Annotated in this window: 42 protein-coding genes, 2 pseudogenes and 2 riboswitches; of the genes and pseudogenes, 29 read left to right on the forward strand and 15 right to left on the reverse strand. The window is 35.4% G+C overall.

Features of this window, described 5'->3' with window-relative positions:
* Window positions 1-742 (reverse strand): AraC family ligand binding domain-containing protein (locus tag ACEWK1_RS17690; RefSeq protein ID WP_416636543.1); only part of this gene is annotated, 742 nt, incomplete at its 3' end.
* 257 nt (window positions 743-999) lie between these two features.
* Here ACEWK1_RS17690 and ACEWK1_RS17695 point away from each other — a divergent pair.
* The 8 genes from ACEWK1_RS17695 to ACEWK1_RS17730 all read left to right on the forward strand — a co-directional run bounded on the left by ACEWK1_RS17695 (window position 1,000) and on the right by ACEWK1_RS17730 (window position 10,879).
* Complete coding sequence (locus tag ACEWK1_RS17695) at window positions 1,000-2,154, forward strand: DUF2264 domain-containing protein (RefSeq protein ID WP_232273450.1); 1,155 nt, start codon at window positions 1,000-1,002, stop codon at window positions 2,152-2,154.
* A 293-nt stretch (window positions 2,155-2,447) separates the two neighbouring features.
* Window positions 2,448-4,247, forward strand: a complete 1,800-nt coding sequence (locus ACEWK1_RS17700; protein ID WP_212134962.1) for a sigma-54-dependent Fis family transcriptional regulator — start codon at window positions 2,448-2,450, stop codon at window positions 4,245-4,247.
* 197 nt (window positions 4,248-4,444) lie between these two features.
* The gene (lpdA, locus tag ACEWK1_RS17705) at window positions 4,445-5,800 is read left to right on the forward strand and encodes a dihydrolipoyl dehydrogenase (RefSeq protein WP_212135180.1); all 1,356 of its coding nucleotides are present in this window, start codon (window positions 4,445-4,447) and stop codon (window positions 5,798-5,800) included.
* Window positions 5,801-5,818: 18 nt separating this feature from the next.
* Window positions 5,819-6,775 (forward strand): thiamine pyrophosphate-dependent dehydrogenase E1 component subunit alpha, encoded by a 957-nt coding sequence (locus ACEWK1_RS17710; RefSeq protein WP_212134960.1) that lies wholly within the window; start codon window positions 5,819-5,821, stop codon window positions 6,773-6,775.
* 24 nt (window positions 6,776-6,799) lie between these two features.
* Window positions 6,800-7,837, forward strand: a complete 1,038-nt coding sequence (locus tag ACEWK1_RS17715; RefSeq protein ID WP_121661799.1) for an alpha-ketoacid dehydrogenase subunit beta — start codon at window positions 6,800-6,802, stop codon at window positions 7,835-7,837.
* A 14-nt stretch (window positions 7,838-7,851) separates the two neighbouring features.
* Window positions 7,852-9,093 carry a dihydrolipoamide acetyltransferase family protein gene (locus tag ACEWK1_RS17720; RefSeq protein WP_121661798.1) on the forward strand — a complete coding sequence of 414 codons (1,242 nt, stop codon included), beginning with the start codon at window positions 7,852-7,854 and terminating at the stop codon, window positions 9,091-9,093.
* A gap of 215 nt (window positions 9,094-9,308) precedes the next feature.
* A complete protein-coding gene (locus ACEWK1_RS17725; RefSeq protein WP_212134958.1) occupies window positions 9,309-9,872 on the forward strand; it encodes a hypothetical protein in 564 nt (187 codons plus the stop codon).
* Between the two features lie 146 nt (window positions 9,873-10,018).
* Window positions 10,019-10,879 carry a cation diffusion facilitator family transporter gene (locus tag ACEWK1_RS17730; protein ID WP_121661796.1) on the forward strand — a complete coding sequence of 287 codons (861 nt, stop codon included), beginning with the start codon at window positions 10,019-10,021 and terminating at the stop codon, window positions 10,877-10,879.
* Between the two features lie 29 nt (window positions 10,880-10,908).
* Here ACEWK1_RS17730 and ACEWK1_RS17735 read toward each other — a convergent pair whose 3' ends face one another.
* Window positions 10,909-11,136: a hypothetical protein gene (locus ACEWK1_RS17735; protein ID WP_212134956.1), complete on the reverse strand. Its 228-nt coding sequence runs from the start codon at window positions 11,134-11,136 to the stop codon at window positions 10,909-10,911.
* A gap of 184 nt (window positions 11,137-11,320) precedes the next feature.
* Window positions 11,321-11,400, forward strand: a riboswitch (cyclic di-GMP riboswitch).
* Window positions 11,401-11,535: 135 nt separating this feature from the next.
* Here ACEWK1_RS17735 and ACEWK1_RS17740 point away from each other — a divergent pair.
* Window positions 11,536-13,047 carry a GGDEF domain-containing protein gene (locus ACEWK1_RS17740; RefSeq protein ID WP_212134954.1) on the forward strand — a complete coding sequence of 504 codons (1,512 nt, stop codon included), beginning with the start codon at window positions 11,536-11,538 and terminating at the stop codon, window positions 13,045-13,047.
* A gap of 826 nt (window positions 13,048-13,873) precedes the next feature.
* Here the strand turns inward: ACEWK1_RS17740 and ACEWK1_RS17745 are convergent.
* Window positions 13,874-14,020, reverse strand: coding sequence for a hypothetical protein (locus tag ACEWK1_RS17745; RefSeq protein ID WP_162987329.1), 147 nt, complete (start codon window positions 14,018-14,020; stop codon window positions 13,874-13,876).
* A 429-nt stretch (window positions 14,021-14,449) separates the two neighbouring features.
* On the opposite strand from ACEWK1_RS17745, the gene ACEWK1_RS17750 reads away from it, so the two are divergent.
* On the forward strand, window positions 14,450-19,534 hold the full coding sequence (locus ACEWK1_RS17750) for an OmpL47-type beta-barrel domain-containing protein (protein WP_269671084.1): 5,085 nt from the start codon (window positions 14,450-14,452) through the stop codon (window positions 19,532-19,534).
* Window positions 19,535-20,174: 640 nt separating this feature from the next.
* Here the strand turns inward: ACEWK1_RS17750 and ACEWK1_RS17755 are convergent.
* Window positions 20,175-20,321, reverse strand: coding sequence for a hypothetical protein (locus tag ACEWK1_RS17755; protein ID WP_162987328.1), 147 nt, complete (start codon window positions 20,319-20,321; stop codon window positions 20,175-20,177).
* 383 nt (window positions 20,322-20,704) lie between these two features.
* Here ACEWK1_RS17755 and ACEWK1_RS17760 point away from each other — a divergent pair.
* From ACEWK1_RS17760 to ACEWK1_RS17775, 4 genes and pseudogenes are all read left to right on the forward strand, one after another.
* Window positions 20,705-20,791 (forward strand): annotated as a pseudogene (locus ACEWK1_RS17760) (YjcZ family sporulation protein); the annotation flags it as partial.
* A 248-nt stretch (window positions 20,792-21,039) separates the two neighbouring features.
* Window positions 21,040-21,336, forward strand: coding sequence for a hypothetical protein (locus ACEWK1_RS17765; protein ID WP_212134952.1), 297 nt, complete (start codon window positions 21,040-21,042; stop codon window positions 21,334-21,336).
* An 89-nt stretch (window positions 21,337-21,425) separates the two neighbouring features.
* Window positions 21,426-22,163, forward strand: a complete 738-nt coding sequence (locus ACEWK1_RS17770) for a polysaccharide deacetylase family protein (protein WP_212134950.1) — start codon at window positions 21,426-21,428, stop codon at window positions 22,161-22,163.
* Window positions 22,164-22,203: 40 nt separating this feature from the next.
* The gene (locus ACEWK1_RS17775) at window positions 22,204-22,677 is read left to right on the forward strand and encodes a GNAT family N-acetyltransferase (RefSeq protein WP_212134948.1); all 474 of its coding nucleotides are present in this window, start codon (window positions 22,204-22,206) and stop codon (window positions 22,675-22,677) included.
* A 117-nt stretch (window positions 22,678-22,794) separates the two neighbouring features.
* On the opposite strand, the gene ACEWK1_RS17780 is transcribed toward ACEWK1_RS17775, so the two are convergent.
* Window positions 22,795-23,988, reverse strand: a complete 1,194-nt coding sequence (locus tag ACEWK1_RS17780; RefSeq protein ID WP_212134946.1) for an MFS transporter — start codon at window positions 23,986-23,988, stop codon at window positions 22,795-22,797.
* 79 nt (window positions 23,989-24,067) lie between these two features.
* Here ACEWK1_RS17780 and yeiL point away from each other — a divergent pair, with 79 nt between their 5' ends.
* Complete coding sequence (gene yeiL, locus ACEWK1_RS17785) at window positions 24,068-24,736, forward strand: transcriptional regulator YeiL (RefSeq protein ID WP_212134944.1); 669 nt, start codon at window positions 24,068-24,070, stop codon at window positions 24,734-24,736.
* A gap of 83 nt (window positions 24,737-24,819) precedes the next feature.
* On the opposite strand, the gene ACEWK1_RS17790 is transcribed toward yeiL, so the two are convergent.
* Together ACEWK1_RS17790 and ACEWK1_RS17795 are read right to left on the reverse strand one after the other, a co-directional pair.
* The gene (locus ACEWK1_RS17790; protein ID WP_212134942.1) at window positions 24,820-25,461 is read right to left on the reverse strand and encodes a pyridoxamine 5'-phosphate oxidase family protein; all 642 of its coding nucleotides are present in this window, start codon (window positions 25,459-25,461) and stop codon (window positions 24,820-24,822) included.
* Window positions 25,462-25,510: 49 nt separating this feature from the next.
* Complete coding sequence (locus ACEWK1_RS17795) at window positions 25,511-25,912, reverse strand: hypothetical protein (protein WP_212134940.1); 402 nt, start codon at window positions 25,910-25,912, stop codon at window positions 25,511-25,513.
* 513 nt (window positions 25,913-26,425) lie between these two features.
* On the opposite strand from ACEWK1_RS17795, the gene ACEWK1_RS17800 reads away from it, so the two are divergent.
* The 3 genes from ACEWK1_RS17800 (at window position 26,426) to ACEWK1_RS17810 (ending at window position 29,787) form a co-directional block, all read left to right on the forward strand.
* The gene (locus tag ACEWK1_RS17800; RefSeq protein ID WP_212134938.1) at window positions 26,426-27,733 is read left to right on the forward strand and encodes a HAMP domain-containing methyl-accepting chemotaxis protein; all 1,308 of its coding nucleotides are present in this window, start codon (window positions 26,426-26,428) and stop codon (window positions 27,731-27,733) included.
* A gap of 490 nt (window positions 27,734-28,223) precedes the next feature.
* Window positions 28,224-28,877 carry a hypothetical protein gene (locus ACEWK1_RS17805; protein ID WP_212134936.1) on the forward strand — a complete coding sequence of 218 codons (654 nt, stop codon included), beginning with the start codon at window positions 28,224-28,226 and terminating at the stop codon, window positions 28,875-28,877.
* 79 nt (window positions 28,878-28,956) lie between these two features.
* Window positions 28,957-29,787 carry an alpha/beta fold hydrolase gene (locus ACEWK1_RS17810; protein WP_121661780.1) on the forward strand — a complete coding sequence of 277 codons (831 nt, stop codon included), beginning with the start codon at window positions 28,957-28,959 and terminating at the stop codon, window positions 29,785-29,787.
* Window positions 29,788-29,811: 24 nt separating this feature from the next.
* Here the strand turns inward: ACEWK1_RS17810 and ACEWK1_RS17815 are convergent, their stop codons facing one another.
* Window positions 29,812-30,822 (reverse strand): hypothetical protein, encoded by a 1,011-nt coding sequence (locus tag ACEWK1_RS17815; RefSeq protein ID WP_212134934.1) that lies wholly within the window; start codon window positions 30,820-30,822, stop codon window positions 29,812-29,814.
* Window positions 30,823-31,009: 187 nt separating this feature from the next.
* A riboswitch (cyclic di-GMP riboswitch) is annotated at window positions 31,010-31,093 on the forward strand.
* Between the two features lie 68 nt (window positions 31,094-31,161).
* On the opposite strand from ACEWK1_RS17815, the gene ACEWK1_RS17820 reads away from it, so the two are divergent.
* Window positions 31,162-33,405, forward strand: a complete 2,244-nt coding sequence (locus tag ACEWK1_RS17820; RefSeq protein WP_212134932.1) for an EAL domain-containing protein — start codon at window positions 31,162-31,164, stop codon at window positions 33,403-33,405.
* Window positions 33,406-33,458: 53 nt separating this feature from the next.
* On the opposite strand, the gene ACEWK1_RS17825 is transcribed toward ACEWK1_RS17820, so the two are convergent.
* Together ACEWK1_RS17825 and ACEWK1_RS17830 are read right to left on the reverse strand one after the other, a co-directional pair.
* Window positions 33,459-34,100, reverse strand: a complete 642-nt coding sequence (locus tag ACEWK1_RS17825) for a pentapeptide repeat-containing protein (protein ID WP_121661777.1) — start codon at window positions 34,098-34,100, stop codon at window positions 33,459-33,461.
* A 179-nt stretch (window positions 34,101-34,279) separates the two neighbouring features.
* Window positions 34,280-35,185: a class I SAM-dependent methyltransferase gene (locus ACEWK1_RS17830; protein WP_212134930.1), complete on the reverse strand. Its 906-nt coding sequence runs from the start codon at window positions 35,183-35,185 to the stop codon at window positions 34,280-34,282.
* A gap of 187 nt (window positions 35,186-35,372) precedes the next feature.
* Here ACEWK1_RS17830 and ACEWK1_RS17835 point away from each other — a divergent pair, with 187 nt between their 5' ends.
* Complete coding sequence (locus ACEWK1_RS17835) at window positions 35,373-36,143, forward strand: hypothetical protein (RefSeq protein ID WP_121661775.1); 771 nt, start codon at window positions 35,373-35,375, stop codon at window positions 36,141-36,143.
* 54 nt (window positions 36,144-36,197) lie between these two features.
* On the opposite strand, the gene ACEWK1_RS17840 is transcribed toward ACEWK1_RS17835, so the two are convergent.
* On the reverse strand, window positions 36,198-36,374 hold the full coding sequence (locus ACEWK1_RS17840) for a hypothetical protein (RefSeq protein ID WP_212134928.1): 177 nt from the start codon (window positions 36,372-36,374) through the stop codon (window positions 36,198-36,200).
* A gap of 173 nt (window positions 36,375-36,547) precedes the next feature.
* The gene (locus tag ACEWK1_RS17845) at window positions 36,548-36,664 is read right to left on the reverse strand and encodes a YjcZ family sporulation protein (RefSeq protein WP_121661774.1); all 117 of its coding nucleotides are present in this window, start codon (window positions 36,662-36,664) and stop codon (window positions 36,548-36,550) included.
* A gap of 236 nt (window positions 36,665-36,900) precedes the next feature.
* Here ACEWK1_RS17845 and ACEWK1_RS17850 point away from each other — a divergent pair, with 236 nt between their 5' ends.
* The 8 genes from ACEWK1_RS17850 to modA all read left to right on the forward strand — a co-directional run bounded on the left by ACEWK1_RS17850 (window position 36,901) and on the right by modA (window position 41,621).
* Window positions 36,901-37,113 carry a DUF3951 domain-containing protein gene (locus tag ACEWK1_RS17850; protein WP_121661773.1) on the forward strand — a complete coding sequence of 71 codons (213 nt, stop codon included), beginning with the start codon at window positions 36,901-36,903 and terminating at the stop codon, window positions 37,111-37,113.
* Window positions 37,114-37,168: 55 nt separating this feature from the next.
* Entirely contained in the window at window positions 37,169-37,537 is a 369-nt protein-coding gene (locus ACEWK1_RS17855) for a hypothetical protein (RefSeq protein ID WP_121661772.1), read from the forward strand.
* Between the two features lie 57 nt (window positions 37,538-37,594).
* On the forward strand, window positions 37,595-37,966 hold the full coding sequence (locus ACEWK1_RS17860; protein ID WP_121661771.1) for a hypothetical protein: 372 nt from the start codon (window positions 37,595-37,597) through the stop codon (window positions 37,964-37,966).
* Window positions 37,953-38,477: an RNA polymerase sigma factor gene (locus tag ACEWK1_RS17865; RefSeq protein WP_212134927.1), complete on the forward strand. Its 525-nt coding sequence runs from the start codon at window positions 37,953-37,955 to the stop codon at window positions 38,475-38,477. Before ACEWK1_RS17860 ends, ACEWK1_RS17865 begins: the two co-directional genes overlap by 14 nt.
* A complete protein-coding gene (locus tag ACEWK1_RS17870) occupies window positions 38,474-38,710 on the forward strand; it encodes a hypothetical protein (protein ID WP_212134925.1) in 237 nt (78 codons plus the stop codon). The genes ACEWK1_RS17865 and ACEWK1_RS17870 overlap by 4 nt, the downstream gene beginning before the upstream one ends.
* 102 nt (window positions 38,711-38,812) lie before the next feature.
* Window positions 38,813-40,030 (forward strand): translocation protein TolB, encoded by a 1,218-nt coding sequence (locus ACEWK1_RS17875; RefSeq protein ID WP_212134923.1) that lies wholly within the window; start codon window positions 38,813-38,815, stop codon window positions 40,028-40,030.
* A gap of 109 nt (window positions 40,031-40,139) precedes the next feature.
* The gene (locus ACEWK1_RS17880) at window positions 40,140-40,733 is read left to right on the forward strand and encodes a CBO0543 family protein (RefSeq protein ID WP_232273454.1); all 594 of its coding nucleotides are present in this window, start codon (window positions 40,140-40,142) and stop codon (window positions 40,731-40,733) included.
* 114 nt (window positions 40,734-40,847) lie between these two features.
* Window positions 40,848-41,621, forward strand: a complete 774-nt coding sequence (gene modA, locus ACEWK1_RS17885; protein ID WP_212134921.1) for a molybdate ABC transporter substrate-binding protein — start codon at window positions 40,848-40,850, stop codon at window positions 41,619-41,621.
* A 38-nt stretch (window positions 41,622-41,659) separates the two neighbouring features.
* Here modA and ACEWK1_RS17890 read toward each other — a convergent pair whose 3' ends face one another.
* Window positions 41,660-42,430 (reverse strand): class I SAM-dependent methyltransferase, encoded by a 771-nt coding sequence (locus tag ACEWK1_RS17890; RefSeq protein WP_212134918.1) that lies wholly within the window; start codon window positions 42,428-42,430, stop codon window positions 41,660-41,662.
* Between the two features lie 136 nt (window positions 42,431-42,566).
* Here ACEWK1_RS17890 and ACEWK1_RS17895 point away from each other — a divergent pair, with 136 nt between their 5' ends.
* Entirely contained in the window at window positions 42,567-43,439 is an 873-nt protein-coding gene (locus ACEWK1_RS17895) for a LysR family transcriptional regulator (RefSeq protein ID WP_212134916.1), read from the forward strand.
* 89 nt (window positions 43,440-43,528) lie between these two features.
* On the opposite strand, the gene ACEWK1_RS17900 is transcribed toward ACEWK1_RS17895, so the two are convergent.
* Window positions 43,529-43,972: a MarR family winged helix-turn-helix transcriptional regulator gene (locus ACEWK1_RS17900; RefSeq protein WP_212134914.1), complete on the reverse strand. Its 444-nt coding sequence runs from the start codon at window positions 43,970-43,972 to the stop codon at window positions 43,529-43,531.
* A gap of 21 nt (window positions 43,973-43,993) precedes the next feature.
* Window positions 43,994-44,190, reverse strand: a pseudogene (locus ACEWK1_RS17905) (glutathione peroxidase); the annotation flags it as partial.

The following is a 44,190-nucleotide window of genomic DNA, read 5'->3' on the forward strand; positions in this document are numbered from 1 at the left end:
GTTTATTTGTCATCTGCAGTAATTGACAAGCTTGCTTGATTCTCCGAATAGTCAGATACTCTGTTAAGCTACTACCCGTTTCACGTTTAAAAATTCTGGAAACATATGACTTTGATAAATGAAGCTCATCTGATAGTTGCTCTAAGTCAAAGGGTTCCATATAATGGTCTTCTATCCATTGCATGATTCTTTCCGAATAGTAAAGTGGACGAAACGTTTTAGTTGAGGAAAGCTCAATCTTAGGTTCGGGAATGTTTGATCGAATACAAGAAAGCAATTGCAGCAGAAAGAGCTGACTATCTTCCTCCCAGTTGCTTTTTTGCAAAGACTTATGAAAGATCTCACAAGTCTCATATATGTATTCATAATCATTTTCTAGATCAAATGCATGAAGGGCATTTACACCATTCTGTAATTGCTTAAAAAAAGCATTCAGACCTGGAAATAAAGACAAACTGTCAAGAGTTAGTGGATCAAAGTGCATAATACTACGCTCATATGGAGTTTGAGGGGACACTTCAACATGTACCTTATGTAATTGAAAGGGTTGGAAAAAGAAAAGCATGCCTTTTTTCAGTTCATACGTCTGCTGGTTAACAATAACACGTCCTTTTCCGCGGTATACAAATAATAATTCACAGCCTTGATGCCAGTGATAGAAGCCTTGAAAATTCTTTTCAGAAACTCTACGGTAAATCCAATGAAATGGCTTTAAGTCAATTTGCTCAAATAAATGATTCATAATCTCCCTCCGTATAATCTTCCATCATGAAAAAAACTTTATCGTGAAAAACTTATTGATTATTCATTAAAAGACTCCAGAACAATAGAATGATATTTTTGATTATTATACAACAACTTTTCGGATAGTTGGCAGGTTATAATTGATTCACAACGATCATGCGGTAGTGCGTGCTATAGAAAAACACACTGAAAATGTTTTTAGAAGAGTATTCAATTTGACACAAATTTTTAAAATAATAGAAAGAAGGCGGAAAAATGAGCGTGGTTATTAATGAAGATCGAACATACTGGCTTCAATCTATGTTAAAAATAGCAAGCCCAGTTCTTCAACATTTAAAGGATGGAACATTAAAAAAAGAAATGCCGGTTGAAATGAAGGAAAACACCAAACGTGAGCAATTTTCTCATTTAGAAGCATTGTCTCGTTTGCTGGTAGGTATGGCTCCTTGGCTTGAAAAGAAATGTGAAAATAATGAAGAAGAAAACCTTCGCACTCAATACTGTGAACTAGCCAGAGTGGCCATCGATTCTGGTACAAATCCTGATTCACCAGATTATATGAATTTTTCTAATAATTTTCAGCCAATCGTTGATACCGCCTTTCTTGCTCATGCTTTTCTTAGAGCTCCAAACGAATTATGGGAGAAACTCGAGCCGAGAGTAAAAAACAATGTGATTTTAGCGATGAAAGCTACACGTTCAAGAAAGCCTGTTTATTCTAACTGGTTATTATTTTCAGCCATTATTGAGGCATTTTTATACAAAGCAGGAGAAGAAGACTGGGATCCGATGAGAATAGACTATGCAATCAGACAATTTGATCAATGGTATCTCGGAGATGGGGTCTACAGTGATGGTCCTGAGTTTCATTATGATTATTATAATAGCTTTGTTATTCATCCCATGCTTGTTGATTTAGTTGAAACGATTGGCGATCAATACAATGAATGGGAAGAAAAGAAAGAAACGATTATTAAAAGATCTAAAAGATATGCGGTCATCCAAGAAAGGAAGATTTCACCAGAAGGGACATTTCCACCTGTAGGTAGATCTATTGCTTACCGTTTTGGTGTCTTCCAAACATTAGCACATCACGCACTCCGCAAAGATTTACCAAGTGAACTAGCTCCTGCGCAAGTTAGGAGTGCTCTAACGCAAGTGATAAAACGAATGCTTGAGGCTCCTGGTACATTTACTGATTCAGGATGGCTTACAATCGGATTTTGTGGTCATCAACCTGATATTGGAGAAGGGTATATTTCTACAGGCAGCGTCTATTTGTGTGCAACAGCATTTCTCCCCCTAGGCTTAGAAGAATCAGATCCATTTTGGAGTCATCCGCCGATGGAATGGACATCAAAAAGAGCTTGGTCTGGTAAGGAATTTCCGATTGACCAATGCTTAACATAAATCTGGCTTTCGTCATACATTTATGACCAATGAAAAGAGAATGAGGTAGTAAAAAATCAGGGGAAACTTCAACATGTTTTCCCTTTTTTTTGCCTAATTTAACATCCTTCATTACACTTTCCTCAGCATTTGATTTGAATATAACTCTATATCTGCTTCCAACACAAGAATAAACCCCTTTATGTTTTTTTATTGAGATGGGACAAGGAACCTGACCCTTTGTCTCATTGATAGTAATTGAATCCAACTTCTGACAATTATATAATAAAAGGGTATACAAAGGGGGGATGTATATGAGTTCGGAGATTCGGCAAATGTGGGAGAGGTATATCTTTGAAAATAAACTAGATTCCTCAAAAATGGATAAGATGATCATTGATTCTTGGAAGCTTAGTAAGAAGTTTAAAGTAAACCCGAATGAGGGAATTGGCAACAAAATTCTTACAACAAGCGATTTTCAAAAAAGATTAAAAGAAAACGAGACTCTTATTTCATTGGCAAAAAGAAGTTTAGACCGATTTGGCATGTTATTTAAAAATATGGATTTTATTTTAGTCCTAACAGATGCAGATGGGTATATTTTATGGCAAGCAGGACCTGAGAGCTTACAAGGTATTGCGAGAGAGATGGGTTTTTTGCAAGGATCTCAATGGACCGAATCGGTGGTTGGAACCAATGCTATTGGTATTGCCTTACGAACAAAAGAAGCAAACATCATTCATGGATACGAGCATTTTGCTAAAGCCTCTCAGCAATGGAGTTGTGTGTCATCACCTATTCTTGGAGAAAACAGCCAAGTGAAAGGGGTCGTAGACTTATCCATGCCTTCTCATTACCCAAAGAAAATTGATTTTTTAGTAAGAGTCCAACTAATTGCCGATTATATTTCAGAAGCTCTGCAAAAAAAAGCATATGAAGACCAGAAGTATATGTTGCAATTTTATTCAACAAAAAAACAAGTGGGTATTCTGTGCGACTCCAGCATGACAATTCTACATATATCCCCTGATTTAATTGAAAACCCTGAAAATATGATAGGAAAAAAGCTTACACATCTTCCAAAAAGTAAATGGTTGCTTGAAAAACAGGAACCTATTTGGAGAGAAAAGGAATGTATAGGCTATTTTGTTTCTGTTTTAAAAAATGAGACTAAAAATAAAACGTTTCAATTTCCATATATTGTTGGACGAAGTCAAACGTATAATGAGTTACTAGAGGAAGTAAAAATTGTTGCGCCTACTTCAGCACCTATACATTTGTTTGGTGAAACAGGAACAGGGAAGGAAGTTTTAGCAAAAACAATCCATATGAATAGTCCTTTTTCAAATGGTAGACTCGTTTGTGTCAATTGTGGGGCCCTACCAGAAAATTTAATGGAAAGTGAATTATTTGGCTATGAAAAGGGTGCATTTACAGGCGCACATGCTAATGGCTATCAAGGGAAAATTGAGCAAGCTCATAATGGGACCTTATTTCTTGACGAAATAGAAGATATGCCGGCATCCATGCAATCTGATTTGTTGCGGGTTCTTCAAGAAAAAAAGATAACTAGAATTGGTGGCAGCAAAGAAATTCCACTACATTTTCGGCTCATCACAGCAAGCAATCAAAACTTAAAAAAGCTCGTAATGGAAGGTCAATTTCGGGAGGATTTATTTTATCGAATATATGTTTGTCCACTTCACATTCCTCCTTTAAGAGAACGTAAGGAAGATATATGTGAGTTCATCAAGGCATTTGAAGAAAGTAACTCTTGGTTTCCACACTGGGAAAACACCTTGATAGAAGTAGCTGAACAAAATCAATGGAATGGCAATATACGAGAGCTGAATAATTTTTTGGAAAGATGTTATGTGTACTATAGAGAAAGAATTCCCTCTAAGGAACAGTTGGTCGAATTGATTCACAAAGGTGGTTTGAACACACAAGCTGAAAAAGAGGGCGACACGGCAAACTTTAAAGATCAAATTGAAAAAGAACAGATCAAGAATGCACTGCTTCAACACAATGGGAATATTCCTTTAACTGCTGAACAACTATCCATGTCTAAAAGTACACTTTATCGGAAAATGAAAAAATATCATTTGAACTAATATGAAACAAAATGCGACGATTTGAAACGATTGTCGCATTTTTATTTTTTTTATGCTCTATAGCCCCACTATTATTGAGGTTTTTGTTGGCACGGTAATTGCTTATATAAATATAAGATCATCAATACAACAATTATTGATGTCTTTATTGCAAAACACTCAAAAATGCCACATTTTTTCACGATAGGAGGGAAGTAATCTTGCAGCACTTTGATTTAATTGTGATTGGAGCAGGTCCAGGAGGCTATGTGGCAGCAATTAGAGCTGCACAGAAAGGAAAAAAAGTTGCCATCATTGAAAAATCATCACTAGGTGGAACATGTTTAAATGTTGGGTGTATTCCATCAAAGACATTTTTACAGCACAGCGAATGGATTGAAAACATTAAAAAAGCAAATTTTCACGGGATATCTGCTGAAGTACAGGAGATTCATTACGAAAAGCTTGTGGAACGTAAAAATAAGGTTGTTAGTACGTTGGCACATGGAATTGAACATTTGCTACAAAAAAACAACATCACGTTAATAAAAGGTGAAGCAACCATTTTAAAAAGCATGATTGTAATGGTAAATAATCAAGAGTTCAAGAGCAAAGATGTAATTCTAGCAACGGGAAGTAGACCGTTTGTTCCACCTATTAAGGGACTACACAACGTGGCTTACTATACAACAGATACGTTTTTTGATATGAAGGAACAACCTAAAGAACTGATCATTATCGGTGGTGGAGTTATTGGAATAGAGCTTGCCTTTGCGATGGCTCCACTTGGAACAAAGGTAACAGTTATTGAAGCAGCAGATGATATTCTTTTAACCGAAGATGATGAAGCTCGCACGATCATCAAAAAGAAAATGAATCAACTTGAGATTACTTACTATACAAAAGCACAAATAGTTGAGGTCACACGAAACGAAGTACTTTTAGATCAACTAAAGGTCCCATATACACACCTACTTGTTGCAACAGGTAGAAAAGCAAATATCGATATTGCGAATGCTTTGCACTTAGAATTAGATGAAAGTCAAAGATTCATAAAGGTAAATCGTAACTATTTAACTAGTAAAAATCATGTGTATGCCATTGGTGATGTAATAGGAGGCTACCAGCTTGCACATGCAGCAAGCAAGGAAGGATTAGTAGCTGTCGCAGCCATTCTTAATGAAAGTCATTCTGCATTAAATCAAGAGGAAATTCCCAGAGCTGTTTACACCCATCCTGAAATTGCCTCTTTTGGCCTTAATGAGGAGCAAGCAAAGGATAAAGGATACAATGTGTTAACAAAGAAAATGACGTTTAAAACAAATGGTAGAGCCATTGCAATGGATGAAACTGTAGGATTTGTCAAACTAGTTACTGAGAAAAGCAATCATGAAATACTTGGAGCAGTTGTCGTTGGAGCAAATGCAACTGAGTTACTCAATCAAATACTAGCTGTAAAACATTCAGAGGGTAGGATCGAAGAGTTATGCAGCCTTATATATGGACATCCAAACTTATCAGAAACAATCGGTGAAACAGCCGAAAGTATGTTGTTTAAAGCGATACATGAATAATGAAGAGGAGGAACATGCATGAAAAGGAAAGATGCATTATGGATTTATCAAAAAATGAACGAAATTCGTCAATTTGAAGACAAAGTACATGATATTTTTGCAAAGGGTGAAATACCTGGGTTTGTGCACTTATATGCAGGCGAAGAAGCTGTTGCTACTGGCTTTTGTGCGCATTTAAGTGATAGCGATTACATTACAAGCACCCATAGAGGACATGGGCATTGTATTGCCAAGGAATGTGATTTAGATGGAATGATGGCTGAAATATATGGCAAAGAAACAGGACTTTGCAAAGGAAAAGGCGGTTCCATGCACATTGCGGATATTGACAAAGGCATGCTCGGCGCCAATGGAATGGTTGGCGGAGGCATTCCACTAGCTGTCGGAGCAGGACTTAGAAATAAATATTTAAAAACAGATTCTGTTGTGGTTTGTTTCTTTGGTGATGGTGCAGCAAATGAGGGGACATTCCATGAGGGACTTAATTTAGCGGCTATTTGGAAACTACCTGTTATTTTTGTTTGTGAAAACAATATGTTCGCAGAGGCAACCCCACAAACCTATGCTTCAGGTTCTAAAACAATTGCAGAACGAAGCGCTGCTTATAACATGCCTGGTGTAAGAATTGATGGAAAAGATGTGGTTGAAGTGTATAAAGAAGCAGAAAAAGCCATCAAGCGAGCTAGAAATGGAGAAGGCCCTTCATTAATTGAATGTGTCACATATCGTAACTATGGTCATTTTGAAGGTGATGCACAAACATATAAAGCAAAAGACGGAGCAGAAAAAGAGCTTGCCGAAAAGGATTGTATTTCCCTTTTCCGTCAATATGCGATCGATCATCATCTTATTTCTGAAATCGAAGCAGATGAAATCGAAAAAATTTCGGAAGAAAAGATCATAAAAGCAATTAAATTTGCTGAGGAAAGCCCGGAACCAAGACCAGAAGCTTTATACGGAGATGTATTTGCTTAAAATGATGAAAAGGAGTGATATGAAATGGAAAGAAAAATAACGATGATGCAGGCAATTAACGAGGCATTGGATATCGCAATGGCCCAAGACGAGCGAGTGATCCTACTGGGTGAAGATATCGCAGGTGGTACCACTGTTGAGCACTTAAACGAAACAGGAGCATGGGGTGGTGTTTTTGGTTTAACAAGAGGATTAGTTGAAAAATACGGAATAGAACGCGTCATTGACACACCGATTTCTGAGATGGGTTATATGGGCGCAGCTGTTGGGGCAGCAGCAACAGGGCTACGACCTATTCCTGAATTAATGTTTAATGATTTTCTTGGGTTCTGCTTTGATACGATCCTAGGACAAGGATCAAAAATGCGTTATATGTTCGGGGGGAAAGCAACAATTCCGATGACAGTCCGGACTAATCATGGAGCCGGTGCATCAGCTGCAGCACAGCATTCAGGGTCATATTACGGAATTCTTGGTTCTATACCAGGAATTAAAGTGGTTGTTCCTTCTAATCCATACGATGCAAAAGGATTGCTTCTTTCTTCTATTGAAGATGATAACATTGTTGTATTCTCAGAGGATAAAACCATTTACGGAATGAAGGGGGAAGTTCCGGAGGGTCATTATACTGTCGAAATTGGTAAAGCAAAAGTAAAAAGAGAAGGTACTGATTTAACAATTGTTTCAATCGGAAAAATGTTGTATGTAGCAGAAGAGGTCGCAAATCGTTTAGCAGAACAAGACGTCTCTGTCGAAGTGATTGATCTGTTAACAGTCGCTCCATGGGATCAGGAGACTGTCATAGATTCTGTTAAAAAAACAAACCGGTTAATTGTTATTGATGAATCGAATCCTCACAATAATACAGCTACAGACATTGCAAGCGTTGTTTCAGACAAGGCATTTGATTTTTTAGATGCGCCAGTTAAATGTATTTGTGCACCGAACACACCTGTTCCTTTTGCAAAGAACCTTGAAGAGCTTTATATTCCAAATGCAGATAAAGTCTTAAAAGTAGCAGAAGATATTATCTTTGATTTAAAAAAGAGAATCTTAGTATAAGGTGGTGAACAATCATGCCAACAGATGTTTTAATGCCCAAGTTAGGCTTAACCATGACGAGTGGTAATGTCGATGAATGGTTCAAACAAGAAGGTGAAGCTGTAAAAAAGGGAGAGCCGATTTGCTCCATTAGTTCGGAAAAATTAACGATGGATGTAGAAGCACCAGATGATGGGGTGTTAGTAAAAGTGATCGCACAGCAGGGAGCTGAAGTGCCAGTTAAAGAGGTAATTGGCATTGTGGCTCAACAAGGTGAAACCATCCATACTCAACCTGCCAACTCATCCCCTGATCGTACACTTGAAAAACGAGAAAAAGAACAGAAGAATGTAATATTGACCAAAGAACAAATAGAAACACAATCAGGACGTGTGTTTGCAAGTCCACTTGCTAGGAAATTAGCAAAAGACAAAAATATAAATCTCGCTTTAGTTCAAGGAACAGGTGGAAATAACCGAATTACAAAAAGAGATATTGAAGCGTATGAAATGACTTCTTCTAGGGAGATAGCTCCTACGACTGAAATCATTTCAACTCCAGTCAACACAATTGAGACAAACCTTGGGGCAGGACTTACAGGAATGCGAAAGGTGATTGCCAAACGAATGAGGAGTAGTTTAGCTCAATCCGCACAGTTAACGATACATCGAAAAGCTGATTTGACTGCATTCTCAAAATTTAAAAACAATATACAGAATCATCTGACCGAAACAGAAATCGCAGGTAGTCTTAGTCTTACTGTTTATGTCGCCAAAGCAACGATTCTTGCATTAAAGGAGTACCCTGAAATAAATAGTTGGTATGAACAGGATACAAATGGACTTAGAACCTTTGAAGAAGTTCATCTTGGTATGGCAACAGCTTTATCAGATGGACTTATGGTACCAGTCATAAAGAATGCTCATCAAATGAGCTTAAAAGAATTAAGTGCAAACATTTCAAGAACAACTCAATCTGCACGAGAAGGCAGCCTTTCAAACGAACAAATAACAGGTTCAACATTCACTATAACAAACCTAGGGCAAAGTGGTGTCGAATATTTCACTCCAATTCTAAATACACCTGAATCAGGTATTTTAGGGGTGGGAAGTCTTCAAGAAAAACTCACTCTTGATGATGAAGGTCAAGTAATGAAGAGCAAAGAACTGCCACTAAGCTTAACGTTTGATCATCAAATCATCGATGGAGCACCAGCTGCTGAGTTTTTGGGAAGAATTATTTATTATTTAGAAAATCCTTATTTACTTATCTTATAGAAATGTAAATATCGTTGCAAATTGTTTTACATGAAAAAGAAACTGTCGATTACAGTTTCTTTTTTCATGTAACTTTGTTTCGATATCATCCTTCTTGCATATTTACAATGCAAGGCTGAACCTTTTCTAGAGTCATTCTATTTCACCCAACTTCTTCATACCTTATTGATGGAGATTTAAACACACCAGAAAAAATGAATAGGTGGTGTTATAGGATGGGTAGGGTTAAAAGTGATTTACATTTGGTTAACCCTTGGAAAAATCAACAAACAAGCTTACTAAAAATGGTTTTATACGGTGTAGGATCAGGGGTTGTTGGAGCCATTTGCTGTGCTTTCGGTATGCTGGGAGGATTCGGATTCATTATTAGTGCTTTAGCAACACTTCCCATCATCTTAGCATCACTGGTGTCTATAGGTAGTGGAGCGATATCCTATTTCATTATTTTCCTTTTATTGTGCGTGATACAGCCAAGTGAGGCATATGTTTATCTAATGACACAAGGACTATTAGGCGTTGTAATGGGGATAGGTTTTAAGGTATGTAAAAAACAAATGACTATTGCTTTATCTTCAGGAATTGCACTTTTCTTGGGCATTATTTTTATTCTTACTGTTGCACAATTTCCTGTGTTAGGACCATCTGTAGGACCGAATATTGGGTGGAGTGTTATTTTATCTATTCTTCTTTTTTCCATTGTTTATAGTTGGATATGGGTTATAGGAGTTACACTGGCATTAAATTTATTTCAAAAAAGGGAACTACGTAAAAAAGTTTAAAGTAAATTTCACCTTAACTGTTTGGTGTTTCATTCACCAAGCAGTTTTTTATTTTTTTCTCCCTTTCCTTCAAGTAATAAAATACCCGATAAAAGCTAATGACTATATATACTTACATAAGTTTTAGGTCGTAGTGGGAGGAAAAGATGGAAAATACTAATTTAAAGAAAGCCGAGAAAGGTGTATGGATCAGCATAGCCGCTTATGTTTTTCTATCTACAGTTAAGCTAATTTCCGGTTATATGGGAAATTCAGATGCCTTAAAAGCTGATGGATTAAATAACTTAACGGACGTCATTGCATCTGTAACTGTTTTAGTCGGACTAAGGTTTGCCCAAAAGCCTGCTGATGAGAATCATAAATATGGTCATTCTAGAGCAGAAACAATTGCTTCGTTAATTGCTTCGATCATTATGTTTACAGTTGGTATACAAGTTATTGTCGATGCTTTTAACAATCTAAGATCTCCGGCAGAGACTACACCACAGCTGTTTACAGCGTTTGTTGCTTTATTTTGTGCGATTTTCATGTTTTTTGTTTATCGATATAATCGTAATTTATCCAAAAAACTTGAAAGTAAGGCACTTTATGCTGCTTCACAGGATAACCGTTCTGATGCATTAGTGAGTATAGGTGCCGTAATCGGGATTGTTGGAGCTTATTTAGGTTGGGGCTTTTTAGATCCTATTGTTGCTGGTATTGTGGGGCTAATCATTATTCATACTGCATACGGAATATTTAAAGAAGCTGTTCATGATTTAACAGATGGCTATGATGCGGAGAAATTAAAAGAAATAGAAGAAACGATTAAAAATACACCAGGAGTTACCTTCGTAAAAGATATAAAGGCTCGCGTATCCGGTAATCAAACCACAGTAGATGCGATCGTTTTTGTGAAATCCACTCTTTCAGTTGTGGAGGGACATGGCATTACAGATAAAATCGAGGAAAGACTTCGAGATATGTATAATATTGAAAGAGTTCATATCCATATAGAGCCACACTAAGAAAGGGAAGAGCGGATTCTTCCCTTTTTTTACTTTTTCTCATAAACACTAATTAATGATTCAAGAAACTCAAGTTGCAGCTCATATTGCTTAAAAATGCTTTGAAACGTTAACGAAGTGATCTCGTCAATCTCAATATATTGCTTTTTTGATCGCATTCCTTGTTTTTGTTGCTCGAGTTCCTTTTCGATGATTTGCTTTTGTGAGTGAAGTGCTTCAAGCACAGCATGTTTATCTAGGCTTGCAATAAAGCTCAACCCTGTATAAAGCTGTGTTGGTAGCTGAACAGAAGGGGCTGATAATAAGTCGTAACCATTGTGAAGTAAACTAACAATTCGACATCGTTCGCTATACTCTTAGTTAATTATGGTAAAGAGGACTCATATATGTAAAAAATAGTTATTTCATTTCTAGTAAAAATAGACTATACTACTTTAAAAGAATATTTTTTGGCAAACTATGTGAAAGCATAGGACGCAAAGCCACGGGTCTACGCACAGCACGACAGCCGGGTTACATATCTTTACATAAAACTGCTGTGCTAAGCAGTTTTTTTGTTTTTTGTCAGTTTCTTATATTATATCGGTTTTCTAAATGTATAGATTTAGAAAGCAAGAGGTTATAACATCATTAGTGTTATTTAGTAGGTGAGGGTTTTGCAAATTTTATTTTTCAGTTTAATGTATCTGATTCCTGCGATTATCTTTATTTTTTTTGCAGGTATGGTTTATGGTCATAATCGAAAAAGTTGGAAGCATATTACATGTAGTTTATTTTTTCTTTCGTCGTCTCTATGGTTTTTTGGCGTATTTACTTCTTTCCTTATTTACCCTAAATATTTTGATCATATCGTTGTGTACTGGATAAATGGTTCGATCGCTATTAGTGCTTTGTTATCACTGCATCTTTTTTTAATCAATGCTAATATGTATAAGACCAAAAACGGGAAGTTATTTAAGCTATTATTTATACCAGGTATCATTGGGATCGCAACGATTCCATTTGATTCATGGATGCTAAAAGGCTTTGATGAGAACGCATTAGACCCTATGTTTATTCCAGGTCCTGGGTTAATACTGTTATGGATTGTTGATTTTGCTTATCTTGCTGTAAACCTTTTCTTAGCAGTAAAGGAAATGAAAAAGGGAAATCAAGCAGCAAAATTATGGTTCAAAGGGATGCTCTCATTTTTTGTATGGACAATAACGATGCTAGTAGGCTCTATTCTTTTACAGAATACGGAATTTGACTTTATCACTTTCTTTGTTCCGCACGGCTCATTATTTTGGGCATACGCGATCTTCCTAAGTATGGCAAAATATGATTATTTATCATCGTATGAGAAACGATATAACATCTTGTTTCAGCGATCTCCACTAGGGATCCTCCTTATGGATGAAGAGGGAATTGTTCATGAGGCTAGTCCACAGGTAGCCAATTATCTAGGTGTTAGCAATGAGGAACTTATTCAACATTCGATCCTAACTTTTTTAAATGGGGTTGATAAGGAAAGGTTTATAAAAGCACATCAAACTTTTTTCCAAAATCGTATTAGGCTTACAAACGAAGAACTTTCATTTATTAATAAAACAGGGGAAGAAATAATATTATCGTTTGATTCTGACTTTATTTTACTTGAAGGAAAAACACTTCAATTTGTTATGGTAAAAGATGTTACAGAAGCCAAAAATAAGGGGAAACGTGAGTATTATCTCGCATACCATGACATTTTAACAGGTTTATCAAACAGGGCCGCTTTTGAAATAAAAATTCAAGAGCTCATAAATAGAAAAGAAATGTTTGACCTCGTTTTGCTAGATCTTAATAAATTAAAGCAAATAAATGATACATTAGGACATCAGGCAGGAGATCATGCGATACGATACCTTGCAACAATTTTACAAGAAGCAGCTGGAACTGAGCATCATACCGCAAGACTAGGCGGTGATGAATTTGTTTTGTTACTAACAATTGATAAAACAGAATCCATTATCAAACAAATTCGCAAACAATTAGCTATTCCCATGAAACTATCAAATTCAGAACAAATGACCCTTTCGGCTAGTATTGGTATTAGTCGTTATCCTCTTGATGGAGAAATCATGGATGAACTATATAGTGTAGCAGATAAAAGGATGTATGAAGAAAAGAATGATGTGAAGTTGTGAAGATGAATATTTATTTAGGGCCAGAATCTTAGTTATCTACTTAACTGGGGTCTGGTCTTTTTGTAATGAATGACAAAAGGGGGATGAAAGAGGCTGTACTGTCGTTGTTCAAGTTAATGATCACCAATAATTTATTCGAAACAGCTATTAATGGTGTTCATAATTATGGTGAATACCAAAATTTTCATCTGAGATGTCACTAAATGGTCTTCATTACCTCGATGAAGACCAAAACTTTCATCGGAGGCACTACTAATGGTCTTCATTACCTCGATGAAGACCAAAACTTTCATCGGAGGCACCGCTAATGGTCTTCATTACCTTGATGAAGACCAAAACTTTCATCGGAGACACCGCTAATGGTCATCATACCCTCAATGAAGACCATTACTCCGGTCAAAATCACCTCCAATGGTCTTCATAACCTCAATGATGAACAACACTCCGATCAAAATCACCCCCAATAGTCTTCATAACCACAATGAAGACCAACACTCCAATCAAAATCACCACCAATAGTCTTCATTACCTCAATGATGACCAACACTCCGGTCAAAATCACCTCCAATAGTCATCATAACCTCAATGAAGACCAACACTCCAATCTAAACCACCACTAATGGTCTTCATTACCTAAATGAAGACCAACACTCCAATCTAAACCACCACTAACGGTCTTCATTACCTCGATGAAGACCAAAACTCCGACCAAAACCACCACCTATGTTCTTCATATCCACGACGAAGACAAAATTATTAATATTTAACAACGAAAAAAAGCTATTGTGCCAGAGCACAATAGCTTCATTATCTACTATATTCACACTTACATATAATCGTAAACAGAATCTTCAAAGTAGAGCCAGTGAAAATATTCGATTTGTGAATCATCCATTTCAGCAATTTCTTTTTCGTTGAATTTATGTTTTTTTAGTAAATCATTCACTTTGAAATCTCTAGCTTGTTGGCTCATTTTACATCCTCCTAATTTAAAGAAGTTACGCTGTGTAAACCTTTCCTGAACTTCTTGGTTTTATTATATATCTCAAAATGAGATTAAACCAATATTAATTTGAGATGATTTACCAGAAAATGATATAAAAAAGGGATGTAAACAAAATACCTATACGTTTAACTTTTTAATCAGCCTTTTGTCATGATATTTTCAAAGTTACCAAGAAAAAGGATTTACAATACAGCGAAATATAGGAAGGTATAAAGAACTACAAAAAAATCATATCTGTTTTTTAAACGAGAATGTCTGAAATTTATATATCTTAAAATTCTGACAACATCTATCATGTAAAATTGTAAGGGTTTTCAAAATGGAATAAAGGGAGGGATACGTTCATCACGACAAGGCATAAGGCGACTATTTTCAATAACGAAAGGTAGTGAACTTATGAAAGGTAAGAGAAGAGGTAGGAAGCAGGCTGCAATCTTATTAAGTGCCATGCTAGTATTATCTAATTTTCCTATTAGTTTTCAAGCAGCAAAGGCAGAGGAAAATGTAGTAACGAAAAAATTTGATTTTGGAACTTCATCAAGTGCGGTAAAAGATGGATATAGCAAGGTTTCAGAGGAGTCCTCTTATAGCGAAGAAATTGGATATGGTTTTCAAGATCCATCCAAGGTCGTTTCAGGAGATAATGGCACTTCTGATGCTTTACAGTCCGATTTCATTTCAACACAAGAAACAAGTCTTAATGTAGATTTACCAAATGGAGATTATACTGTTTCCGTTATTGCCGGAGATTCGAAGGAAGCTACTAATATAGGTGTGAAAGCTGAAACCATACAAAAGGTTCAGGATACAGCTGTCGCAGCAGGGGAATTTATAGATCGCAGCTTTTCAATTGCTTTAGTAGATGGACAATTAAATGTTGAGTTTACTGGAAATAATCCAAAAATCAATGGTCTTGTTATTACTGAGCTTGCTAAACGTAAAGCAGGTGAGAAGCCTACCGTCTATATTGCAGGTGATTCTACTGTCCAAACATATGATGAATATTGGAAGCCTGAAGCAGGTTGGGGTCAGATGATTCCACGCTACTTTAATGATGACATTCTATTCGACAATCATGCGATTGGTGGAAGAAGTTCTAAGTCATTTATTTTCGAAGGAAGATTAGATAATATTTTGACGAAAATCCGTCCTGATGATTATTTTCTTATTCAATTTGGTCACAATGATGCAACGATTAGCAGACCTGAGCGATATGCATCTGTTCCGGATTATAAAAATTACTTAAAAACCTATATCAATGGAGCCCGCCAACGTGGTGCCACTCCAATCTTAGTTACACCTGTTGGCCGACGTGATTTCAATCCAGATACTGGCATTTTTAATGTGAGTTTTCCTGAATATGTAGAAGGTATGAAAGAAGTGGCAGCAGAACTAGATGTAGAGTTGGTTGATTTAAGTACACTTAGCCGTGAATATTATGACTCTATTGGACCTATTGGGACTCTTTCTGTATTCCTTCATACAGAACCAGGAATTTATCAAGCATTTCCAAATGGTTCTCAAGATAATACGCATTTCCAGGAGTATGGAGCGATTCAAATTGCACGCCTTCTATCGTCTGGAATTAAAGAGTTAAGTAGTCCGCTAGCTTCATATGTAACAGATGTTGAGCCTCCAGCAAATGTTCCAAACAAACCTACTGGTGTAACAGCTAACAGCATCAGTAATGCCGGGGCAGTGTTAACATGGGATGAAGTAGAGAATACCGATATTTATAAAATTTATCGTAAACTCTCAACTGAAGAAAATTATGTTTTAGCTGGTACCTCAACTATTCCTAGAATCAGCTTATCAGGTATGGATGAAGGAAAAACCTATCATCTGCAAGTGGTTGCTGTAAACGGAAAAGGAGAGTCCGAGCGTTCAGATGTTGTTGAAATTAAAACAAAAGAAGCAAACTTAAAGTTTGACTTCGGACCAGTTGGTAGTCCTGTTGCTGAAGGGTATACGAATGTTGATCTTAATACTGTATATACCGAAGAAAGAGGATATGGCATTAAAGATAACACAGGTATGATTACACGTGACCGTGGAGATGGAGATACACCACTTCGAGATGTAACGCGTGATTGGCTAGGATATTTTAACAATGGCTGGGAATTCAAAGTGGATGTACCAAATGGATTGTATGCTGTAAAGGTTCATGTCGCTGATTTCCTTGGAAGTGCTAGAACAGACGTATCAATCGAAGGGAAAGATCTTGGTCCTGTAAATGCTCCAAGTCGAAATTATACCTCGAAGGTGTTTTCTGATGTTTCTGTAACAGATGGTCAAATGAATGTAAATTTCAAAGGATCAACAGGCATTGCCAATGGTCTTGAGCTTACGCCAATTTTACTTGCACCATCAGAATTGAAGGCTGAAGAAGTAATAATTGACCCTGAAAATCCGTCTGTTTCTCTATCATGGAAAGCTGTAGAAGATGCAGCAAAGTATAATATTTACCGAAAAGTTGCTGGAACTAATGAAATAGAGCTTATTGATACATCGGCAACGAATTCATACAAAGATACTAGCATCGATGTTGGAATGGACTATGAGTACACAATTACGACGATTGATCGTGCCAATGTTGAAACTGTTCCTTCTATGCCATTAGCTGTATCAATGATTGACCCATCTGTTTCTGTTCCAAATGCACCTGTTAATCTTAAGCTTGGAGATGTGAATAAAAACGATCTTACATTTAGCTGGGATAAAACGGAAGGAGCAAAAACATATAATGTGTATCGATCTGAAAAGAAAGATGGCACATATCAATTAGTTGGGAAAACAAGTGAGTCGAAATATACAGATAAAACGGTTTTAACCACTATTAAGTATTACTACAAAGTTGCAGCAGTTAATGCCGGTGGAATCTCCGAAAAATCTGAAAGCCTTGAAACACCGGCAGTTACAGTTTTAAAAAGACAAATGGAAACAATTGATCGAGGTCTAGTAGCTGTTAAAACGGACGAAGGCGTTTATCTAGGTTGGAGATTATTAGGCACAGACCCTAAAGATGTGTCATTCAATCTCTATCGTAATAATGAAAAAATGAATTCTTCACCTATTTCAGATAGCACAAACTTTGTTGACAAAGAAGGAAGCGTAAATGATGTTTATGAGGTAAGGGCAGTTTTAGATGGGAAAGAAAAGAAAACAAAAGATCGCACAAATGTGTTAAGCAATAACTTCTTAGACATTCCACTTGATAAGCCAAAGGATGGTGTTACTCCATTAGGAGATCCTTACACGTATTCTGCAAATGATGCAAGTGTTGGAGATCTTGATGGCGATGGCGAGTATGAAATCATTGTAAAATGGAATCCATCAAACGCAAAAGACAACTCGCAAGCTGGATACACTGGTAACGTGTATATCGATGCATACAAGTTGGATGGCAAAAGACTGTGGAGAATAGATCTTGGTAAAAATATTCGCGCAGGTGCTCATTATACTCAGTTTATCGTTTACGATTTTGATGGAAATGGTAAAGCAGAGATTGCCTTTAAAACGGCCGATGGAACAGTGGATGGTCAAGGAAACGTCATTGGTAAGAAAGACGCGGATCATCGAAATTCATCAGGTTATATCCTTCAAGGCTCAGAGTATCTCACCGTATTTGAGGGTGAAACAGGTAAGGAACTTGTAACGACAGATTATGACCCACAACGCGGTGATGTTGCATCTTGGGGTGATTCCTATGGCAACCGTGTCGATCGTTTCCTTGCTGGAGTAGCGTATCTTGACGGTGAAAAACCTAGTCTTATTATGGCAAGAGGCTATTACACTAGAACCGTTGTAACAGCTTATAACTTTAGAGATGGTAAGCTAACAAAAGAATGGACATTTGATACAAATAACGAAGGCTATAGTAGCTGGGCTGGTCAAGGCTATCATAGCTTAAGTGTAGCTGATGTTGATCATGATGGAAAAGATGAGATTGTTTATGGTCAAATGACGATTGATGATGACGGCTCTGGCCTTTATAACTCAGGATTAGGTCATGGTGACGCGCTTCATGTTAGTGATTTAGACCCTAATAAACCGGGACTTGAAATTTTCTCTGTTCAAGAAAATAAGAATGCGAAATATGGCTTTGATCTTCGTGATGCAGAAACGGGTGAATTCATCTGGGGAGTACAAACTGGTGAAGATACAGGCCGTGGTATGACTGCTGATATTGATCCTAATTATGAGGGCGCTGAAGCTTGGGCCATTTCAGGTGAATGGAATAGTACAACTGGTGGATTGTATTCAGCTACTGGTGAAAAAATCTCAGAAAATATTCCATCTTCAAACTTCAGTATTTGGTGGGATGGAGATCTTTTACGAGAATTGCTCGATCATAAATGGGATGCAAATAAAGGTGTAGGAACCGGAACAATTGCAAAATGGAATTATGAAGACAAAAAACTTGAAAATCTATTACTTGCTGAAGGTACTTACTCAAATAACTCAACAAAGGGTACCCCTTCTTTACAGGCTGATCTTTTAGGAGACTGGAGAGAAGAAGCCATTTGGAGAACAGAAGACAGCAGTGCCTTACGCCTGTACACAACAACAGCTGTAACGGATCATAAAATCTATACTCTCATGCATGATGCTCAATATCGACAATCGATCGCATGGCAAAATGTTGGCTACAACCAACCGCCACACCCTAGTTTTTACATTGGTGAAGGAATGGAAGAACCACCAACACCTAATATCTATTTAGTGTCTGCTGAGAAAAAAGATGAAAACGCACCTGAAACAACCCATGAAATTATTGGAGAAGCTCAGAACAATTGGTACAAAGAAGCTGTTCAGATTAAGCTTACTGCAGTTGACAATGAGACTGAAGTAGAGAATACCTACTATAAAGTAAATAACGGCTCCGAACAAACTGGAACATCTGTTACGATTCAAGAAGACGGCAAGCATATCATTCACTATTGGAGTGAAGATGCAGCTGGTAATGTTGAAGACATGAAAGAAGTAGCAATAAATCTCGACACAACCTCACCAATCATTACCTTTAACCTTGAAGATGGAACAGTTTTTGGCATCGATCAAGAAATAAACGTCACTTGTGAAGCTGTTGATGCTCTATCAGGCATCGAATCTTCTACCTGTAAAGAGAACTCACAGCCTGCCTATCAACTAGGAGTAGGAAATCATGAGTTTACTGCCGAAGCAATTGACCTAGCCGGAAACAAAACAAACAGTTCCATTTCTATAAAAGTCGTAGTAGATTATGATAGCTTAGCAAACTTAACACAACAATTTCTCAAAGAAAACGGAGAAGAAGCTAATCTCCAACCATATCTTACAAAAATAGAAGCTGCTAAAAAGTCAGACGAAAAAAATAATATAAAAGCAAGAAATGGACAATTAAATGCATTTATCAACCATGTGAAAGCTAAAACAGAAAAAGAACTAACAACAGATCAAGCAAACTATCTTATTCAATTTACAGAAGAATTGATGAACTAATTGGCCGTGGGTGGGCCGTGTGCTTGGGTGGGCCGTGGGGACAGGTTCCTTGTCCCACCCATCAAATGGTGATAACGACAAAAGTGGAGTGGATTAAGCTTATATTGTTGTTCATAGGTGGATGAACGACATTTGGGGGGAGAATCGAGCTTGGATTGTCGTTCATAAGGTGGATGAACGACATTTAGGGGGAGAATCAAGCTTGGATTGTCGTTCATAAGGTGGATGAACGACATTTTGGGCTAGAATCGAGCTTGGATTGTCGTTCATAAGGTGGATGAACGACATTTGGGAGTAGAATCGAGCGTAGATTGTCGTTCATAAGGTAGATGAACGACATTCGGGGGGAGAATCGAGCTCGGATTGTCGTTCATAACCCCGATGATGACCAACAACCCAATAAAATCTCACTCTAACAGTCTTCATAAACCCGATGATGACCAACAACCCAATAAAATCTCACTCTAACAGTCTTCATAAACCCAATGATGACCAACAACCCAATAAAATCTCACACTAACAGTCTTCATAAACCCGATGATGACTAACAACCCATTAAGGACCAAAACTTATAAATTTAACTACTAAAAAAGCTATTGTGCCACAAGCACAATAGCTTAACTATTTTATATAGTAATACTTACATATAGTCGTAAACAGAATCTTCGAAGTAGAGCCAGTGAAAATATTCAATTTGTGAATCATCCATTTCAGCAATTTCTTTTTCGTTAAATTTGTGTTTTTTTAGTAAATCATTCACTTTGAAATCTCTAACTTGTTGGCTCATTTGACATCCTCCTTATGTAAAGAAGTAGCGAGATGGTTATGCTTTGTAACCCTTTCTTGAACTTCTTGGTATCATTATATATCTCAAAATGAGATTAAACCAATATTAATTTAAGATGATTTCACGGAAAATGATATTAAAAAGTTATTTATGCTTGCATGACCATTGAAATGCTAAACTACACACCAGAAATCGCTTACACTTTTCCGTTTCTAAAGTATTTCAAAAAGACAAAGATAGGCATCACATTTACAAATTTCAGGGAATTCACAATAGGAATAAGCCCAGTTATTCAATCCATTTAAAAAAATAATCAAAATGCCCAAACGAATTTATTCGTGCAACATACTATGAGAATTGAGAAGTTTGGGAGGTGAAGGTAAATGAGTGAAGCAGTAGGCGGTTATGGTGCAGGCTTTGCACTGATTGTTGTTTTGTTTATCCTTCTAATCATTGTTGGAGCTAGCTACACAACAGGTGGTTATGTTGACGGAGGATATGGTTACGGTGGTTACGGATATGGAACTCCTTGGTTCTAAGACTAGAAAAATGATCGGATTTTATGCAGAAGGCTCCTATATAGGAGTCTTTCTGCTTTATTTAAAGCATCGTCTATACATAATAACCATTTCCATCATATATTACAGTAAACAATCTAACATATTAGTCATACCGTGCTGCAGAGAAGGACCCTTTACATAAGAAGGGAGAAGAAAACATGATGAATCACCATCCTCAAGTTCCAAAAGGTATTCAATGGGTTCTTGTTATCGTTTTATTTGTTTTGCTCATGATCATTGGAGTTATTTCTTATCGTAGATTAGTCGTTCACAAACCAACTACTTCGGAACTCCCGAAACCAGTTCTTTATACAAATAAAAAAAATAATCGAGTTTCAGACATGATTCTGATTGCTGTGCTATTCATTTTATTAGTCATCGTAGCTGTTGTCTTTAAAGCTAGCAAGGAAAACCAACAAAGGAAAATGCTGTATCAGTATTTTTCACTCACATAAGCATGATGCACCTCCTCATGGAATGAAGAGGTGTTTTTTCATTTTTTTAGGAACAATAAAAGGTAAAAGACTGTAAAGCGAGGAATAGGATGAAAACAATCACAACGACCATAGTTTTGTACGTTGTCACATTAGTACTGCCATTACATATTTCAGCTCAACAACAAGTTCCGATTTTAATTTATCATTCCATTGACGAGTTTAAAGGACTTGGTGACAAGGAGTTGTATGTAACTCCTGAAAATTTCGAAAAACAAATGAGGTATTTACGAGACAATGGATTCACCTTACTAACCTTTGAACAATGGCAAAATCTTGATAACGTAGAGAAACCGATTTCCATCACCTTTGATGATGGATATAAAAATAATTTGAATGCATTTGCCATTTTAAAAAAGCTGGCTAATGAACGCTTTAAACCCGCGGCTACTATTTTTGTGATAAGTGACTTTATCGGACGTACGAACCGATTATCACCAGCAGATTTAAACATGCTGTCTGACTCGGGGATCATCTCCATCCAATCTCATACAGCAACACATCCTGATTTAACGAAAATATCGATGTTTGAACATGAACTGAAAGATTCGAAAGATAAAATTTTTAACATAACCGGAGAACCAGTTATAGCACTTGCCTATCCCTACGGAAATACCAATAACAAAGTTATAGAAGAAACAAAGAAATATTACTCTTTTGGCCTCACAACAACTCCTGAATACTTTTCTAAAAAAGGCATTAAAAATGAACTTTATCTTTTACCACGTATTTATGTTAAATATTCAACTACACTTGATGATTTTGCTAAAATAGTAGAAAGAAAGTGATTTGAAGATATTAAGATATTACATAATGTAGGTGATTAAAATGAACATTCGCCCAGTAAAAGGCTCAGATTATGATGTTATTTCTCCATTAATTAATGATTGGTGGGGTGGCAGAAATATGTCTGATATGTTACCAAAGCTATTCTTTGACCATTTTACACAAACTAGTTTTATTGCAGAACAGGATCATCATATTGTTGGTTTTCTTATCGGATTCCTTTCTCAAACTCATCTAAATGAGGCATATATTCATTTTGTTGGAGTTCATCCAGAATACAGAAAACATAAGATCGGAAATCAATTATACGAGTCCTTTTTTGAAGTGGTTAAGCAAAATGGGAGAAACATTGTTCGTTGTGTCACGTCCCCAGTTAATAAAGGGTCAATTGCGTATCATACCAAAATGGGCTTTGAAATTGAGAGGGGAGATAAAGAAATAGAAGGTATTTCAGTAAACTCTGACTATGATGGGCCAAATCAAGATCGAATTTTATTTGTGAAATATTTAGAATAAGTGCTCAATATCGTGGTAAACCAATATAGAGGTGATCTCTCTGGCTGCCCATATAGAAGGAAGTATGAAAAAAACCAAATGAGCAGTCTCATTTGGTTTTTTTGTATGAAATAAATATTAATGATCAACCATCGTTTCATTACGAACGATCGCCACTTCCTTTTTATTCGCTAAATAGCGAAACAGAAGGGCAAATAGCATGGATGGGATTGTACAGATAATCATCCCGATAAATGCGTATCTTGGCTCGATTTCGTATAAAAATCCTCCGAAAATCGTAAAGACAGCAGTGCTCCAGCTCAGAGCAAGCGCAGAATATATGCCTTGTGCCCTTGGAATCTTTGTTTGTGGGATGTTATTTATTAAGTATTTCATAAAAGCATAGTGACCCATTGCAAATGAAAACGCATGTAAGGTTTGCGAAATACTAAAAACAATCACATTAGGAAAGGCAAATACTAGAATCCAACGAATCGTTGAACCGAATGCTGCTAATGCTAGTAATGAGCCTACTGAAAACCTTTGAAATTTCTTATCTGCAATTAAGAAGAAAATGATTTCTGCAATAACCCCAATATTGATTATCACACCAATTAAATATTTTGGTGCACCAATTTCTTGCAAATAAATGTACCCATAGTTGTAATAAGAGGCGTGTGCTGCTTGCAGTAGGATCACGATTGTTAGTACTAACCCAAAATACTTGATTCGAAATAATTCTCGTATCCCACCTTTTTTAGTAGGGTCATTTTTTGGTTTTTCAGATAGTATGACTGGTGCGCGCAGAAAGACAAGCACAATGAACACCATGATTCCAAGCAATAAGATCCATAAAATAACTGAATCACCAAATGACCCAGTTAAAACGGTTAAAATTAGACCCGCCACTACGAATCCAATTGATCCCCATGAACGACTTTTTCCATAATGCTTTAATTGCTTGCTTTGCACAAGGTGTCCAGCCGCACTATCTAAAGCAGGCATTAAGGTTGGATAAAATATATGCAGTAAAAACGTAACAGCAAGTAAGCTGGTAAAGGAATTCGCTGGGATATAGCATAGAATGGCTATAAATGTTCCAATCGCCATTCCATTCAATATGGTCTTTGCGCTAAATTTTTCGGATAAATAAGGAAAGGCAAATAAAGTAGAAAGTCCTCTTGCTACAAGGCCGAGGCTCATTATGAAACTAGCTTGAGAGACTGTAATTCCTTTTTCGATAATCATCCATCCGGTCCAGTATGGAAGAAAAATGCCCCAAGTCATATAAAAAATAAAAAAACGTTTACTCATCCAGCGGTATGTATTCATTTTGTTTCCCTCCATTGTTTACATGTTATCATGGAGATAGGTACAATAATATGAGAAATCTCACATTTTGAGGTGTAGGATGAAAATTTATAATAAAGAGGAAAAACAACACTATTTAGATTCATACCCGATTACTCACTTATTTTCTTTTCCTATAGAAGAGTTTATAGAAGTTCATGAATATAAACGCGGGGAGTGGATCATCCAGGAAGGAAATCGACCAGATTTTTTATTTTATGTGATTGAGGGAAAAGCAAAAATATATGTTACACATCAAAACGGAAAAGTTTCATTACTCAATTTTATTCACGAGAATGATTATATAGGGGAAATGGAATTATTACATGAAGTCTACTATACAAAAGGAATTCAAACCTCATCAAAGACGATCTGCTTTGCCATTCCTTTTCAGCACTGCCGTTCACTGATGATGGAAGATGCGACATTTCTTCGTGAATTAAGCAAATTTCTTAGTTCAAAAGCAACAAAGATGGCCGCAAAATCCTCGCAAAGCTTTGCCTTCCCGCTCGAAAATAGACTGGCAGATTTTATTTTACAAACAGCAGATGAAGAAATATATAAAGAAAAGCATGTTACTGTTTGTGACTTTTTAGGCGTATCCTACCGACATCTCCTACATGTTCTTTCACAATTTTGTGAGAAGGGCTACCTGGAAAAGGATGGACGACACTATATGATCGTGCAGCCTAACCAGTTAGAAGAACTTGCTGAGAAACTAAGAAATTAGTAGTGAAGTGGCAGTAGAATAAACGAAAATAAAACACCCCATGTTTAATGGGGTGTTAAGCTTAGTTAACTAGTTTAATTGGTTTAATACAATCGTTGTGTATAGCTTTCCTTTAAATCCTTTGCCACTTGATCTGAAGTAGCATTTGGTAATTTGGCGTGAGCAACCAGCATTTGTGGAGCTGAGGGAAGGGCTTCTTTTGCTAACCATGATTCAGCATCCCATAACTGTGATCGTATAAAAGCTTTCGCACAGTGTACATAGCATTCTTTCACTTCTATTAATAAACCAAACAAAGGACTTTTTCCATTTACCGCACTTTTTTCAAGAAGTTCAGGATCACGACAAATATAAGCTTTCCCGTTTATTCTTAATGTTTCTCCTAAACCAGGAATCAAAAAAAGTAGTCCAATATTAGGATTGGAAATAATGTTATGAACGGAATCCATTCGTTTATTCCCTGGTCTTTCTGGAATAAATAAATGCTGTTCATCTAATACCATCACAAACCCTGGAGCATCTCCTCTTGGAGTTACATCACATTCTCCTTCTGCATTAGAAGTAGCTAGAGATAGAAATGGAGATTTTGAGATAAAATCAACACAATGTTCGTCAATAAAGGAAATCACTTTATTTGCAGCTCTTTGGCTAGGAGTGCCAATAAAGGAGCGAAACTCTTCAAATTCCTCTTTTGTAGAGATAATGTTTTTATATGTAGTTGTCATGTAATCACCTTTCCAAATTGGAATATATATACATCATATCATGAGAAAGTTAAGGTCTGTACCCATAAGAAAAATCAAATAAAAATGCAAAAAAGATAAAGATAGCTGCTGCAGGAATAATGCTTGTGAATACTAAGACCTTAGCAATCCGAGTATTAGCCTTAGTAAACCATTTAAAGTAAAGGAAGATCAAAATAAGCGCTAATGGCCAGAATAGAAAACCCGCAATCGTACTAACCCATTCTGAATTTTTATCCCAGTATTCATCAGGAACAGGGAGGATGTTTTCGAATTGTTTATCAATTTTATTTTTGGTTGAAATAAAGATATAGGACAGTACGAAATAATAGGTGATCATTGTCGTTTTTATCCACCATCTTAATAACCTGCTGGAAATGACAATGATCAAAATAAGGCTTAATAAAATGAAAAACCCCGTGTATTGTTGCAAAAAACCACCTCTTTAAGAAGGGTATCTAATTTTCAGAAAAGTTTCAATAAAAAATAAGAGGAATTCATGGGTTCCTCTTATTTTCCATTTTTATTACTTGAGTTAATTTCATAATTATGACTCTTAAATCAGAAAACGAATTTTTTTCACCTTGAGTGACAAATATATTGGTCATTATTAAAAGTAAGGTTGTCAAACTCAAATGTAAGTGTGAACCAATACATCTTTAAAGGGTAATGTGATCTATTTTTATATTTAAAAATCAATAAAGAAAGCCCGTCTATCAGAACGTTTCAATGGATCGTAAATTTGCCATAAATAATCCTCATTATTCCACAAAAAAATAACTTTTTTAAAAAATAAATGATTTAGAGGTTTTTAATTAGCATGAATAGGGTATTGGACAGGGGTTAAAAGTACTAAGAGGAGGTATTGACATGTGTTCCCATAAATAAAATGAAAATAGATTTGTTGTTTTAACTTTTTAACCACCTAAGAATGGAGATAAGAAAGATGGACTTCAAGAAAAATACAAAAAGTAAAATCACCGATAAACTGGATGTTAAAGTAAGTATAAGACTTAAAATGATCGTAGTGGTAATCGTAAGTTTAGTAATTAGTTCGCCAATTTCTCAATATATAAACCTTTTATTAAAAGAATATGTGGACGGTAGTTTTGGAGTTTTCGTCAACACCTCTATTACTCTTTTAGTTGCAACTGTCATCATATCATTAGCTACGAGATTTTTAATTATTAATCGAATTAAAAAAGTACTAGAGGCAACAAAATTAGCTGCAAATGGGGATTTGACAATTATTATAGAAGAAAACTCAAAAGATGAAATCGGTCAATTAGCATCATCATTTAATTTAATGATCAGTAATTTACATAAAGTAGTGACAAAAACTAATGATACATCTGCTAAAGTTGCTTCGTATTCAGAAGATTTTAAAGTTAGTACCGAACAAAGCAGTGCTTCAGTTGAGCAAATATCAAATGCCATTCAAGCTATTGTATCTGGTTCAGAACTACAAACAGCGAAAACATCCGAACTCTTTAAATCTTCTAAATTAGTTAGTGACGAATTAAACAATGTTGCAGCTTCTATTCAAACGATTTCCGATTTAGCTAATGTAACAAACGATAAGGCAGATTCTGGATTAAAGTTAATAGATGAAACGATTAATAAAATGGATACAATACAACATTCAGTCATGTCCTCTTCGCAAAAAATGAATAATTTGGGAGAAAAATCTAAGGAAATTAGTCAAATTGTTTCCTTAATAACTAACATTGCGGATCAAACAAACTTACTAGCTTTAAATGCTTCAATCGAAGCCGCACGAGCTGGGGATGCAGGTAAAGGATTTGCTGTAGTGGCCGAAGAGGTTAGAAAGCTAGCAGAGGGTTCCTCTAAAGCCGGTGAAGAAATTAGAAAATTGGTAAATGAGATACAACTTCAAACCACTGAGGCTGTTGATTCTATAAATAGTGGGACGATCATTGTCGAAGATGGAAGAGGCATGGTTTATAAGAGTGGTGAAGCGTTTAAAGACATTGTTCAATATGTTCACAACATAGGAAATAAGTCAGACTCAGCAATTAAAGCTATGGTCATGGTTGATGAGAGAACAAAGACAATGACCGAAAGCATCAGAGAAATAGATGACATTGCAGTGCAAGCCTCATCTAGTGTCCAAAATGTTGCAGCTTCTGTAGAAGAGCAATCTGCTTCAAATGAAGAAATCACTTCTTCTGCCCAATTGTTAAGTGAAATGGCAAATGACCTAAGAGTAGAAATAAGTAAATTTAAAATTTGATTTTTCCGAAAAAACAATCATTACTCTAATAGAGTTGATTGTTTTTTTATTTTCCATTCATTACAGCAATAGATTATTATGTATCGAAGAAGGCTGTTTTCTCCCCATTCATAACCAAAGAGAGTAAATCCACCGATCTTTGTTACAAAAGCTCAAACAGTCAAAACGCTATCCCTATTCATATCAAATGAATTGCCTAATCCTATCACAAGCACTTACGTAATACGAGAAGCCTGTATTATAATAAGTATTAAGTCAAACTATGACGTGAAACTTATGGATGAACTATCACACAATCAAAAGCAAGAGCTCGTCAACCTGATAAAACGTCATTCCGAACTGAATGGTTTGCATGAAACTGAGTAAGACGAATTCTAATGAACCATATCTATCTCTAACAATAGAGAGCAGGCGCATTCAGAAGGAAGTGACTGCCTTTGATCTTTAACTTATCAAGATAAAAATGAAAACTTATTTAAAGAGGGATAGCATGGTAAAAAGCAAACTAGCACTCATTAGTTCAGCTGTGATTTTATGTATATGTATGAGCTTCTATTTTCCATATCCTACTAATAAAACAATTGACGCACGGGCTTCATTCATGATGTTACCAATTCGAGACCAAGATGGGTACGTTGTACTCGGAATCATTGGATCTTTCTTGTTTATTCTGGCAATGATTTTACTTGGTATTGGTTTAAAGAAATATCGTGTAAGAACGATGATCATCGTTATATTGGTCTATTCAATTCTACCAACACTTTTGATTACCATGTATCAAGAAACCTTAGCTAAGGGGATAGCAGCCATTTCGTATGATGGAAGTGGTACCTGTCAATTTGATCATGTGAGCGAAGATCTATTAAATGGGGAATGCTCAATCGTTTTGCATAATCGCAGCAGTGAATCTGTTTCATTTGAAATAGAATTTTTAGATTCTTTTTTCCCTGAAGATGAAGTACGAATGGAGTCGCTCATGAATTTGAATGGCCCTCACATATTTACAATAGAAGGAAATAGTGAAGAAACGATTGAAGTAAAAGCGTTACTTGACCTAACAGATGTGCCGAATCCTATTGGTGGGGGAACCTCAACGGGTATTCATATTAAGTTAATAGAGGGAGAGGACATTCGCATTTTATAGTTAATCCATATGATTCTTCTGTGTTTCTAGATAAAGTATCCAGCTCTTAGATAACCAATAATGAAAGGGTGAATGATAGATGATCGTTCATTTTAAAGATAGTCAATTATTTTATGAAACGTATGGAGAGGGACATCCTATTCTTATTTTACATGCTATGGGAACAGATCATCGCTCCATGACAGCCTGGATCGAGCCTATTTTTCACAATATGAAAGGCTTTCAGCGAATTTATATAGACATTCCAGCTCACGGGAAAAGTAAGATTGGGAAAAGTCTAAAGTCTACTCAAGATTTCTTAGATATAATTCTTTCTTTTATAGAGACTGAGTTAAAAGTTCACACATTTTCGTTAGTAGGTCATTCTTATGGAGGGTATTTAGCTCAAGGAATTTTTAGTAGAAAAAGAGATTCCGTAAAGAGCTTGTGTTTACTTGCACCTGCCATCCATAAAAAAGAAAGAACCTTACCAATAAAAGTGGTAAGAGAAGTAGATGAGGATGTATTGAAAACAATAGATCCCGAGGTTAGAGGTGCTATTAACACTTTACTTGTTTATCAAACAAAGGAAAATATTGAATCCTTTCTCCGTACAATTCAGCCAGGTCGTTTATTAGCAGATCGCGAGTTTCTTTTGTCTAATTGGAGGGAAGAGGGGTATTACTTGAAGAATGACCCGTTTAGCGACATGAACAATTTACATACTCCTACACTTTTTATTTTAGGGAAACAGGATTCTATTTGCGGTTATCGTGATTATCTTCCTTTTCTGGATATGTTTTCTAATCTTTCCTTTTCAGTCCTTGATCAGGCGGGTCACTTGATGACGATTGAAAAAAGAGCGGTCGTTCAGAGTTTATTTAAAGACTGGTTACTATCTAGTAAACTAAAAAAAGAGATATCCGAATGAGGATTTCTCTTTTTTGCTTAGAACCTATTCTATTATTCTAGAATCAAGCTCAATAACATGTGCAAATAAACCGCCAAATTGACCTTCATTCCAATAGATATTCACCAAATACTCATAGCCACCATGCTCAAAGCCAATAACACTGTTTTTCCCAACCTCGTATGGTATCTCGATTTCATAGTATTCCTCTTCTACAGGATCTGCCTCTCCGCCTTTGAATAGAACACGAATCGTATTAGCTGCGTCTTCAACCACCTCAACAGAAATGACTCTTGGTCCATCAAAGGTATTCATGTCAGCCAATTCCATTTCTAGGATGTGAAGATTACTCGCAATGTTTAAGTAAATAGATTCCTGTTCGATTTTTTCTAGAAAGCGATCAATCAAAATAAATCGATCTAGAACATAATCAACATTCACTTCATTTTTAGCCAATTCTTGTTTTGCCCGTTCCAGTTCAATAAAGGCAGATACAGGATAAATAATTCTGTTTTGCTCTAATCTTGCTGGATTTACAAACTTTTCACGAAAGGCATCACGATTTGGCTTTCCATACACTCGTGAAACAACTCGGTCTAGCTTTTTGATTTCTGCAGAGAGATTGTTATAAAGAATAACTGTCTCATGATTCATGACAAGAGAATCATTGCGTTTTTTAAGCTCTAATCTTTTTGCCTCTACAGATCGTCCAACTTTTAAAGCATCAATATAAGTGGCTGCTTTATCAATTTGTTGTTTCACATTACTAGTTAATCTAGCTTCTAATTGAGTTTTAGCTGTGCTTTTCTTTAAGGAAGAAACAATAGTGACTGCTTTTTGATAATAAGTTTTCGTATCATTATAAAGCTTCATATCTATGTCTCTAATACCATTGTTTCTTTCCACAGACATTTGCCATTTTAATGATCCACCATAGCTTTCTGCTTTCTTCACAGCAAGTTGTGCTTCATTTAACGTTGCTGCACTTGCATTAATAGGGTAAAACGCTACAAATAGGAGAAACATGAAACCAATTGCGCTTCTAAATACCTTCACTCTGTGTTCACCTCGAAATAATAGTTGTAAAAGAAGTATAGTCATTTTTGAAAGCCCTGTCTTTATGAAATTGGAACCATTTCCATGCATGTTCGACATAACGTTCCACAAAACGATTCTCATAGTTAAAAAGGACTATTTTTTACAAGGTAAACATGATAAAATAAATGAAATAATTAAAAAAAATTCACTGAAAAGGCAAAATCATTGAAAAATGATGACGCAAAGCTACAGACCTACGGGGGAGACCTATGGTGGCTGAGTTACCAAAGGAATAACGATTTAGGGTTATTTCCATTTGGGAATAACCTTTTATTTTTGATTAAGTGGGGGATTGCTATGCTAAAGATTGGTCGATTACCTACAACCACACTTTTTGTATTCGCTTTCGTTTTTTTCGCCTGGAAGATCTTTATACATGATCCTTTACTAGAATCTTTAGGACTTACTTTCGTTCAAATCATTGTTGGAATTCTTAGCTTGATTTGGCTCATAAAAGCTTATAAAAGTATGAGTAAGAAAAGTAAATACTTTTGGCTTTTATTAGGAATCGGTGTCATTCTGACAATACTATCAAATACTTTATGGTTTAAGCACCAATTGTTTGAAAGTACAACCTTGTTTCCTGATAACTCTTATTTCATTTGGCTTTTAGCTTATATGTTCTATTTATCGGCCTTGATTTATAAAGTAAGAGAAATTAGTCTTATTGCATCAACTAGCTCCTACATATTTAATATCGTTGTTTTTATGATATCAGCTACAGCCGTTAGTGCACATTATTTAATAAGACCGAATATCTTAAAATCGGAATCTTTTATCATGATTATCACAAATATTGCCTATCCTATTATAAGTTTAAGTATATTATTTGTTATAACGATTCTTTACTATTTAATTCAACAAGTTAAACAAGAAGAGAATGTTTTTTTATATCTTATTATTGGGTTCTTTTTGCAAGTAATAGCTGATTCTTATTACGCATATCAAGCGACGATGGAAACGTATCAGCCTGGAGGTTTGTCGGATTTTCTATGGATGGTGTCAATCTTTTTGATAGGAATTGGAGGCTATTACGCTAAGAATAATAGTGCCGAAACAAGATTGCACATTATGAATCCATTCGATACTAGAGAAAGAATTTTTCCATACTTTAGTGTAATCGTTCTGATTGTTTTAGTTACACATAGTTATGAATGGAAACTAAATCTTCTTAGTTTAGGTTTGGTCATTGTTATGAACTTGATTATAGCTCGCCAACTTAGGGTTTTAACTAAAAATAAAAAGCTTGTGGAAGAGTATAAATTTTTGGCCTATCATGATCCATTAACTGGTTTAAATAATCGAGCTAGCTTTCAAGAGGATTTAAGTGAAAGATTGAATCATGCTACTAATAAAAGCATGGCTGTCTTATTATTAGACCTTGATCGATTTAAAGTAATAAATGATACACTTGGACATTATCGCGGAGATCACGTTTTGATAAAAACAGCAGAACGACTTAGCGACGCTTTAGATGATTCTGCTCAAATTTATAGACTAGGCGGAGACGAGTTTGTCATCGTTGTTTCTGAAGGTTTAGAAGAACAATGTTCAATGATAGCCCATAGGATATTAAATGAATTTACGCAGCCATTTCGAATAGATGAACATGAAATTATCGTCACACCAAGTATTGGGATTAGTAGATATCCTGATCATGGAGATAATGGTGAGGACCTTCTTAAAAATGCTGATGCTGCCATGTATCTAGCGAAGGAAAATGGGAAAAACAACTTTAAATTTTATAACACGGAACTAGAAAAAATAAATACTAGAAAAATGAAAATAGAAAATGAACTGCGAAGTGCTATCGAAAAAAATCACTTTTCTCTTTCATATCAGCCAAAGGTAGATTTAGAGACTAATAAGATCAATGGCATGGAAGCGTTGCTGCGTTGGAACCACCCTGAATTAGGCATGATTTCGCCTGTTGAATTTATTCCCATTGCGGAAGAAACAGGACAAATTATCTCTATTGGAGAATGGGTGCTAAAGACAGCATGTAAGCAGAGTAAAGCATGGCAGGAAAAAGGCTATCCATCTTTATGTGTTTCAATCAATGTTTCTGTAAGGCAACTTAAAAATAAAGATTTTGTTGAAATTGTCAGTCAAGCTCTACAAGAGTCAAGGCTAGAGCCACAATTTTTAGAATTAGAAATTACAGAAAGCATTATGCAAGAGATAAATGTTAGTATTCATATTTTAAATCGTCTAAGAAAGTTAGGAATTAAAATTTCTATAGATGATTTTGGAACTGGATACTCCTCCTTACATGTGCTTCAGCAGCTACCGATCGATACGATAAAAATTGATAAGTCTTTTATTAAAAATCCAGACGATCATAACCAACAGATGATGATCAAAACCATTATTGATTTGGGAAACAACATGAATTTAAATGTTGTAGCTGAGGGAATAGAGAAGGAAAATCAAGTAAGAATTCTACTTGAAAATGGTTGTAAAATTGGACAAGGCTATCTCTTTTCACAAGCAGTGAATTCAATCGAGTTTGAAAAGAAATTTTTAGAGAAAATATCATAACGATTTCCAAAGCCACATTCATCGCGAATGTGGCTTTGGTTGTAGGTAGTGTCTTAATCCGCAATAACTAATCCTAAGATTGCCGCAAATTGAACGGCCTGATAGGAAGAAACTTTACAGCCCTGAAGATCAGATAATGACACAGTGAGTGAATCAAAGGAAGACGTACTAATATCTATTCCTTTGAGAGATGTGCTTTCAAAGCTTGCACTGTTTATGTTACACGTTGTAAAATCGACCTTTTTAAATTTGCATTCATAAAAATCGGCGCTTTCTAATGATGTATCTTGAAAGATGACTTTTTCTAGTTTTGAATTCCCAAAACCTGATAAGTTAAGTAAATTATTTTGAAAGTGAACATTTCCAAAGCTAGATTCAGTTAGATCTACACCAAGTAGCTTACAATTTTTAAATTCAACTCTGTGTATAGAAGAAGAATTCATTTTTGCATTGGAAAAATCACAGTTTTCAAAAATAACATCTGTGATATCAATTTTAGAAAAGTCTGTAGAGTTAAACTTGCAATTTTTAAAGAGCATCTTATAAAATCGAGCTCTAGGAAGTACTTCATTATCAAATAAAGCATCATTAATTTGACACATTTCTAGTTCTAAGTCTTCTTCATAGAAAATATCAGTAAAATTTTTCAATGGTAAGCTATCTTGATTTTGTATTTTAGGTGATTCAATTTTCATTATTAAAATTCCCTCTCTGAACTATGGTTTTTATCTTTTTCCCTTATTTATAACTTTAAAATAAAGAAGATAAGTTTTTAAGTCTTTATTTTTTTGTAAAAATGTGGACAAAGGCGATTTTTAAGAGATAGAAAGAGGAAACCTCCCATGTAAAGTATGGGAGGTTTCTACTAAGAACTCTATTTTTTTACAGCATGAATATAATGAATTGTCTCAAACGCAGACAAATAATCTGAACGATTACTAAAAAATTGCTGTTGTATCGTTTCAGGTGATAAATGCTCATAAATGAGTAAACCAGACTGTTCTAACATTTTCTCCATTTCTTCATAAGTAAAAGATGATTTCATCTGTTCACCACTAGCAGATGCCATTTTCACCATATTTTGAACTCTATTAAACTTTCCTTTTTCTTCGAAAAGATGTTCATCTGCATAATCGAAAACGATGGAACTTCCTTGAGGGACTTTACTAAATAATGTAGAAATCAAATTAGCATTTTCTTGTTTTGTTAAATAATAAGAAACACCTAACAGACTAAAAAATGTTTTATGTTCAGGATGAAACCCTTCTTTCACAAGACTTTGTATCGTAAAGTCCTTTGTAAAATCACCCGGAACAAAATGAAGAGTATCTGGAATTTCATCATTTGCTAACCGACTCTTTTTATTTTCCTGTGTTGCAGGATGATCAACCTCAAATACTTCTAAATGTAATTCCTGGTTTCGCAGACAGAAGGAATCAAATCCAGCTCCTAAAATAACATATTGTTGAACACCTAGAGCGATTTCATTTTTTAATACTTGTTCACAATAAGCCGCACGTGATAGAGGCGTAGGAGAAAGTTGGATTTGCGTGATCCATTTTAAAATTTCATCCGGTTTATTTTTTAACTTTTCAGCAATGTCTTGATTGAAAAGCTCAATACTATTTATCAGGTTTTCGCGAATATCTATAAATTCTTCTTGGGTAAGTAAGTTTTTGGCAATATAGTCATTAAAAATATGGGGTGTATCATACATACTATGGTAGGCTCGACTAAAGGCTGTAATCAAGGAAGTTACACTGGATTCATTTTTCTTCATCACTTTTCCTCCGATATAACAAAAATAAGATTCCCCTGGCCAGGAGAACCTTATTATACACACAAATAGTTATTTGGTAAATTATAGCATAAATAAATTTTTTTGTCAATTTTCCCGCTTAAACCCTTACCATTTACTACCATTTGTTTTATGATAGGGGAAAGACAATTTATTAAAGGGGGATGAAATGAAAAAGTTAGCGGTTATCCTTTTTATTCTAATCATAAGTGGTTGTGATATAAAAGAGCCATCATCATCTAGTGACACACAGGTGCTCACACATGATGTTGAACAGAATGGCATTGCCTTACAAGCTACTATAGAGATGGAAAAAGAGATAAACATAAATGCATCAATCACCAATACGAGTAAAGAGGCAATTGTTTATAACGATCGATGTGGTATTCCTTTTAGTATTTCTATAAAAAAAGATGATGCACATATATATCTTAACAGTAATGGAGAAGAAATGAATTGTGAAAGTGTTCTTGATCCGAAAGATTTAAAGAAAATGGAGCCTAATGAAACATTTGAGAAGCAAGTTACCTTTAAACGTGAAATAAACTTAACAGATCAAAGTACTGTTCAAGCACTAGGTGGCATGTATGAGGTATCTTTTTCTTTCCAAAAGCATGATAACGATTCTTTCATATCATTATTCCCTATAGAGTTGGACACTGATAAAGATCCTGAAATATTAACTGTTGAGCAAGCAAGAGACAGGGCAAAGGAAAAGGATGAAGTGAAAAAATGGTTTGAGGAACATGAAGGTGAAGGGATGATTATTGAATCAGAAGAAAGCATTTTAAACGATGGAATATGGACAGTTATTTTTCGTGCAATTCACAAAGATGGTGCAGATCGAATAATCATTAACATGGATGCAAAGTCTGGTGAATTTGGAGAAGTTCACTATGATAAGGTAGGGTTAGAGACATTAAAATTGCTAAATGAATAAGTCCCTTACAGTCAGGCATGAACTAGTAACAGCAAATGCCTGACTTTTTGTCATTTATTCTTTTTCATTTTCTTTAGAATCTAATTGGTAATGCTCGTTAAGATATGGATTTTCAGTTGTTGCAAAGTTTACAGATAGAAGACTCATTTCGGGATCCATTCCATAATAGCCTTTTAGCTGATCAGGTTGGAGTTCACCGCTGCTAAATTGTGGTTCTTTTTTTTCATTCATGAACATTCTCCTTTCTGCGTTATTTTTTTATATGAACGAGGTAATTATTCGGTTGAATTGTGTTAAAGTCTTCATTGATTTGTCAGTAATAAAGGACAACGTAATAAATTGGTTCAGTCAAACTAAAAAAGACAGACTACTTAAATAGTCTGCCTTACTTAAAATCCTATTTATTAGTAACCACCGTAGCCTCCACCTACGTAAGAAGCACCAATGATGATTAAAAGGATAAATAGGACAACGATTAGTGCAAAACCTGCACCAGAACCGTAACCATATCCGCCACTCATATCTTACACCTCCTTTTCATGAGGTTAATATATAGTATGATTTGACTAAGGCTTTGATTGGACGGCTGTATGAATTCTTCCTGATAAAATCAGAAATGTACACCATGACCAGAGATGCAAAGAACTCAGCATTCACCTTGTAGGAAGGTACTGGGCAGGAAAAAAAGTGAACTTACATTTTTTACTACCGTATTATTATCATAGGAAAAGGACGAAAACTATTTAGGGGGAAGCAGATGGATCCCATGAATATGATCACAATAGGTTTTCCAATTGTTATTGTTTTGTTAGTTATAATCAGTTTTTATAAGGTTTTCATTAAGAAAAAAAGTGCAAGTCCTTTTTATACACCCTTTGACGAAATCACAGGACAAACAGAAGTGTCATTTCATGAAGAACAAGAAATTCTAACCGAAGATGAGAAACAAGATGATGGTAATAAAAAGTGATGATCTTATAGCGTTAATGGTTTGAAGGAAAATGTTCTTTTATGGAGGTGTTAAAATGGGAAGAGAACTTCAATTTGGTGAAGATGAACTAATTTTACATTTAACCGGTTTAACAGGGTATTTTGCTTTAAAACGAAAAGTACATATTCCTTACAAGACAATCGAAAGTGTCTTAGTTGATTATTTTGATGCGCCTCGGTGGATGCTCAGAATGCCTGGCACTTCTTTGTCTCCATTACATATTTATGAAGGCAGTTTTAAGTTTGCTAATGAATGGTATTTTTTATCTTATGAACGTTTAGAACCGCTTGTTATTATTGAGTTAGAGGGTCATGTTAAATATAAATATGTGATTTTTCAAGTACCTAACCCCACTGAAATAGCCTCGAAAATAAGAAAATATCTAAATGAGAATATTAAATGAACCTTTTCATCTATTCAATTGTATAAGGTAGTAAAAGAATGAAAGGGAGTGTAGCACATGGCATTAGGTTGGCTTATTAGTACGATTGTTGCTGGTTTACTTGGTACGACATTTGCTTTGTTAATCGCAACAATGAATAAAAAAGTGGTTAAAAACCATAAAGGTGATATAGATTTTAGTAAGTCAGATATCTATTTTCACTGGACGAGATGGGATTATACAATAATTTTAGCAGCTGCTTACACATTTTTATGTATTACAGGGCTTTTTGTTTTTTTACTACGTGGCGACAACATTGATAGTCCTTGGATTCAATTTTTTGTGCACCAAACATTCGTTTTTTCCTTAATTACATTTATTTGGTTTATCACAAGAATTGCTTTTGTTTTTAAAGGGATAAAAGAACGGTGGTCTCATGAGTTTAAATAGGGATTTCTCATATGCTGATGACGGAAAGCATGATGAACAATCGATCGAGGAATTATTTGTTATCTATAAACCTTCAATCTATCAATTCGTTTATCGATATTGTCAAGATGAACAACTTAGCATTGATATTGTGCAGGATACGTTTATAAGGTTTCATAAATATCATGAAACGTTTGACGAGAGTAAATCTAGTGTAAAAACCTTTTTATTTCGTATGGCTTATCAAATTATGATTAATCGTCTGAAACGTCGAAGTCGCTTTAAAAAGCTTTTGCCATTTTTATATCATCAAAACGACCAGCATGAATTACCACTAGAAGATAAACTAACGATTCAATCAGCCATTCAACAGCTCCCCGATGATCAACGTGCCGTTATTCTCTTAACCTATTACCACGATCAAACACAAAAGGAGATCTCTAAAATTCTTGAGATTCCAATAGGTACTGTAAAATCAAGACTGCATACATCTTTGAAAAAATTAAAGGTTATATTGGAGGTAAAAGAATGAGTAGAAACGAGATTCCAAAGGAGCTTCAAAGACGTTTGGAAGAATTTCATGTGGAAGTACCTAACATCCCCCTAAAAAAAAGTAAGGTAGATCGTATAGCAAACTGGATTTATGCACCTGCAAAAAGTCCAATAGATCTACTTAATATTAAAGGAAATTCCATCACACGACTTGTGTTATATCCGATTATTTTGCTACTCGTTGTGTTTATAACACCTATTTTTTTTATTTGAGAGAATGATCAAACAGACAGTAAGGATAACCCCCTTGCTGTTTTTTCTTATACGAATTCTCAAACTTGATTAGGACAACCTACTAAAAAGGAGGGAGTCGTCATGGGATTTCGAATTTTGTTTTTACTTATTTTCAACTGTATTCTTTTTTCAACGATTGCCAGTGCTGAAATACCACTAAAAGCAGCATTTATTAGAGACCATCAACTGTGGATCAAAAACGGTGACCAAGAGATACAACTTACAAATGAGGGCTATGTAAATTCACCTCAATGGTCACATGATGGTCAATTTTTAGCTTATCTGAAAAGTGAAAAGCTTGGCGAGGCATCAAATTTATTTATCTATGATATGAAAAAGAAAGAGAATTACAAGCCTTACCTCGTCGTCGAAACATCAGATTTTAAATGGTCACCAATTAACAATCAATTAGCCTATACTTCTGGCGGCGTGTTAAATGTAACGAAAATGAAGAATGGTCGCCCGCACGGTTTTGAAAATGTCGCATTAGGTGTAAACGGCTTTGAATGGTTTCCAAATGGAAAAGAATTTATTGTTTCATCGCAAGCCAACTTACTTCCTACAGGATGGGGTCCAGTACAGCTATTTAGAATTCCTATTGATGCAAAGCTAAACTCAAATAAAATCAAATCATTTTATACGATTAAAACAAAAGTTCCTGATTTATTTTTCATTTATGCTGATTATTTTAAGTGGAGTTATGATGGGAAATGGGTAAGCTTTATAGGCATACCAACTGCGTCCTGGTCGATGGACAGTAACACTTTATGTGTACTTTCCGAGCAAGGAGAACAATTTCAACAGGTTGGGAAAATGCTAGGATATCCGGATTGGGTGAAGTGGGCTCCAGCTTCTGAACAGTTAGCTTATATTTCTGGAGAAGGGAGATTCTTCGTAGAAAACAAGAATCTCAAAATAAAAGAGATGCCTACCTCTACAAACCAAAGAGAATACACACCTAAAGGTTTTGTCGATCTTGACTTAGAATGGTACTCTTTTGAAAAAATGATCGTTGCTCGTGCTAAAGAAAATAAAGAGTGGGAGGAAGGACCAGTTCCTACAATGAAAACAGCTCTTTATCTGATTTCGTTAAAAACAAACGAGCAATATCAATTAACTAATCCGAGAAGTAATGAGCTTGATATAGATCCTCAAGCGGTTTCTTCTTATATCACTTGGGTTCGTAAAGCATCAACAGAGGAATCACATGGTGATGTTTGGATGAAAAAGGGGTTAGATAGTAAAGAAGAAATATGGCTGAAAAATGTTGATTCTGCACCTGTTTTCTTTATAGAGTAAGTTTCAGCTACAGGGTAGGATTGCTATGAAAAAGTTTTTTTCCACTCTTGCATTTATTTCTTGTTTTTAACAAAAAATAGAAACAATGACGATGAGTGGAGTGTTATGATTGAAAATTAATATGGATCAACAACAAATGGAAGCTTATGAAAAAATAAACTCTTTGATGAAGGATGTTACAGATTTAAGGGTTGAATATTGGCACCAATATTCAAATTTTCAATCTTGGCAATTTTGGGTGATATTTTTGTTGATGTTTTTGACTCCATTATTAGTATTATATTTTGTTATTGATCGAAAAAAAATGTTTCTCTTAGGGTTTTATGGTTTTAATATAAATGTATGGTTTGGAATAGTAGATACGTGGGGAAATAAACAGGGATTATGGGGATATCCTTATGAACTCACTCCTTATGTGCCAGGTAATCTATCCTTAGACACTGCACTAGTACCAGTGCTGTTTATTCTAGTTTACCAATGGACATTAAATCATAATAAAAACTTCTATTTGTACACTATTGTCTTAGCACTCTTTTTGTCATTTATTTGTAAGCCGATACTAGTCATGCACAATTTTTTTCTCCTTCATAAATGGGCGAATTATTTTTATCTTTTCATAGGCTATTGCTTGATTTTTCTTTTCTCCAAACTAATAACAAATATTTTTCTGAAAATGTCTAAAAATACATCTTCTTATTATTAAAATTGTGAATGTTTTAAGAAACATCTGATAAGGTGTGATGTTTTTCATTACATATCCAAGACAATTAGTTAAAATGGACTGTATGATGAAAAATATCAAGGAGAGAGAGTCATCTTGAAAAAGCTATTTATACTATTTGTTTTTCTATCCTGTTTAGCTGGCTGTAGCTCATCAGCACAAGATACAAAATCACAGGAAGATGTGGAGATAACCGTTTCTGCTGCCGCTAGCTTAACAGATACACTGAATGAAATCAAAAGTCAGTTCGAGAAAGAGCATCCAAACATCAAAGTTACGTTTAATTTTGGAAGCTCCGGAACATTACAACAACAAATCTTGCAAGGTGCACCAGCGGACTTATTTTTTTCAGCAGCAGAGGATAAGTTTGATGAACTGGTGAAAAAAGGGCTCATTGATGAAGAAAATGCGGTTGATTTGGTTAGTAATAAACTTGTTTTAGTAACACCTATAGAAAGTCAGAAAAAGATCGGATCGTTTAGTGATTTAAAAGAAAAAGCTAATAAGATTTCAATCGGTATTCCAGAAACAGTCCCTGCAGGAAAATATGCTAAAGAAATGCTTGAAGCAATAGGGGAATGGGGAAACATTGAGAATAAAATTGTGTATTCCAAAGATGTAAGACAAGTACTAACTTATGTAGAAACAGGAAATGTTGATGCTGGGATCGTCTACAATACGGATGCACTTGTTTCTTCCAAAGTCAACGTTATTGCAACAGCAGAAGAAGGGACACATACACCAATCATTTATCCAATTGGTGTGATAAATGAGAGTAAAAATTTAGAAGAAGCAAAGACTTTCTTTAGTTATATGAAATCAGAAAAGGCTTTGATGATTCTAGAGGAATATGGATTTTCGAATTTATAACTTATCAGAAAAGAAGAGAACAAAGTCTCTTCTTTTTCTTATTCCTTGATCCCAATAACTCGAATTCTTTTATAATCTGCGATCCAACAACCATCTTGATAGAGAGATTCCCTTAGATTATTTTCTACATATTTAATTAATCGCTCTTTTTCATATTCGTTTTGATTCTTAAACATTTCCCCCGCAAACATCGTGATCCAATCCCTTAAGCCGCTTTCTTCATCTAAAGGAGTTGGGCGATCAAAATGACAAGCAAATGTTACATGAAATCCAACTCTTTCCATTAATGAGGTGTATTCTCCTACACTCGGAAAATACCAGGGGAATTGCTTCATGTTAAAGTCAATATCAGCAAGTTGAAATGCATTGATGATTTCATCCGTAATTTTTTGAACATTGCCTTTTCCTCCAAACTCTGCAACAAATCTACCTCCAGGCTTTAAACTAGTATATATCCGAGAAAGTGCTTGTTGCGGCTCTTTTATCCAATGTAGAGTTGCGTTAGAAAAAATGGCATCAAATGAATTGTTATATTCCATTTCTAAAACATCTTTGGCCATAAAACGTATATGTGGGTATTTCATACATGCTTGATTGATCATATTCTCGGACTTATCAATACCCGTCACATCTACCTCATATTGAAATAGCTTATCTGCCAAATCACCTGTTCCGCAGCCAATATCCAGAATTCTTTCTCCTTTTTTAGGAGATAACATGTTAATTAAGTCATGACCAAACTCTGATACAAACGAATGTTTTCCATCATATAAATGTGCGTCCCACATATCCTTTACAACTTGCTTCATGATAAATCCTCCTTTTTATAACAACCTATAAGTCTAGAAATCTGTAATACGTAATTGAATTATAGGGGATAAAAGTTATAATTAAAATTAACAAAAATGGAAAATTTTAATAACGGTTCGTTATAAGGGGATTATGATGGAGATAAGATGGTTAAAAACGTTCATTGTGTGTGCGAAGTTTGAGAATTTTAGACAAGCATCAGAAGAACTATTTCTCACTCAACCAGCCATTACAAAGCATATAAAACGTCTTGAAGAGCATTTAAACGTACAACTATTCGAAAGAAGAGGGAAAGCTGTATTTTTAACTTCTGCAGGTCAAAAATTTCTTTCTTATGCGAAAGATTTTTTAGCAACTTATGAACAAGGAATAGACCATTTTGAGTCATGGAAGCAGGGCTATCATCGCAAATTAACCATTGCAACAGCGCCGCAAATTGCCTCATCTTTTTTACCTAGGTTATTGAGAGAGTTTATTAATAGTTATCCTGATATTGAAGTAATAGTAGACGTTGTAAACTCTTATGAGGTGGGAGAAGCAATAAGTGGTAGCAAAGCGGACTTGGGATTATCAAGAATGACCCCTGTCCAAACAAATGTAAAAAGTGAAGCCATCCACGAGGAGCCGGTTATTTTGGTTGGTCCAAATGAATGGGAAGGAAGCTTGAGAAATGAGCAGCATGCTTTATCACATTATCGACTCATCACACATAATCATCCTGATTATTGGGATTCCTTGTTGAACGAAGTGAAAAAGCATTATCCAAGAATTCGAACAATGACTGTGAATCAAGTTGAGGTAACAAAAAAATTCATAGAAAATAACTTAGGAGTTTCATATTTACCATTTTCTATGGTGAAGGATGATCTAAAAAAGAACATTCTATCAGAAATCGAATCTGACCAAATTTCACCTCCAGTTTCAGTAACCTATTTGGTAACAAAAGTAGAAACAAACGAAGTAAGAAGCTTTACTGAGTTTATAAAAAATTATCAAGGTTTTATTTAAATACATTGGCAGCTATGATCATGAATGGCCAAAGCTGCCAATTCTAGGTATGAGGTTACGGGTAACTCGTTAATCAGCGAGGTGTCTGCTTAAAGCCCTTTATTACGTTTTTCTAGTTTATGTTGAAGAAGTTTTAAGTTCTTCATTAATTGTTCATATTCTGACAGCTCAATATTGCACAACACCATTTCTTTTGTCATTTTTTCGGAAATGGCTTCTTTTTCTTCTATTGCTTTAGCTTGAAGATAGATACTAACTTTTCTCTCGTCTATTGAAGAGCGCTCTTTTTTAACCCAGCCGTTTGCTTCGAGTCTTTTTACCATTGGTGTTAAAGTACCGGTACCTAGGTTCAACTTTTCTCCAAGCTCTTTTACTGTAAGTCCGTCTTTTTCCCATAAAGCCAATAACACTAAATATTGAGGGTATGTGACCCCAAATTCCTTAAGTGCTTTTGTATATAATTTTGTAAACTGGCTGCCTGTTTCATAAATAGCAAAACAAAGCTGGTTTTCTAAGGTTAAAAAATCATTCAACTAACTCATCCTTCACAACACTTATAATAGGCTAGCAATATCCTTTTCTATTTTAGCTGGATCTGTTGTTGGTGCATAGCGTTTCACGACATTTCCGTTCTTATCAACAAGAAATTTTGTGAAATTCCATTTGATTTCCTTGGATAGCACGCCTTTCTTTTGTTCTTTTAGAAATGAAAAGAGAGGATCAGCAGCATCACCGTTTACATCGATCTTTG

The sequence above is a fragment of the Metabacillus sp. YM-086 genome, from assembly GCF_048059995.1.
GTDB classification, from domain to species: domain Bacteria; phylum Bacillota; class Bacilli; order Bacillales; family Bacillaceae; genus Metabacillus; species Metabacillus litoralis_B.

Bases quoted from the DNA above. Each gene is read 5' to 3' on its own strand.
- ACEWK1_RS17835 (WP_121661775.1), top strand. From the start codon at position 35,373: ATGAAAAAGTTAGCGGTTATCCTTTTTATTCTAATCATAAGTGGTTGT.
- ACEWK1_RS17750 (WP_269671084.1), top strand. From the start codon at position 14,450: ATGAAAGGTAAGAGAAGAGGTAGGAAGCAGGCTGCAATCTTATTAAGT.
- ACEWK1_RS17875 (WP_212134923.1), top strand. From the start codon at position 38,813: ATGGGATTTCGAATTTTGTTTTTACTTATTTTCAACTGTATTCTTTTT.
- ACEWK1_RS17790 (WP_212134942.1), bottom strand. From the start codon at position 25,461: ATGACAACTACATATAAAAACATTATCTCTACAAAAGAGGAATTTGAA.
- ACEWK1_RS17695 (WP_232273450.1), top strand. From the start codon at position 1,000: ATGAGCGTGGTTATTAATGAAGATCGAACATACTGGCTTCAATCTATG.
- ACEWK1_RS17850 (WP_121661773.1), top strand. From the start codon at position 36,901: ATGGATCCCATGAATATGATCACAATAGGTTTTCCAATTGTTATTGTT.
- ACEWK1_RS17780 (WP_212134946.1), bottom strand. From the start codon at position 23,988: ATGAATACATACCGCTGGATGAGTAAACGTTTTTTTATTTTTTATATG.
- ACEWK1_RS17745 (WP_162987329.1), bottom strand. From the start codon at position 14,020: ATGAGCCAACAAGCTAGAGATTTCAAAGTGAATGATTTACTAAAAAAA.
- ACEWK1_RS17730 (WP_121661796.1), top strand. From the start codon at position 10,019: ATGGAAAATACTAATTTAAAGAAAGCCGAGAAAGGTGTATGGATCAGC.
- ACEWK1_RS17720 (WP_121661798.1), top strand. From the start codon at position 7,852: ATGCCAACAGATGTTTTAATGCCCAAGTTAGGCTTAACCATGACGAGT.
- ACEWK1_RS17895 (WP_212134916.1), top strand. From the start codon at position 42,567: ATGGAGATAAGATGGTTAAAAACGTTCATTGTGTGTGCGAAGTTTGAG.
- ACEWK1_RS17810 (WP_121661780.1), top strand. From the start codon at position 28,957: ATGATCGTTCATTTTAAAGATAGTCAATTATTTTATGAAACGTATGGA.
- yeiL (WP_212134944.1), top strand. From the start codon at position 24,068: ATGAAAATTTATAATAAAGAGGAAAAACAACACTATTTAGATTCATAC.
- ACEWK1_RS17710 (WP_212134960.1), top strand. From the start codon at position 5,819: ATGAAAAGGAAAGATGCATTATGGATTTATCAAAAAATGAACGAAATT.
- ACEWK1_RS17860 (WP_121661771.1), top strand. From the start codon at position 37,595: ATGGCATTAGGTTGGCTTATTAGTACGATTGTTGCTGGTTTACTTGGT.
- ACEWK1_RS17825 (WP_121661777.1), bottom strand. From the start codon at position 34,100: ATGAAAATTGAATCACCTAAAATACAAAATCAAGATAGCTTACCATTG.
- ACEWK1_RS17870 (WP_212134925.1), top strand. From the start codon at position 38,474: ATGAGTAGAAACGAGATTCCAAAGGAGCTTCAAAGACGTTTGGAAGAA.
- ACEWK1_RS17845 (WP_121661774.1), bottom strand. From the start codon at position 36,664: ATGAGTGGCGGATATGGTTACGGTTCTGGTGCAGGTTTTGCACTAATC.
- ACEWK1_RS17755 (WP_162987328.1), bottom strand. From the start codon at position 20,321: ATGAGCCAACAAGTTAGAGATTTCAAAGTGAATGATTTACTAAAAAAA.
- ACEWK1_RS17840 (WP_212134928.1), bottom strand. From the start codon at position 36,374: ATGAATGAAAAAAAAGAACCACAATTTAGCAGCGGTGAACTCCAACCT.
- ACEWK1_RS17805 (WP_212134936.1), top strand. From the start codon at position 28,224: ATGGTAAAAAGCAAACTAGCACTCATTAGTTCAGCTGTGATTTTATGT.
- ACEWK1_RS17725 (WP_212134958.1), top strand. From the start codon at position 9,309: ATGGGTAGGGTTAAAAGTGATTTACATTTGGTTAACCCTTGGAAAAAT.
- ACEWK1_RS17715 (WP_121661799.1), top strand. From the start codon at position 6,800: ATGGAAAGAAAAATAACGATGATGCAGGCAATTAACGAGGCATTGGAT.
- ACEWK1_RS17890 (WP_212134918.1), bottom strand. From the start codon at position 42,430: ATGAAGCAAGTTGTAAAGGATATGTGGGACGCACATTTATATGATGGA.
- ACEWK1_RS17820 (WP_212134932.1), top strand. From the start codon at position 31,162: ATGCTAAAGATTGGTCGATTACCTACAACCACACTTTTTGTATTCGCT.
- ACEWK1_RS17765 (WP_212134952.1), top strand. From the start codon at position 21,040: ATGATGAATCACCATCCTCAAGTTCCAAAAGGTATTCAATGGGTTCTT.
- ACEWK1_RS17855 (WP_121661772.1), top strand. From the start codon at position 37,169: ATGGGAAGAGAACTTCAATTTGGTGAAGATGAACTAATTTTACATTTA.
- ACEWK1_RS17775 (WP_212134948.1), top strand. From the start codon at position 22,204: ATGAACATTCGCCCAGTAAAAGGCTCAGATTATGATGTTATTTCTCCA.
- ACEWK1_RS17700 (WP_212134962.1), top strand. From the start codon at position 2,448: ATGAGTTCGGAGATTCGGCAAATGTGGGAGAGGTATATCTTTGAAAAT.
- ACEWK1_RS17800 (WP_212134938.1), top strand. From the start codon at position 26,426: ATGGACTTCAAGAAAAATACAAAAAGTAAAATCACCGATAAACTGGAT.
- ACEWK1_RS17770 (WP_212134950.1), top strand. From the start codon at position 21,426: ATGAAAACAATCACAACGACCATAGTTTTGTACGTTGTCACATTAGTA.
- ACEWK1_RS17865 (WP_212134927.1), top strand. From the start codon at position 37,953: ATGAGTTTAAATAGGGATTTCTCATATGCTGATGACGGAAAGCATGAT.
- ACEWK1_RS17830 (WP_212134930.1), bottom strand. From the start codon at position 35,185: ATGAAGAAAAATGAATCCAGTGTAACTTCCTTGATTACAGCCTTTAGT.